This window comes from Massilia arenae, from assembly GCF_008014745.1.
GTDB lineage: Bacteria > Pseudomonadota > Gammaproteobacteria > Burkholderiales > Burkholderiaceae_D > Telluria > Telluria arenae.
Genome location: NZ_VPFD01000002.1, coordinates 225,296 through 281,108 on the forward strand (window position 1 = coordinate 225,296; position 55,813 = coordinate 281,108).

General features: G+C 65.8%; 50 protein-coding genes, 3 tRNA genes and 1 pseudogene (1 of these 54 only partly in view). 28 read left to right on the plus strand and 26 right to left on the minus strand.

What is annotated here, in order from left to right:
* The 5 genes from FVD38_RS02430 to FVD38_RS02450 form a co-directional block, all read right to left on the minus strand.
* Window positions 1-32: transfer RNA gene (locus FVD38_RS02430), tRNA-Met, on the minus strand; it reaches 45 nt to the left of the window's first position.
* A gap of 64 nt (window positions 33-96) precedes the next feature.
* Window positions 97-173: transfer RNA gene (locus FVD38_RS02435), tRNA-Met, on the minus strand.
* Window positions 174-254: 81 nt separating this feature from the next.
* A complete protein-coding gene (miaA, locus tag FVD38_RS02440) occupies window positions 255-1,211 on the minus strand; it encodes a tRNA (adenosine(37)-N6)-dimethylallyltransferase MiaA (RefSeq protein WP_147933372.1) in 957 nt (318 codons plus the stop codon).
* Window positions 1,208-3,139 carry a DNA mismatch repair endonuclease MutL gene (mutL, locus tag FVD38_RS02445; protein ID WP_147933373.1) on the minus strand — a complete coding sequence of 644 codons (1,932 nt, stop codon included), beginning with the start codon at window positions 3,137-3,139 and terminating at the stop codon, window positions 1,208-1,210. Before mutL ends, miaA begins: the two co-directional genes overlap by 4 nt.
* Before the next feature lie 44 nt (window positions 3,140-3,183).
* Complete coding sequence (locus tag FVD38_RS02450) at window positions 3,184-4,113, minus strand: peptidylprolyl isomerase (RefSeq protein WP_147933374.1); 930 nt, start codon at window positions 4,111-4,113, stop codon at window positions 3,184-3,186.
* Window positions 4,114-4,322: 209 nt separating this feature from the next.
* Here FVD38_RS02450 and FVD38_RS02455 point away from each other — a divergent pair, with 209 nt between their 5' ends.
* A complete protein-coding gene (locus tag FVD38_RS02455) occupies window positions 4,323-5,345 on the plus strand; it encodes a carbonic anhydrase (RefSeq protein WP_123072062.1) in 1,023 nt (340 codons plus the stop codon).
* Window positions 5,346-5,509: 164 nt separating this feature from the next.
* Here FVD38_RS02455 and FVD38_RS02460 read toward each other — a convergent pair whose 3' ends face one another.
* From FVD38_RS02460 to tsaE, 3 genes are read right to left on the minus strand one after another with little or no spacing between them, the layout of a single operon-like run.
* Window positions 5,510-6,295, minus strand: a complete 786-nt coding sequence (locus FVD38_RS02460; protein WP_147933375.1) for a D-hexose-6-phosphate mutarotase — start codon at window positions 6,293-6,295, stop codon at window positions 5,510-5,512.
* Between the two features lie 13 nt (window positions 6,296-6,308).
* Window positions 6,309-7,823 (minus strand): N-acetylmuramoyl-L-alanine amidase, encoded by a 1,515-nt coding sequence (locus FVD38_RS02465; RefSeq protein ID WP_147933376.1) that lies wholly within the window; start codon window positions 7,821-7,823, stop codon window positions 6,309-6,311.
* The gene (gene tsaE / locus FVD38_RS02470; RefSeq protein ID WP_147933377.1) at window positions 7,775-8,284 is read right to left on the minus strand and encodes a tRNA (adenosine(37)-N6)-threonylcarbamoyltransferase complex ATPase subunit type 1 TsaE; all 510 of its coding nucleotides are present in this window, start codon (window positions 8,282-8,284) and stop codon (window positions 7,775-7,777) included. The genes FVD38_RS02465 and tsaE overlap by 49 nt, the downstream gene beginning before the upstream one ends.
* Before the next feature lie 40 nt (window positions 8,285-8,324).
* Between tsaE and queG the strand changes: the two genes are divergently transcribed.
* Entirely contained in the window at window positions 8,325-9,422 is a 1,098-nt protein-coding gene (gene queG, locus FVD38_RS02475; RefSeq protein WP_147933378.1) for a tRNA epoxyqueuosine(34) reductase QueG, read from the plus strand.
* Window positions 9,423-9,442: 20 nt separating this feature from the next.
* Here the strand turns inward: queG and FVD38_RS02480 are convergent, their stop codons facing one another.
* The 3 genes from FVD38_RS02480 to FVD38_RS02490 all read right to left on the minus strand — a co-directional run bounded on the left by FVD38_RS02480 (window position 9,443) and on the right by FVD38_RS02490 (window position 12,661).
* Window positions 9,443-9,772: a DUF3052 family protein gene (locus tag FVD38_RS02480; protein ID WP_229493352.1), complete on the minus strand. Its 330-nt coding sequence runs from the start codon at window positions 9,770-9,772 to the stop codon at window positions 9,443-9,445.
* A gap of 201 nt (window positions 9,773-9,973) precedes the next feature.
* Window positions 9,974-10,555 carry a response regulator transcription factor gene (locus FVD38_RS02485; protein ID WP_147933380.1) on the minus strand — a complete coding sequence of 194 codons (582 nt, stop codon included), beginning with the start codon at window positions 10,553-10,555 and terminating at the stop codon, window positions 9,974-9,976.
* A gap of 96 nt (window positions 10,556-10,651) precedes the next feature.
* Window positions 10,652-12,661 carry a two-component system sensor histidine kinase NtrB gene (locus tag FVD38_RS02490; protein ID WP_147933381.1) on the minus strand — a complete coding sequence of 670 codons (2,010 nt, stop codon included), beginning with the start codon at window positions 12,659-12,661 and terminating at the stop codon, window positions 10,652-10,654.
* 159 nt (window positions 12,662-12,820) lie between these two features.
* Between FVD38_RS02490 and FVD38_RS02495 the strand changes: the two genes are divergently transcribed.
* The 6 genes from FVD38_RS02495 (at window position 12,821) to FVD38_RS02520 (ending at window position 18,370) form a co-directional block, all read left to right on the plus strand.
* Window positions 12,821-13,819: a TRAP transporter substrate-binding protein gene (locus FVD38_RS02495; RefSeq protein WP_147933382.1), complete on the plus strand. Its 999-nt coding sequence runs from the start codon at window positions 12,821-12,823 to the stop codon at window positions 13,817-13,819.
* 438 nt (window positions 13,820-14,257) lie between these two features.
* Window positions 14,258-14,782, plus strand: a complete 525-nt coding sequence (locus FVD38_RS02500) for a methylated-DNA--[protein]-cysteine S-methyltransferase (protein WP_147933383.1) — start codon at window positions 14,258-14,260, stop codon at window positions 14,780-14,782.
* On the plus strand, window positions 14,755-15,657 hold the full coding sequence (gene xerD / locus FVD38_RS02505; protein WP_147933384.1) for a site-specific tyrosine recombinase XerD: 903 nt from the start codon (window positions 14,755-14,757) through the stop codon (window positions 15,655-15,657). Before FVD38_RS02500 ends, xerD begins: the two co-directional genes overlap by 28 nt.
* Window positions 15,658-15,737: 80 nt before the next feature.
* A complete protein-coding gene (locus FVD38_RS02510) occupies window positions 15,738-15,953 on the plus strand; it encodes a hypothetical protein (RefSeq protein WP_147933385.1) in 216 nt (71 codons plus the stop codon).
* A gap of 264 nt (window positions 15,954-16,217) precedes the next feature.
* Window positions 16,218-17,807 (plus strand): putative bifunctional diguanylate cyclase/phosphodiesterase, encoded by a 1,590-nt coding sequence (locus FVD38_RS02515; RefSeq protein WP_147933386.1) that lies wholly within the window; start codon window positions 16,218-16,220, stop codon window positions 17,805-17,807.
* Window positions 17,696-18,370 (plus strand): EAL domain-containing protein, encoded by a 675-nt coding sequence (locus FVD38_RS02520; protein ID WP_147933387.1) that lies wholly within the window; start codon window positions 17,696-17,698, stop codon window positions 18,368-18,370. The genes FVD38_RS02515 and FVD38_RS02520 overlap by 112 nt, the downstream gene beginning before the upstream one ends.
* 23 nt (window positions 18,371-18,393) lie before the next feature.
* Here FVD38_RS02520 and FVD38_RS02525 read toward each other — a convergent pair whose 3' ends face one another.
* Window positions 18,394-19,353 (minus strand): endonuclease/exonuclease/phosphatase family protein, encoded by a 960-nt coding sequence (locus FVD38_RS02525; protein WP_147933388.1) that lies wholly within the window; start codon window positions 19,351-19,353, stop codon window positions 18,394-18,396.
* A 38-nt stretch (window positions 19,354-19,391) separates the two neighbouring features.
* Between FVD38_RS02525 and ybaK the strand changes: the two genes are divergently transcribed.
* From ybaK to FVD38_RS02540, 3 genes are all read left to right on the plus strand, one after another.
* Entirely contained in the window at window positions 19,392-19,883 is a 492-nt protein-coding gene (gene ybaK, locus FVD38_RS02530; protein ID WP_147933389.1) for a Cys-tRNA(Pro) deacylase, read from the plus strand.
* 82 nt (window positions 19,884-19,965) lie between these two features.
* Entirely contained in the window at window positions 19,966-20,589 is a 624-nt protein-coding gene (plsY, locus tag FVD38_RS02535) for a glycerol-3-phosphate 1-O-acyltransferase PlsY (RefSeq protein WP_147933390.1), read from the plus strand.
* A gap of 91 nt (window positions 20,590-20,680) precedes the next feature.
* The gene (locus FVD38_RS02540) at window positions 20,681-21,346 is read left to right on the plus strand and encodes a DsbA family oxidoreductase (protein ID WP_147933391.1); all 666 of its coding nucleotides are present in this window, start codon (window positions 20,681-20,683) and stop codon (window positions 21,344-21,346) included.
* On the opposite strand, the gene FVD38_RS02545 is transcribed toward FVD38_RS02540, so the two are convergent.
* The 3 genes from FVD38_RS02545 to FVD38_RS02555 all read right to left on the minus strand — a co-directional run bounded on the left by FVD38_RS02545 (window position 21,339) and on the right by FVD38_RS02555 (window position 24,466).
* Window positions 21,339-22,184, minus strand: a complete 846-nt coding sequence (locus tag FVD38_RS02545; protein WP_147933392.1) for an endonuclease/exonuclease/phosphatase family protein — start codon at window positions 22,182-22,184, stop codon at window positions 21,339-21,341. The two genes, FVD38_RS02540 and FVD38_RS02545, sit on opposite strands and share 8 nt — an antisense overlap.
* A 121-nt stretch (window positions 22,185-22,305) precedes the next feature.
* Complete coding sequence (gene tsaD / locus FVD38_RS02550) at window positions 22,306-23,346, minus strand: tRNA (adenosine(37)-N6)-threonylcarbamoyltransferase complex transferase subunit TsaD (RefSeq protein ID WP_147933393.1); 1,041 nt, start codon at window positions 23,344-23,346, stop codon at window positions 22,306-22,308.
* A gap of 58 nt (window positions 23,347-23,404) precedes the next feature.
* A complete protein-coding gene (locus tag FVD38_RS02555; RefSeq protein ID WP_147933394.1) occupies window positions 23,405-24,466 on the minus strand; it encodes a 3-deoxy-7-phosphoheptulonate synthase in 1,062 nt (353 codons plus the stop codon).
* A gap of 136 nt (window positions 24,467-24,602) precedes the next feature.
* Between FVD38_RS02555 and ybiB the strand changes: the two genes are divergently transcribed.
* From ybiB to FVD38_RS02590, 7 genes are all read left to right on the plus strand, one after another.
* Entirely contained in the window at window positions 24,603-25,589 is a 987-nt protein-coding gene (gene ybiB / locus FVD38_RS02560; protein WP_147933395.1) for a DNA-binding protein YbiB, read from the plus strand.
* 66 nt (window positions 25,590-25,655) lie between these two features.
* Window positions 25,656-26,873, plus strand: coding sequence for a BaiN/RdsA family NAD(P)/FAD-dependent oxidoreductase (locus FVD38_RS02565; protein ID WP_147933396.1), 1,218 nt, complete (start codon window positions 25,656-25,658; stop codon window positions 26,871-26,873).
* 108 nt (window positions 26,874-26,981) lie between these two features.
* Window positions 26,982-27,194 (plus strand): 30S ribosomal protein S21, encoded by a 213-nt coding sequence (gene rpsU, locus FVD38_RS02570; RefSeq protein ID WP_005665410.1) that lies wholly within the window; start codon window positions 26,982-26,984, stop codon window positions 27,192-27,194.
* A gap of 164 nt (window positions 27,195-27,358) precedes the next feature.
* The gene (locus FVD38_RS02575; protein WP_147933397.1) at window positions 27,359-27,808 is read left to right on the plus strand and encodes a GatB/YqeY domain-containing protein; all 450 of its coding nucleotides are present in this window, start codon (window positions 27,359-27,361) and stop codon (window positions 27,806-27,808) included.
* A 115-nt stretch (window positions 27,809-27,923) separates the two neighbouring features.
* Entirely contained in the window at window positions 27,924-29,720 is a 1,797-nt protein-coding gene (dnaG, locus tag FVD38_RS02580) for a DNA primase (RefSeq protein WP_147933398.1), read from the plus strand.
* Window positions 29,721-29,975: 255 nt separating this feature from the next.
* On the plus strand, window positions 29,976-32,210 hold the full coding sequence (rpoD, locus tag FVD38_RS02585; protein ID WP_229493355.1) for an RNA polymerase sigma factor RpoD: 2,235 nt from the start codon (window positions 29,976-29,978) through the stop codon (window positions 32,208-32,210).
* 116 nt (window positions 32,211-32,326) lie between these two features.
* Window positions 32,327-32,405: transfer RNA gene (locus FVD38_RS02590), tRNA-Ile, on the plus strand.
* Window positions 32,406-32,504: 99 nt separating this feature from the next.
* Here FVD38_RS02590 and FVD38_RS02595 read toward each other — a convergent pair.
* Window positions 32,505-33,371, minus strand: a complete 867-nt coding sequence (locus FVD38_RS02595) for an SAM-dependent methyltransferase (RefSeq protein ID WP_187271458.1) — start codon at window positions 33,369-33,371, stop codon at window positions 32,505-32,507.
* Between the two features lie 237 nt (window positions 33,372-33,608).
* Between FVD38_RS02595 and FVD38_RS02600 the strand changes: the two genes are divergently transcribed.
* Both FVD38_RS02600 and FVD38_RS02605 read left to right on the plus strand, forming a co-directional pair.
* Window positions 33,609-34,604, plus strand: a complete 996-nt coding sequence (locus FVD38_RS02600) for an alpha/beta fold hydrolase (protein ID WP_147933401.1) — start codon at window positions 33,609-33,611, stop codon at window positions 34,602-34,604.
* Between the two features lie 64 nt (window positions 34,605-34,668).
* Window positions 34,669-35,271: a hypothetical protein gene (locus FVD38_RS02605; protein ID WP_147933402.1), complete on the plus strand. Its 603-nt coding sequence runs from the start codon at window positions 34,669-34,671 to the stop codon at window positions 35,269-35,271.
* A gap of 10 nt (window positions 35,272-35,281) precedes the next feature.
* On the opposite strand, the gene FVD38_RS02610 is transcribed toward FVD38_RS02605, so the two are convergent.
* From FVD38_RS02610 to FVD38_RS02630, 5 genes are all read right to left on the minus strand, one after another.
* On the minus strand, window positions 35,282-36,451 hold the full coding sequence (locus tag FVD38_RS02610; RefSeq protein ID WP_147933403.1) for an HAF repeat-containing protein: 1,170 nt from the start codon (window positions 36,449-36,451) through the stop codon (window positions 35,282-35,284).
* A gap of 35 nt (window positions 36,452-36,486) precedes the next feature.
* Window positions 36,487-37,650: an HAF repeat-containing protein gene (locus tag FVD38_RS26385; protein WP_187271459.1), complete on the minus strand. Its 1,164-nt coding sequence runs from the start codon at window positions 37,648-37,650 to the stop codon at window positions 36,487-36,489.
* A gap of 32 nt (window positions 37,651-37,682) precedes the next feature.
* On the minus strand, window positions 37,683-38,834 hold the full coding sequence (locus tag FVD38_RS02620) for an HAF repeat-containing protein (protein WP_147933404.1): 1,152 nt from the start codon (window positions 38,832-38,834) through the stop codon (window positions 37,683-37,685).
* Window positions 38,835-39,102: 268 nt separating this feature from the next.
* Window positions 39,103-40,125, minus strand: a complete 1,023-nt coding sequence (locus tag FVD38_RS02625; protein WP_147933425.1) for an ATP-binding protein — start codon at window positions 40,123-40,125, stop codon at window positions 39,103-39,105.
* 38 nt (window positions 40,126-40,163) lie between these two features.
* On the minus strand, window positions 40,164-40,883 hold the full coding sequence (locus FVD38_RS02630) for a response regulator (protein WP_147933405.1): 720 nt from the start codon (window positions 40,881-40,883) through the stop codon (window positions 40,164-40,166).
* Between the two features lie 78 nt (window positions 40,884-40,961).
* Here FVD38_RS02630 and FVD38_RS02635 point away from each other — a divergent pair, with 78 nt between their 5' ends.
* Entirely contained in the window at window positions 40,962-44,117 is a 3,156-nt protein-coding gene (locus tag FVD38_RS02635) for a multidrug efflux RND transporter permease subunit (protein ID WP_147933406.1), read from the plus strand.
* 76 nt (window positions 44,118-44,193) lie between these two features.
* Entirely contained in the window at window positions 44,194-45,729 is a 1,536-nt protein-coding gene (locus FVD38_RS02640) for a serine hydrolase domain-containing protein (protein WP_147933407.1), read from the plus strand.
* Between the two features lie 35 nt (window positions 45,730-45,764).
* On the opposite strand, the gene FVD38_RS02645 is transcribed toward FVD38_RS02640, so the two are convergent.
* Window positions 45,765-46,727, minus strand: a complete 963-nt coding sequence (locus FVD38_RS02645) for a ribonuclease Z (RefSeq protein ID WP_147933408.1) — start codon at window positions 46,725-46,727, stop codon at window positions 45,765-45,767.
* Between the two features lie 150 nt (window positions 46,728-46,877).
* Here FVD38_RS02645 and FVD38_RS02650 point away from each other — a divergent pair, with 150 nt between their 5' ends.
* Window positions 46,878-47,306, plus strand: coding sequence for a hypothetical protein (locus FVD38_RS02650; protein ID WP_147933409.1), 429 nt, complete (start codon window positions 46,878-46,880; stop codon window positions 47,304-47,306).
* A gap of 9 nt (window positions 47,307-47,315) precedes the next feature.
* Here FVD38_RS02650 and FVD38_RS02655 read toward each other — a convergent pair whose 3' ends face one another.
* The 3 genes from FVD38_RS02655 to FVD38_RS02665 are packed head-to-tail and all read right to left on the minus strand — an operon-like array spanning window position 47,316 to window position 49,122.
* Window positions 47,316-48,224: an NAD(P)/FAD-dependent oxidoreductase gene (locus FVD38_RS02655; protein WP_370660622.1), complete on the minus strand. Its 909-nt coding sequence runs from the start codon at window positions 48,222-48,224 to the stop codon at window positions 47,316-47,318.
* A complete protein-coding gene (locus FVD38_RS02660) occupies window positions 48,211-48,675 on the minus strand; it encodes an Rrf2 family transcriptional regulator (protein WP_147933411.1) in 465 nt (154 codons plus the stop codon). The genes FVD38_RS02655 and FVD38_RS02660 overlap by 14 nt, the downstream gene beginning before the upstream one ends.
* Before the next feature lie 42 nt (window positions 48,676-48,717).
* On the minus strand, window positions 48,718-49,122 hold the full coding sequence (locus tag FVD38_RS02665; RefSeq protein ID WP_147933412.1) for a YbaN family protein: 405 nt from the start codon (window positions 49,120-49,122) through the stop codon (window positions 48,718-48,720).
* A 905-nt stretch (window positions 49,123-50,027) separates the two neighbouring features.
* On the opposite strand from FVD38_RS02665, the pseudogene FVD38_RS27265 reads away from it, so the two are divergent.
* A pseudogene (locus FVD38_RS27265) lies at window positions 50,028-50,165 on the plus strand (hypothetical protein); the annotation flags it as partial.
* A 14-nt stretch (window positions 50,166-50,179) separates the two neighbouring features.
* On the opposite strand, the gene FVD38_RS02670 reads toward FVD38_RS27265, so the two are convergent.
* Window positions 50,180-51,694: a CHASE domain-containing protein gene (locus FVD38_RS02670; protein WP_229493357.1), complete on the minus strand. Its 1,515-nt coding sequence runs from the start codon at window positions 51,692-51,694 to the stop codon at window positions 50,180-50,182.
* Window positions 51,695-51,831: 137 nt separating this feature from the next.
* On the opposite strand from FVD38_RS02670, the gene FVD38_RS02675 reads away from it, so the two are divergent.
* From FVD38_RS02675 to FVD38_RS02690, 4 genes are all read left to right on the plus strand, one after another.
* Complete coding sequence (locus tag FVD38_RS02675) at window positions 51,832-52,284, plus strand: hypothetical protein (RefSeq protein WP_147933413.1); 453 nt, start codon at window positions 51,832-51,834, stop codon at window positions 52,282-52,284.
* Between the two features lie 64 nt (window positions 52,285-52,348).
* The gene (locus tag FVD38_RS02680) at window positions 52,349-52,969 is read left to right on the plus strand and encodes an LON peptidase substrate-binding domain-containing protein (protein ID WP_183407434.1); all 621 of its coding nucleotides are present in this window, start codon (window positions 52,349-52,351) and stop codon (window positions 52,967-52,969) included.
* A 20-nt stretch (window positions 52,970-52,989) separates the two neighbouring features.
* Window positions 52,990-53,748: an anti-sigma factor gene (locus FVD38_RS02685; RefSeq protein ID WP_147933414.1), complete on the plus strand. Its 759-nt coding sequence runs from the start codon at window positions 52,990-52,992 to the stop codon at window positions 53,746-53,748.
* A 290-nt stretch (window positions 53,749-54,038) separates the two neighbouring features.
* The gene (locus tag FVD38_RS02690) at window positions 54,039-55,616 is read left to right on the plus strand and encodes a DEAD/DEAH box helicase (protein ID WP_147933415.1); all 1,578 of its coding nucleotides are present in this window, start codon (window positions 54,039-54,041) and stop codon (window positions 55,614-55,616) included.
* The last annotated feature ends 197 nt before the right edge of the window (window positions 55,617-55,813 follow it).

Here is a 55,813-nt window from a genome sequence, read left to right on the forward strand (position 1 = left end):
TGCTGTGCTCTAACCAGCTGAGCTATATCACCTGAAACTGACAAAAGCAAAAATGGCTTGACTCGTTGGAGAGCCAAGCCATTCGCTTGGAATTCTTGGTGGTGATAGGTGGACTTGAACCACCGACCCCAGCATTATGAGTGCTGTGCTCTAACCAGCTGAGCTATATCACCGCAACGACCAATATTATCGGGCGCGACCGGTTGCGTGTCAAGATCGTGGCGTGTTCTGCGCGGAAAAATGTCGCATCGATGTCATTTATCCAACGTTTCGAGGTGGTCCAGCATCGCCCCCGCCGGATCGGGCCCCAGGCAGTCGATCACGATCCGGTCCGGCATCGCGCGCAGCCAGGTGATCTGGCGCTTGGCCAGTTGGCGGGTGGCGATGACGCCCAGTTCGCGCAACTCCGCACGGTCGATATTGCCGTCCAGGTAGTCCCAGGCCTGGCGATAACCGACGCAGCGGATCGACGGCAGCGCGGGCGACAGGTCGCCGCGTGCACGCAGGCGCGCCACTTCCGCCACCAGACCGCCATCGTCGCTATCGCCCAGCATCTGGTCGAAACGCAGCGCGATGCGCTTGTGCAGCACGGCGCGGTCATCGGTCTCGAGGCCGAACGACACCAGTTCGAACGGCAGCTCGGGCTTGGCGCGTTTTGCCAGCAGGGCCGACATCGGCTGGCCGGACAACGCATGGATTTCCAGCGCGCGGTTGATGCGCTGGGCGTCGTTCGGCGCCAGGCGCGCCGCCGTCACCGGATCGACCGCGCGCAGCTTCTCGTGCATGCCGGGCCAGCCGATGCGCGCAGCTTCTGCATCGAGCGCGGTGCGCACGCCCGCATCCGCCGTCGGCAGATCGTCCAGGCCGTCGACCAGTCCCTTGAAATACATCATCGTGCCGCCTACCAGCAGCGGCAGCTTGCCGCGCGCCGTGATCTCGCCCACCAGGCGGATGGTATCGGCGCGGAACTGCGCGACCGAATACGCCTCGAGCGGATCGAGGATGTCGATCAGGTGATGCGGCACGGCGGCCAGTTCGTCAGGTGTGGGCTTGGCGGTGCCGATGTCCATCCCGCGATACACCAGGGCCGAATCGACCGAGATGATTTCGCACGGCCGCGTTTGCGCGATGCGCAGGGCGCTGGCCGTCTTGCCGGACGCGGTCGGGCCCATGATGGCCACGGCCATCGGCTTGTTCGTCTGGTTCATCATTGGCCGCGCAAGAACAGTTTATCGAGCGCGGAGATCTCGAGCTGGACCCAGGTCGGGCGGCCGTGGTTGCACTGGTCGGCGCGTTCGGTGCTTTCCATCTGGCGCAGCAGCGCGTTCATCTCGGGCACGGCCAGGATGCGGTTGGCGCGCACCGCCGTGTGGCAGGCGAGGGTGCCGAGCAGCTCGTTGCGGCGCTCGATCAGCACGCGCGAGCCGCCATATTCGCGTACGTCGCGCAGCACGTCGCGCGCCAGGGTCTGGGCGTCGGCGTTCTTGAGCAGGGTCGGCACGCTGCGCACGGCGAGGGTGGTTGGCGACAGCGCGGCGATGTCGAAGCCCAGCGTCTTCAGGGTGTCCTGGTGCTCGGTCGCGGTCGCGACCTCGATCGCGTCGGCGTAGAAGGTCACCGGGATCAGCATCGACTGCACCTGCATCTCCTGGCCCTGGGCCTGGGCGTCGAGCGCGTTCTTGATCTGCTCGTAGAGGATGCGTTCGTGGGCCGCGTGCATGTCGACCAGCACCAGGCCGCGCGTGTTCTGGGCCAGGATGTAGATGCCGTGCAGCTGGGCCAGCGCGAAGCCGAGCGGGAAGTCGTCGTTCGACAGCGGGCGGTCCGATGCCGAGAGCGGCACAGCCATCGGGGCGGTCGAAGACGCAGGCATCGTGGTCGTCGCATCCGACTTGAACAGCGCGCCATAGGCCTCGGTGCGCTGCGCCACGCCACCGGTGGTCGATGGATCATCCCAGCGGCTCCCCGCCGGATATGGCGACGGCGAGAAGGTCGACAACTGCGCCCCGAACGACGTCTGCTCATGCGGGCGCATCTGCGGCTGCGATGGCGACGGCGACATTTGCCACAGCGGCGTGCCACTCGGCCGCACCTCGGCCGCCGTGATCGGCGCCGGCACGCTGCCGTGCGCCGTGGCCGAGGTCTGGGCCAGCGTGCGCTGCACCGCGTGGAACACGAACTGGTGCACCGCGCGGCTGTCGCGGAAGCGCACTTCGATCTTCGATGGGTGGACGTTGACGTCGACCAGCGCCGGATCGAGGTCGAGCGACAGCACGTAGGAGGGGAAGCGGTCGCCGTGCAGCACGTCCTGGTAGGCGGCGCGCACCGCGTGCACCAGCACCTTGTCGCGCACGAAGCGCCCGTTCACGTAGAAGAACTGGCCGTCGGCGCGCGCCTTGGAGGCGGTCGGCAGGCCGACGTAGCCATGCAGGTGCAGCGGACCGGCCGATTCGTCCAGGGCCAGGCGCGCCTCGGCGAAATCGCTGCCGAGGATGTGGGCGCTGCGCTTGGCCGCTTCGCTCACGTTCCAGTGGTCGATCGTGCGGCCGTTGTGCGACAGGCTGAACGACACGTCCGGACGCGCCAGCGCGATGCGGCGCACGACTTCGGCGCAGTGACCATATTCGGTCTGTTCGGATTTTAAGAACTTGCGGCGCGCCGGGGTGTTGAAGTACAGGTCCTGCACGTCGATCGTGGTGCCGAAGGCGCCGGACGATGGCGCCACCGTGCCCTCGTGCGAGCCGACGATCTCGAAGGCGTGGGCCGCGTCGGGCGTGCGCGAGGTGATGCGCACCGCGGCCACCGAAGCGATCGAGGCCAGCGCCTCGCCGCGAAAGCCCAGCGTGCCCACGTTCTCGAGGTCGTGCAGCGACGTGATCTTGGAGGTCGCATGGCGCGCCAGCGCCAGCGGCAGTTGTTCCGGCGCGATGCCGCGGCCGTTGTCGGTGATCGCGATGCGCTTGACGCCGCCTTCTTCGAGGCGCACGGTGATCTGGGTCGCGCCCGCGTCGAGCGCGTTTTCCAGCAGTTCCTTGACGACGGCCGATGGCCGCTCGACCACTTCGCCGGCGGCGATCTGCGAGATGAGCTGGTCGGGGAGCTGCTGGATGGGGCGGTGGGTCGGGGCAGGGGCGTTCATGGTGCGATTATATCGCGCTGCTCGAGCCCCGGATCGTCAACGACTCATTGCTGTTCGCGCACGGGAATCGGCACATTGCACAGGTCGATCGCGCCGGCCGCGACCTTGGTCCACGGACCGCCGCGGTTGCGCTGGGCCTCGATCACGGCCTGGAAGGCGGCGCTCTCGGTGCGCATCACCTCGAGCTTGCTGCGCTCGGCCTGGGGCACGTCGGCCGCCAGGCGCACGCTGGCGATCGGCGTGCGTTGCTCGGCTTTCTCGTAGAAGCCAAGGGCTCCGGTCCCGCGCGGCATCACGGTGAGCAGCGGCATGCCGGCCACGATGCGGCCGACCACGGTGATGTTGCGGTCCAGGTGGCGCGGCGCGTGGCCGATCACGGTGTACAGCTGCGAACCGTTGCCCGTATTGGACGCCTCGTCGCGCGCCACGCCGACCATGGCGTAGCAATGCGGCAACCAGGCTTGGCCGCCCTTCGGGTCGCGCGCGACCGGGAAGCCGTTCACGTGGCCCACCTGCGGCGCGTAGACGTCGCGTTCCTTCAGCTGCGTGAACGCGCCGGTGCCCTTGGCGGGCACGGTGAATTCGGCGTCCACGGTCTTGGCGGCCTTGAACGGGCGCGGCGTTTCCTCGTCCGGATCGCCCCATTGCACCACGAAGCCATCTTGCGCGCGCATGACCCACAAGCCGTCGAAGTAGCGTTCGCGCACCAGCGCGCGGATGTTCGCGGCCGCCTTCGGCGCGAAGTTCGGCGCCAGTTCCATGACGACGCGGCCTGCCGGCAGTTCCATGTACAGCGTGTTCTCTGGATCGAGGGGGCGCCAGTCGCCCGGCTTGGACGCCTTGACCACGTCCGCCACCGAGGGCTTGGGTGGCAATTCCTTGCCGGACCCAGCCGGTGCGGCGTCGGCGTCGTGCGCGAGCAGGGCAACGAGCGCCATGCCGGTGATTGCGTGGATCGTGGTCGCTGCCTTCATGGATTCTCCGTTTGGTTATGTGTATCAGGCAATTGTAGTCGAGCGTGAGGTCTGTACAAACCTGGCGCGCAGGTCCTGCGCCATAGTTGACAATTGGTGTAAATAAGTCGGCAAAAAGCGAAAATTCAGCGCCTTTTGTTGCTGCGGCGCACTCAAGTTAGCTGCGCCGGGTCCGATAAGGATAGGGTAAGCCCACTATCTGGACATCCATGCGTAACCTGATCGCACTATTCGCCCTGAGCCTGGTCACCGCTCTGGCGAATGCGAACGATGCAGCTCCAACGACCAAGCCCGCGGTTGAGAAACCCGTGGCAATCGCTTCGATCAAGCCGAACCTGCGGCCTGGCGCGGCGACCCCTGCTGCTGCCCAAAAATCCGAAGAAGATGCGGAAGTCGACCTGTCGGTCCGCATCGCCGAAAAACTGGCCGAGCTGCGCGCCAAGCAAGCCCTGCGCGCCGAGGACGCCGCACGCGCACGCCGCGCCGCGGAAGCCCGCCGCAAGAAGGAAGCCGCGGTTGCCGCCGCTGCAGCCGTCGAGGCCGCCAAGCCGAAGAACGGTACCCACTGGACGTATGAGGGCGAATTCGGCCCCGAGAACTGGTCGAAGATCAATACCGCATGGGCATCCTGCAATACCGGCAACCGCCAGTCGCCGATCGACCTGCGCGACGGCATCAAGGTCGACCTGGAGCAGATCAGCTTCGACTACCACCCGAGTTCGTTCAACGAGATCGACAATGGCCATACGATCCAGGTGAACGTCGCAGGCGGGAACTTCCTGAGCGTGGGTGGGACCACCTACGAGCTGCAGCAATTCCACTTCCATCGTCCGGGCGAAGAGCGCATCAACGGCAAGGGCACCGAGATGGTCGTGCACCTGGTGCACAAGAGCTACGACAACAAGATCGCCATCCTGGCGGTGCTGCTCGAGCGCGGCGACGCCAATCCCATGATCCAGACCGTCTGGAACAACCTGCCGCTGGAAAAGCACATGACGGTGACGCCATCGATCGTGCTCGACGTGAACGAAATCCTGCCGGCGCGGCGCGACTACTTCACGTATATGGGTTCGCTGAGCGAGCCGCCGTGCACCGAGAATGTGCTGTGGCTGGTGATGAAGCAGCCGATGACGGCCTCGCCCCAGCAGATGGCCTTGTTCTCGCGGCTGTATCCGTTCAATTCGCGGCCGGTGCAGCAGGCGAATGGGCGAATGGTCAAGGAATCGATGTAATAGCAAAAGCCCGGGATGCCGGGCTTTTTTGTTGGCCTTGAGACCGTCGTCCCCGCGAAGGCGGGGACCCAAGTGTGCTTGAGTTGATGCTACTCTTGATGCTGTGGGCTGTTCGACTGACTTAGGTTCCCGCCTTCGCGGGAACGACGTCTCATGGCAGCAGGTCAAGAAATACGGTAACGCCCTTCCCACACTGCGCCCGGCGCCAGCTCGACCGGGCTCAACTGCGCTGGCTCGATGCACACGAAGCGCTGGTACTCGTCGTCTTCCATATCGGCCAGAGCGGCCGTGTCCGCAGCGCCCGGATTCCACACCACGGCATCCTTGAATCCCGCCTGCTCCAGCGTCAGTACGCGCGCCCAAGTGCCCAGGGTGATGTTGCCGGCAACATTCTCATAAACCACGTCGAGCTTGTCCGCGATCGACAAGGTGCCCGCCTCGAGCCCCTCGATGCGCACGTCCGCCAGGTGCGGCACCAGGTGATAGGTATGCAGCGCCGCCGCGAACGGGAAGGGCGCGGCGCCCGCGTTGCGCACGCCGAGCGCCATCTCCAGCGCATTGGCTTGCACGGTCACGCGCAGCGTCAGTGCAAAGCGGTGCGGCCAGGCAGCGGCCATTGCCGGCGCCAGGTCGGCTTCATTCAGGCCGAATTCCGCCCACGCCGTATCGCCCTCGATGCCGTGCCCTTCCAGGCGCCAGGTGCTGAGCCGTGCGAAGCCATGGCGCATGCCGTCGCCGCGCTCGCCGAACTGGGGAAAGATGACCGGCACGCCGCCACGGATCGCGCGGCTGCCGTCCAGGGCCGAGCGGCTGCTGAGGAACATGCGCTCGCCGCCGTCGGCGCCGTGCCACGATACCAGGTGGCCGCCATACAGGGTGACGACGGCGCTGGCGCCGTCCGGCGCCGTGATGCGAATCGCGGGCAATTGCCCGAAGCTGATGTTTTCCATGATGGGTTCCGGCTCAGGTCTGGCGGCTCTTGGCCATGGGCGGATTATCGGCGAAATAGCGGCGGATGCCATTCGTGATCGCATTGGCCAGCTGGTCCTGGTAGGCGTCGTCGTTCAGGCGCGCTTCTTCCTGCGGGTTCGAGATAAAGGCGGTCTCGACCAGGATGGACGGGATGTCCGGTGCCTTCAGCACGGCAAAGCCGGCCTGCTCGACCGAGGCCTTGTGCAGGCGGTTGATGCCGCCGATTTCCTTCAGCACGGCCTTGCCCAGCTTGAGGCTGTCGTTGATCTGGGCCGTGGTCGACAGGTCGAACAGCACGCTGGCCAGGTGCTTGTCGCCCGTGCCAGTCAGGTTGGCGCCGCCGATCAGGTCGGCCTTGTTCTGGTCGTTCGCCAGCCAGCGCGCCGCGCTCGAACTCGCGCCTTTCTCCGACAGCACGAACACCGACGAGCCGCGCGCGGTCGGCGAGATCCAGGCGTCGGCGTGGATCGACACGAACAGGTCGGCCTGCACCTTGCGCGCCTTTTGCACGCGGGTACCCAGCGGCACGAAGAAGTCGCCGTCGCGAGTCAGCATCACGCGCGTGTTCGGCATCTGCTCCAGCTTGGCCTTGAGGCGCTTGGCCACCGCCAGCACGATGTCTTTTTCGCGGCTGCCCTTGGCGCCGATCGCGCCCGGGTCTTCGCCGCCATGGCCCGGATCGAGGGCGATGGTGATCATGCGCGCCACTTTCTGGGCAGGCAGGGGGGCCGCTGCCTTGGCCGGCGGCGGTTGCACCGCCAGGGCCGGGGCCGTGCCCTTCAGTCCCGACATCTCGGCTTCCAGCTTGGCGATCGCATCCGGGCCGGCATTCGGCTGGGTGCGCGGGACGGCCGGCGGCGGCACGGGAATCTGCACCGGCGGCGTGCCGGTGACGGGATTGGGCGAGGCCGGCGCGCCGGCCACCGGCGTACTGGCGACGGGATCGCCCAGGGCCGGCTGGTCGGCCGCCAGGGTCGTGGTCGGGCCCGGACTCCAGTCGCCCTGTTCGATCAGGGCGGCGATCGGGTCGACCGGGGCGGCCGGGTACAGGTCGAACACCAGGCGGTGCTGGTAGCCGGCTACGGGGGCCAGCGTAAACACCTGCGGCTTGATCTCGGCCTTGAGGTCGAACACCAGGCGCACTACGTTCGGCCGGTTCTGGCCGACCCGCACCTGCTTGATGTAGGGATCGTTTGCCTCGATCTTGGCCACCAGGCTCTTGAGCGTGGGGCTCAGGGCCAGGCCGTCGATATCGACCACCAGGCGCGGCGGATCGGGGATCAGGAAGTGTTCGGCCTTGAGGTCGGTGTCGTTTTCCAGCGTCACCCGGGTATAGTCGGGGGCGGGCCAGACACGGACGGCCAGGATTTCATTGGCGCTGGCGTGCAGCGGGATGACGGACAGCAGCAGGGTGCCGCCCGCCTTGAGCAGGACGCGGCGGCGCGAGGACGAAGGCGTCACGCTGGCGGCTGGGGCGGCAGAAGGGGGGCGAGACGGTCGAGGCATAGCAGGCCTAATTCGGACAACGCCTGCAATTCTACATCACGGCCGGGCCCGCTAACGTTGAGCAAGACACGCAAATCGGGCGGTGGCAACACCGGATCGCCTTTTTCAGGCCATTCGACGATACATACGTTACGTCCGTCAAAGTCTTCGCGAAAGCCCGCGTCCAGGAATTCTTCCGGGCTGGACATGCGGTACAGGTCGTAGTGGATGACGTTCAAGGGCTTGTCATCGAGCATTACCCGATAGGGTTCCGACAAGGTGTAGGTCGGGCTTTTGACATTGCCGGCATGGCCGGCCGACTGCAGCAGCGCGCGGGTGAGGGCGGTCTTGCCGGCGCCGAGGTCGCCGTGCAGATAGATCACCAGGCCCGGCTGCAAGGCGCGCGCCAGGGCGGCGCCGAGGGCGGAAGTGGCGGACTCGTCCGGCAGATAGCGCTGCAAGCGCGATTTAAAAGGCAGCATCGAATAAAATAGCGAGTTGTCTTGCGTGATTTCTTGCGGTATGCCCACTTCCCCCGACCCTGCTCCCGACCTGCCCCAGCTTGCGCGCGCCATCAAGGCGTGGGGCAAGGAGCTGGGCTTTGCCGACGTGCGCATCGCCGACGTCGACCTGGGCCACCTGGAGGCCGGCCTGCAAGCCTGGCTGGACGCGGGTTACCACGGCGAGATGGATTATATGGCAAGCCATGGCATGAAGCGTGCCCGTCCCGCCGAACTGGTGCCGGGCACAGTGCGCGCCATCGTGGCGCGCATGGATTACCTGCCCGCCTCCCAGGATGCCGACTGGCGCGCCGTGGAGCGCCTGCGCCAGCAGGATCCGGATGCCGCCGTGGTCTCGGTCTATGCCCGGGGACGCGACTACCACAAGGTCTTGCGCAACCGCTTGCAGTCGCTGGCTGGAAAGATCCAGGAAGCGATCGGCCCGTTCGGCTTTCGCGTGTTCACCGATTCGGCGCCGGTGATGGAGTTGCCGCTGGCCGAAAAGGCCGGGCTAGGCTGGCGCGGCAAGCACACGCTGCTGCTGTCGCGCGCGGCCGGCTCGACCTTCTTCATCGGCGAGATCCTGGTCGACCTGCCGCTGCCCGTCGATCCGCCCACCGGCGCGCATTGCGGCCAATGCCAGGCCTGCATCGACCTATGTCCGACCGGGGCGATCCTGGGGCCGGGCAAGCTCGACGCGCGGCGCTGCATCTCCTACCTGACGATCGAGCTGAAAAGCAGTATCCCGGAAGAACTACGTCCCCTGATCGGCAACCGCATCTATGGCTGCGACGATTGCCAGGTGGCCTGTCCGTGGAACAAGTTTGCGCAGCGTGCTTCGGTGCCGGATTTCGACGAACGCAACAGCCTGGCAGAGGGCGACCTGGTCAGTCTGTTCGCCTGGGACGAAGAAGAATTTAATCGCCGCATGGAAGGCAGTCCGATTCGCCGGATCGGCCACGAACGCTGGTTGCGCAACCTGGCAGTGGGATTGGGAAATGCCGCCGAGAAAAAGCGCGGAGATGCGGTCATCGTGGCTGCCCTGCAATCCCGGTGCGATCATCCATCCGAACTGGTGCGAGAGCACGTCGCCTGGGCCCTGGCGCGCCACGCCGCCTGAGCCGACAGGGAATCAGGCGATCAGATCTCGATGCGTTTCAGGCGCAGTGCCGACCAGTCGCCGTCGATCGAGATCATGGCCACGCCGGTGATGCCGTTTTCCTTCGCATAGGCATTGATCGAATCGCGGTTGATGTCGGTGGCCTTGGAGGCGGTCTGCTTGAGGTAGGCGATCCACAGCGAACCCTTCTCGCCCAGCTTGCGCTTGGCGACGTCGAAATAATGCTCGAGATCCTTGCGGTGCATGCAGAACATCAGGATCACGTCGAAGGGACCGTCGCCCTCCTTGACGATCTCGGCCGGCATCTGGGCCGCCACGTTCGGATTCACCTGGCCATTGAGCACCAACATCGATTTTGCCGTTCGTAAAAACATCTTGTCTGCAACTGTCTTTTCGTTCATTGGAGTTTCCTAAAAGAGAGTGGCATCGCGGCGCCCGGGGCCGCGGCGCGTTCAAGACTATTTTACAAGGCTTCCATTGAGAAGCTGGAACGCTTGACGCGCGACAAGGTCGGCAAAAAGGGAGAGGCCGTGCGAACGCGCGGCCGGTATTTACTTCAATAGCCCGGCCAGCTCGACGGCTGTCTTGACCTGCATCTTGTCGAAGATATGGGCCCGATGCACCTCGACCGTGCGCATGCTGATGCCCAGTTTATCGGCCACCACCTTGTTCATCATGCCGGCCAAAATCAGGTCGAGCACTTCGCGTTCGCGCGCCGACAGGGTGGCCAGGCGCGCCTGTACGCCGGCCGAGGCGGCGGCCTTGCGCGAGGCGGCGAGGGCTTCTTCGACCCGGTCCATCAGCTGGTTGTCGTTGAACGGTTTCTCGAAGAAATCGAAAGCGCCGCGCTTGAGCGAGTCGACCGCCATCGGTACGTCGCCGTGGCCGGTGAGAAAGATCACGGGCAGGCGCGGCAGCAGGCCGCGCTTGAACAGGTCATCGAACACGGCGATGCCGTTCATGCCGGGCATGCGCACGTCGAGCAGGAGGCAGTCGCCGCTGACGTCGAGGTCTTGCAGGGCGTCGAGGAATTCCTGGCCGCCCGCGTAACCGCGCGCGGGCAGGCCGCGCGATTGCGCCAGCCAGGCGAGCGAGTCGCGAATGACTTCTTCGTCGTCGACGATGTGCAGCATGCAGGTCTCCGTAGTGGCGGGATGGGTTTCCCGCCTTGTTGCTTTTCTAATAAAGATGGCGCATCCAGCCAACACCGGCGCGCCGCAGATCGGATTTTAGCCCAGCGCCCGGCTTGCCGCTTGGGCCGGCAACGAAAAAGTGAACACGGTGCCGCCGGCCGGATGCGGCGCATGGTTCAAGGTGCCGCCATGGAACTCGATCGCGGTGCGGCAGATCGACAAGCCCATCCCCATGCCCTCGGCCCGGGTCGAGTAGAACGGCGAGAACAGCCGCTCGGCGACTTCAGGGGCGATGCCGTGGCCGCGGTCGATCACCGAAACCGCCACCTGCTCATCCGCGTGCACGGCCTCGATGCGCAGCACGCGCTGGTCCGGCGTCGTGTCCTGCATGGCCTGGATCGCATTGCGGGTGAGGTTGAGCAGCACTTGCTCCAGCATCACGCGGTCGGCCAGCACCGTTGGCAAGCCGGGCGGCAATTGCACGCGCAGCGCCACGCCGGCCTGGCGCGCCTGCAGCTCGATCAACGCATGCACGTTGGAAATGACGCTGCGGATCGTTACCTCCTGGCGCAGCGGTTCGCGCTTCTTGACGAACTCGTGCACGCTGCGGATGATCTGGCCGGCGCGCTGGGCTTGCTGGCGCGCCTGTTCCAGCGCATGGCGCAGCATGCCCGGCTTGAGGTCGTCGCCGGTACCTGCGGCCCGCTCGAGCATGTTCAGGGCGCCCACCGTGTAGCTGGAAATCGCCGCCAGCGGCTGGTTCAGCTCGTGCGCCAGCATCGACGACAGCTCGCCCATGGTGGCCAGGCGTGCGCTGGCCTGCAGCTTTTCTTCCTGCTGGCGGTTGAGCTCTTCCACCCGCTTGCGGTCGGTGATGTCGAGCACCGAGCTCATCCACCCGGTATGGCGGCCGTCGACGTCCACCAGCGGCGCCTCGAACACCAGCACCGGCACCCGGGCGCCGTCCGGACGCTGGAACACGGTCTCGAATTGCGGCGTGACCTTGCCCGACAAAATGCCTTGGAAGCGTTCCTCGTATTCCGCGGTCGCTTCCGGCGCCCAGTAGGCCATCGGCGGCTTCTTGCCGATCAATTCCTCCGGCGGGTGGCCGACGATCTGGCAGAAGGCGCGGTTGACGTAGGTGACGCGGCCCTCCAGGTCGCGTGCGCGCAGGCCCGTGAGCAGCGAGTTTTCCATCGCCGTGCGAAACGCCATCTGCTGGCGCAGCGCGCTTTCGGCCGCCAGCGTGCGCGAGATGTGGCGCCACAGCGCGGCCAGACTGGTCAACAGGCCCAGGGCCAGCACGATCACCGAGCCCACCAGCAGGTTCGGCAGCAGCTGCGGTGCGCGCTTGACGCTGTTGGTCGACAGCACCAGCTGGGCGCCCGGCAGGTCGAGCTCGCGCTGGTGGGTGTAGACGCCGCGTCCCGGCCCGCCGGCGGCGCGCCGCGCCACCGCCTGTTCGTCGCGGTCGAGCAGGGCCAGCGCGTTATCCTGGGCAAACCACCAGGGCACGGTTTCGTCGAGCAGCACCTGCAGGCTGTAGGTCGCGACCAGGCTGCCCGTGAACTGGCCGTTGCGGAACAGCGGCAGGTAGAAATCGATCAGGCCATGGGTCGATGGCGTGGCGCCATACGGTTCGCTGTAGCGGCCGCGCCGGATCGAGCGCGCCATTTCTCCGGCCAGCGTCGTGGTCTGGGGCAGGCCAGCGGAGGGCAGGTCGGCGCCATGGCTGTCCAGCACCGCGCCGGCGGCGTCGCTCCACACCACGCGCACCAGTTCCGGGCCGTTGACGAACATCTGGCGGAAACGCGCCTGCAATTTCTCCGGCGGCAGCGGCGCGACCACCAGGTCGGCGCCGAGGGCGCTGAGTGCGTCCTCGCTGCGCGCCAGTTCGAAGCGCAAGGTCTGCTCGACCCACAGCGTGTCCGCAATCAATTGCTCTTGGCGCTCAGTGCTTTCCATCTGGCGCGCCTGCCACGGCAGCCAGATCAGCACGGCCAGGAACAGCAGCACCAGCAGCATCGGCACCAGCCAGCGCCAGAACCGCCAGGCGCGAATGCGCGCGCGCGGTTCCGACATGGGCTGGGCGAACGGAATTTTCATGCATGAGTCCTGTATTGGTTAAACTGTCCAGCTGTTGTGGAAGTCCACGATGGCGGTCGAGCACGGCGCGGCACAGACTTGCGTGCGGCAGTGCATCCGCCAGTGTAAGGGAAGCGCCTCGGTGCTTTCCAAGGTTTTATTAGAAAGAATCAGACCGTCATGCAGATCAAGACCCTGGTCGCCACAGCGCTGTTCGCGCTGGCGGCGGCCGCGAGTGTCGACGCCCTGGCGCAGGGACCGATCGTCATCAAGTTCAGCCACGTGGTGGCGCCCGATACGCCGAAGGGCCGGGCCGCCGAGCGATTCAAGGAGTTGGCCGAGCAAATGACTGGCGGCCAAGTCAGGGTGGAAGTGTATCCCAACAGCCAGCTATACAAGGACCGCGAGGAGCTCGAGGCCCTGCAGCTGGGCGCGGTGCAGATGCTGGCGCCGTCGCTGGCCAAGTTCTCGCCGCTGGGCGTGCGCGAATTCGAGGCCTTCGACTTGCCTTATATCTTCCCGGACAAGGCGGCGTTGTACAAGGTGACCGAAGGAAGGATAGGGCGCGACTTGCTGCGCAAGCTCGAGTCCAAGGGCATCACCGGCCTGGCGTTCTGGGATAACGGTTTCAAGATCATGTCGGCCAACCAACCCTTGACCTCGCTCAAGGATTTCGAGGGATTGCGCATGCGTATTCAGGCGTCCAAGGTATTGGATGCGCAGATGCGTATGTTGGGCGCCCAGCCGATGACGCTGGCTTTTTCGGAGGCCGCACCCGCCCTGCGCGATGGCGTGGTGGAGGGGACCGAGAACACGCCGTCGAATATGTACACCCAGCGCATGCACGAGACGCAAAGCCACCTGACGGTGTCCAACCACGGCTATCTGGGTTACGCGGTGATCGTTAACAAAAAATTCTGGGATGGACTGCCGGCCGCCACCCGCAATACCCTGGCGCGCGCCATGCGCGAAGCCACGGTGTACGAGAAAAAGATCGCCCAGCGCGCCAATGACGACGCCATGGAAGCCATCCGCCAGGCCGGCACCACGGCGATCCACACGCTCACACCAGCCCAGCAGGCCGAATGGCGGCGTGCGATGCAACCCGTGTATGGACAAATGGAGAGCCGTATCGGCAAGGAGACGGTACGTGCCATCTTGCGCGAAGTCGAGCGTTGACGCAGGTCAAGTATCAGGTGGATATCCACTGGCATGCTGACATTCGCCTACAGCATATGGACAATGACGTTTTGTTTATAAGTAAAATAATTTTCTGAATTTGTGGCTGAAAAGATATATTTTCTACAAGCACTTGCGTTATCATGGGGCTCATGCGCACTGGGATGGTGCGCGGCAGTGCCAAGAACAAGCAATAGCAGCGGCATGCAAAGGTTTTTGGGGGAGCATTGATAAAAGCACGGTATTCATACCGGAGACATTCGAGGAGACACCACGTTTGACAGAAGTCGCTGGCATTGACCAAGCGGCCGGAAACGTGACCCGAATTGGAGCGCACCCGAGGGTGCGCTTTTTTTTCGCCTGAACCGTCCAATCGCTGGCCGGGTGCGCGCTGCACGGTTAAGATGCCTGTGCAACACTTTGCTCAGTAGACCCATCATGAAGACCGATCCAGCCAGCCAGATTTTCAATGCCATCGTGCCCGCTCCCTTCGGCGCGCTGGGCATCCGCATCGCCGACGACAAGCTGCGCGAAGTGGTCTACCTGCCACCTTCTTTCGAAGAAAAAGACGCGGACAGCGCCATCGCCCAGCAGAGCGCCGAGCAGCTCGCACGCTACCTGGCCGACCCCGATTTCACCTTCGACCTGCCCTTAACGGCGGTCGGCACCGAGTTCCAGCGCAAGGTGTGGCAAGAAATCAGCGCCATCCCGCGCGGCGCCGTGCGCACCTATGGCCACCTGGCCAAGGTGATCGGCTCGCATCCGCGCGCCGTGGGCCAGGCTTGCGGCGCCAATTGGTTCCCGCTGGTCATTCCCTGCCACCGGGTGACGGCAGCCGGCGGCCTGGGCGGCTTCTCGAACCAGAATGACGAGAACGGTTTCCATCTTTCGGTCAAGCGCTGGCTGCTGCGGCACGAAGGCGCCACCGCCGCTCCATGGCAGCAGCAGTCGATCTGGCCCTGATCGACGAGTTCTGCGACACGCTCTGGCTGGAACAGGGCCTGGCGAAGAACTCGCTCGACGCCTACCGGCGCGACCTGCGCCTGTTCGCCGGCTGGCTGGACGCCAAGCGCCCCGGCCGCGGCCTGCTGGCCGTCGGGCCGGAAGACCTGGCCGCCTATTTCGCCGACCGCCACCCGGAGTCGCGGCCAAGCACGGCCAATCGCCGGCTGTCGGTGTTCAAGCGCTTCTATGGCCTGGCGCTGCGGCGCGGGCAGATCGCCACCGATCCCTGCCTCAAGATGCCGTCGGCGCGCCAGCCGACCCGCTTCGTGCATACCCTGACCGAGGACCAGGTCGAGGCCTTGCTGGCCGCCCCCGATATTTCGACGCCGTTGGGTTTGCGCGAGCGCACGATGCTGGAGTTGATGTATGCCAGCGGCTTGCGGGTGTCGGAACTGGTGGCCCTCAAACTGGTCGAAGTGAGCCTGAACGATGGTGTGCTGCGGGTGACCGGCAAGGGCAGCAAGACGCGCCTGGTGCCGTTCGGCGAAGAGGCGCGGCGCTGGCTCGAACGTTATTTGAAGGATGCGCGCGGCATCATCCTGAACGGCCAGGTCGACGACGCCCTGTTCGTCACGGGCCGTGGCGGCCCGATGACGCGCCAGATGTTCTGGATCCTGGTCAAGAAACATGCGTCGAAGGCCGGCGTCACCGGTCCGCTGTCGCCGCATACGCTGCGCCACGCCTTCGCCACCCATTTGCTGAACCACGGGGCTGACCTGCGCGTGGTGCAGTTACTGCTGGGCCATGCCGATATTTCGACGACCCAGATCTATACCCACGTGGCGCGCGAGCGCCTGAAACGCCTGCACGCACAGCATCATCCACGTGGATAGCGTAAGTCGAGAGTTGCGGAGTAGTCCATAATGGCTGTGCAGATGCAGCATTTCCTTGGAATAAACATGTCGAGGTGACTATGGCACGGAACAATTTTTCGTACGAAAAGCGTCAACGGGAACTCGAAAAGAAGCGCAAGGCCGAAGAAAAAGCCAAGCGCAAGCTGGAAGCGAAGAACGCGCCGGCTGACGGCGCCGAGGCCGCGCAGCCGGATGGCGATGCGGACGGCGCAGAAGAGGATGCCGCGCCGGCCGAAGAGCGCACTCCCGCCGCGGCGCCGTCGAGCCTGGCCTAGACCGGCCCATCAAGAGGATTGCGCGCGTGCTCCGTCGAGATCGATGGAGCCCCTGGCGCATGATGGAACTATAAGCATCTACACCGGTGCGAGCCATCTGAATGCGACAAGCTGTCAGTTGGCCGGTGTGAATGGCGGTATGACGCGATGGAGCGCATGCCATCCGCCGTTTGCGAGCTCGCAAACGGCATGGCCCGCGACGGTATAACAATGTCGGTGTTGTCTACCTGATTATTGTCGTTTCCATAGCGAAAGGCCGTTGCTTTGAACGAACCATCGCCGAAGCCAGCGGCGTCCACGTCCGCGCCTTTATCCGATCCTCCGCTTGCCGGGGAAGGGAAGGCCATTCCCGCGGGCGACTTTCCGGGCCGCGTCGAGGCAGGGCCCGAAGCCCTCGGCTGGCTCCACCATTTCGTCACGGCGCTCGAGCTGGCGCCGGCGGTCGCCGTGCATTCGATGGACCAGGCCGGCACCATCCGCTTCTGGAACCGCGCCAGCGAAGAACTGTACGGCATCCCTTCCAGCGAGGCGGTCGGCAAGCCCTTCCGCGAGCTGGTATTCCACCTCGACCACCAGGCCGAGTTCGAGGACGCGATCGCCGCGATCTGGCGCAGCGGCCACGCGCCGCCGGCGCGCGACTGGCAGGTGCAATCGCGCGCCGGCCGGCGCCACTGGGTCTATTCCTGCCACTACCCGGTCAAGCACGATAGCGTGATGCAAGAAATCTTCTGCATGGAAGTCGATATCACGGCGCGCAAGGAGGCGGAGAGCAACCTGGCGCAGGCGGCCCAGGTATTCCAGAACGCGCGCGACGCCATCATCATGATGGACGCCGACTACCGCGTGCGCGCCGTCAACGGCGCCTTCACCAGCGTCACCGGCCATGCCCCCGAGCACATCCTCGGCCAGTCGCTGGCCAGCCTGGGCTGGGATGCGGCCGACGGCTTCTACGAGCGCATCTGGTCCGAACTCGACGGCCAGGACCATTGGGAAGGCGAACTGGCGAGCGTGCGCAGCAATGGCGAGCGCTATCCGGTGCGGGTGGCATTGACGGCGATCCGCGACGCCCACGGCGACGTGGCCAGCTATATGGCAATGCTGTCCGACATCAGCGAGCGCAAGCGCCTGGAGGAGCAGGTGCGGCACCAAGCCGAGCACGACGCCCTGACCGGCCTGCCCAACCGCATCCTGTTCCTCGACCGCCTGCACCAGGCGCTGGCCACCTGGCGCCGCCAGCGCGACCGCTGCGCGGTGATGTTCCTCGACCTCGATAAATTCAAGCCAATCAACGATAACCACGGCCACCAGGCCGGCGACGCCGTGCTGCGCGAGGTCGCCGCGCGCCTGCGCGCCTGCGTGCGCCGGGTCGACACCATCAGCCGCCTGGGCGGCGACGAATTCGTGGTGCTGCTGGCTGACATCAAGGGCGCCGACCAGGCCGCGCACGTGGCCGGCGCCGTTACCCAGGCGGTGGCGCGCCCCATCGACGTGGGCGGGCAGCAGGTGACGCTGTCGGTCTCGATCGGCATCGCGCTCTGCCCCGACGATGGCGACGATGTCGAGGCCCTGCTGCACCATGCCGACGTCGCGATGTACCACGCCAAGCAAGACGGACGCGACACCTTCCGCTTCTTCGATCCGGCCATGAACGCCCATGTCATCGAGCGGGTCGAGCTCGAGAACCGGCTGCGCCAGGCGATCGAGAGCCAGGAGTTCGTGCTCGAATACCAGCCGAGGTCGAGGTGGCGAGCGGCCGCGTCAGCACGGTCGAGGCCTTGCTGCGCTGGCGCCATCCCGAGCGCGGGCTGCTGCTGCCGCAGCACTTCCTGCCGGTGGCCGAGGAATCCGGCCTGATCGTCCCGATCGGCGAGTGGGTCTTGAAAGAAGCCTGCCGCCAGGCGCGCGCCTGGGGCGATGCGGGGTTTCCGGTCTCGGTCGCGGTCAACCTGTCCGCCGCCCAGCTCGCGCATGCGCGGCTGCTGCCGGCGGTCGATGCCGCCTTGCAGGGCGCCGGCCTGGCGCCGGGAGCGCTCGAGCTCGAGATCGCCGAGGATGCGCTGCTGCGCAGTGAACCGGCTTTCGAGACGGCGCTGGCGTTGCGCGCACGCGGCGTGCAACTGAGCATCGACCGTTTCGGCACCGGCACCTCGAGCCTGGAGGCGCTGCGCCGCTTCCCGCTCACCAAGCTCAAGATCGACCGCAGCTATGTGGGCGACGTCGGGCATGACCCGGTCGATGCGGCCATGGTGCCGGCCATCATCTCCGTAGCGCGCAGCCTGGGTTTGCGGGTGGTGGGGGAGGGCGTGGAGACGGCCGAGCAGCTGGACTTTCTGCGCCAGCATGGCTGCGACGATTACCAGGGTTTTTATGCCGGTGCGGCCATGGCGACACCCGACCTGTCACCGCATCCTGGCTGATGCGGTTGTCGGACCGTTGCCGGTCACGTCAAATCGCGCTGCCCGAACAACCTTATCCTGGCCAGCACCTGCCCATGATCCGAGGCCTCGGGCAAGCCGAGATTAAGGTGGTCGTTCAGGTACACGACGTCCACCACCTCCCCGATCGCCCCCGGCAGCGCCGGATTGAATTCGGGCGACACCAGGATGTGGTCGATGGTCGAATGACGCGTGTCGTGCAGGATCGAGAAGCCGACATGGCGCTGGTGGTCGAGCCGGCGCTGCACCTGGCTGGCGTCGAACAAGCGCTCGCCGACCGGCGTGCCCTCGCCCAGCACGATCTCGGTGGTCACCGAATCGGCCACGTCGTTGAAGTCGCCCAGTACGATGCGCGGCCGGCGGTTGGCGTGGGCCATGTCGGTGAGCAGCACGCGCAGCGCGGTGGCCTCGGTGCCGCGCCGGACCAGCGAGCGCAGGCAGGCCAGCGCATACAGGTGCGGGTCGGCGCCGCTGTCGCTCGAACGGTAGTCGGGCCGGCGCGACTTGAGATGGACCACGATCACGTCGATCACCACCCCCGACGCCGCGATCACGCCCGCATGCAGCGGCGCGCGGGTGAACCGGTCCGGGTCGCGGCTGCCGGATGGCATCGTGACGTTATCCGGGAACATGGGCAGCTGCGATCCGGGCTCGGCCAGCGGCAGGCGCGAGACCAGGGCCACGCTCGGGGTCAGGCGCGGCGCGTTCGGGTCGGGGTCGAAGCCGATGTGGTGGGCGTCGCGATAGCGCCGGCTGCGCCGCAGCACTTCTTTCAGCACGCTCTGCGAAAAGATCTCCTGGAAGCCGATCACGTCGGCATTGATCAGGTCGAGCTGGTGCGCGGTCCAGTCGAGCTTGGCCTCGTATTCCTCGGCCGTGAAGGGCGCGAGGTTGTCATACAGCCGGGCGCCGGGCGGGGCCAGGTTGAAAGCATTGAAGGTGGCAAAGCGAAGTTCTTCCTGCATAATAGAAACCCCTATTGATCGTCTTTAGCGTAACACGCATGGCCAAGAAAGAGCACGTCTCAGAGACACCCGCCACCCAGTTCCTGCGCAAGCATGCCGTCGCATTTTCCGAGCATCCTTATGAGTACGAAGAGCATGGCGGCACCGCAGTGTCCTCGAATGCGCTCGGCGTGCCCGAACACGACGTCGTCAAGACCCTGGTCATGCAGGACGAGGCCGCCAAGCCGCTCATCGTGCTGATGCATGGCGACTGCAAAGTGTCGACCAAGAACCTGGCGCGCGCCATCCCCTGCAAGTCGGTCGAGCCGTGCAAGCCGGACGTCGCCCAGCGCCACTCAGGGTATCTGGTCGGCGGCACCTCGCCGTTCGGCATCCGCAAGGCAATGCCGGTCTACGTCGAGGAAAGCATCCTGGCGCTGGACAAGATCTACATCAATGGCGGCCGCCGCGGCTACCTGGTCGGCATCGATCCGAAGGTGCTGGTCGACGTGCTGAAGGCGCGCCCCGTGCAATGCGCCCTGGCCGAGTAACTTTATCCTTCGCGATCCGATGGTGTATATTCACGACCGATTTCCGGTAATGACCTTGGGCCGGAACCCACTGAGAGACTAGATGAACACCCTGATTGCCACCATCGCCGCCTATTTGCTCGGCTCGATTTCCTTCGCGGTCGTGATGAGCCGCGTCTTCGGCCTGTCCGACCCGCGCACCTATGGCTCCAAGAACCCCGGCGCCACCAATGTGCTGCGCAGCGGCAGCAAGAAGGCCGCGATCGCCACCCTGGTCGGCGACGCCGCCAAGGGCTGGCTGGCGGTCTGGCTGGCGGTGCAGTTCGGCGCCGACGTCGGCCTGGACGACACCGGCATCGCCCTGGTCGCGATTGCCGTCTTCCTCGGCCACCTGTGGCCCGTGTTCTTCCGCTTCGTGGGCGGCAAGGGCGTGGCCACCGCGCTGGGCGTGCTGCTCGGCATCAATCCATGGCTCGGCCTGGCGACCCTGGCCACCTGGCTGATCGTCGCCTATGCCTTCCGCTATTCCTCGCTGGCGGCCCTGGTCGCCTCGATCTTCGCGCCGTTCTACTACGGCCTGCTGTTCGGCGTCGATCCGATCCTGTTCGCCGTGTTCGTGATGAGCGCGCTGCTGCTGTGGCGCCATAGCGCCAATATCGGCAACCTGATCGCGGGCAAGGAATCGAAGATCGGCAGCAAGTCTGCCGGGGCCAAGAAGGCAAAATAAAGCCGGCGCGCGCCGGATTTTCTTGCAGGCGTTACCATTCGTCTCGAACAGCGGCACATCCGTGCCGCGCCGGACAGAAAGGTGGTAAGCCGTGAGCAAGCAACTCAGGATCGATTTTGTGTCGGACGTCTCGTGCCCATGGTGCGCGATCGGCCTGAAATCGCTGGAACAGGCCCTGTTGAAGGTCGGCGACGAGGTGCGCGTCGACCTGCATTTCCAGCCCTTCGAGCTGAACCCCGACATGGGACCGGACGGCCAGGACATCGTCGAGCACGTGACGCAGAAATATGGCGCCACGGCCGAGCAGCAAGCCGCCACCCGCGAGACGATCCGCGAACGCGGCGCCGCCGTCGGTTTTACCTTCGACATGGAGCGGCGCGGCCGCATCTACAACACCTTCGACGCCCACCGCCTGCTGGCCTGGGCCGAGGACGAAGGCAAGCAGCGCCAGCTCAAGACCGCACTGCTGGAAGCCTATTTCACCCGCTGTGAAGACCCGAGCAACCACGAGGTGCTGCTGCGCACGGCCGAAAGCGTCGGCCTGGACCGTGAGCGGGCCGCCATCATCCTGGGCTCCAATGAATATGCGGAAGACGTGCGCACGCGCGAGCAATTCTTCCAGCGCGCCGGCGTCAAGTCGGTGCCGGCGATCATCATCAACCAGCGCCATCTGATTTCCGGTGGCCAGCCGCCCGAAGTGTTCGAGCGGGCGCTGCGCGAGATTCCGGGGCTCGAACCGGAAGCCAACCCTACGTAAGTTCCAGCACCACCGGCTGATGATCCGACGCCGCCGTCTCCGACTGCACGTCGAGCGCCGTCAGCCGCGACGCCAGGTCGTCGGTCACGAAGAAATAGTCATAGCACTCAGGCCGCTCGGGCCACGGGAAACCGTGCAGCCCGGTGGTCGGTGCGCGCGCCATATCGCCGTGCACCACGCGCCAGGCGTCCACCAGCGGCAGCGCGCCGGGTTCCGGCGCCGCCAGCAGCGCCTGGTAATCCGGCGCATCGGGCGCGAAATTGAAATCGCCGCACAGGATCGCCGAACCGGGCCGGAAGCCCAGCTGGAACGGCGCATCGAGGTTCGGATCGGGCTGGAACAGGCGCGAGCGGGCGCAGGCTTCGGCATGCAGCTCGCGGATGCGCGCCACTTGCGCCATGCGCTGCGGCGGCGAATAGTATTCCAGGTGCGTGGTCAGCAGGCGCAGCTTGCCGGTCGGCGCATCGATCACGGTTTCGAGCAGGCCGCGCGGCATGCCGGCGGGGTGCTCCGGATCGGCCGGCCAGGGCAGCAAGTGACGGTGCACCTGCGAGATACGGTACTTGGAGAGAATCAGGTTGCCGAACAGGCGCGGAACGTTGTTCTTGTAGATTTCACTCGGGGCGTGCTCCATCGCGTGGTAGCCGCCGAATGCGCCGCTGAGCTGCTTGAACTGGTTGGCGCTGGCGCTGCCCTCGAGCTCGGGGTGGTTGGCGGCCACCTCCTGCAGGCAGATCACATCGGGGTTCAGCCGGCGCAGCACGTCGATGATCGCGTGGATGCGTATCCTTCCGTCCTTGCCACAACCCCAACGAATATTCCAGCTTACTACGCGCATTGTTCACCTCCGTAAATCTTGATCGACGGATATTGCCACCGTTTGGCGAGCAACGGTCACACGGTAGGATCGATGTCAGGCTGGCAAGTTCAATGGCGAATTCGAGCGCTTTCCTTGTTATTCAGGCAGCTTCGAGCTCGTCCAGCGGCCAGCGCGGGCGCACCGTGAAGGCGTAATCGCGCTGGGCCAGCGCCGGGTTGCGCTCAAGGCGCATGGCGCCGGCGAAGGCGATCATGGCGCCATTATCGGTGCAGAATTCCAGCTCCGGGTAATAGACCTTGAACTTGCGCTTGGCGGCGGCCGCGTTCAGCGATTCGCGCAATTGCTTGTTGGCGCCGACACCGCCCGCGATCACGAGGCGCTTCAGGCCCGTGTGCTTCATTGCACTGACGCATTTCGCGGTGAGCACGTCGACGATTGCATCGACGAAGCCGCGCGCGATATTCGCCTTGTCCTGCTCGCAGATATTGGCGATGACCTTCTCTTCGTGGTTCTTGACCACGGTGAGCACCGCCGTCTTCAGTCCCGAGAAGCTGAAGTTGAAATCCTTGCTGTGAAGCATAGGACGGGGCAGGGTATAGGCGGTCGGATCGCCGAACTCCGCCAGGCGAGAAATCGCCGGACCGCCCGGGTAGCCCAGGCCCAGCAGCTTGGCCGACTTGTCGAAGGCCTCGCCGGCCGCGTCGTCCAGGGTCTCGCCCAGCAAGGTATAGCTGCCGACGCCGTCGACCCGCATCAATTGCGTATGCCCGCCCGAGACCAGCAGGGCCAGGAACGGGAATTCCGGACGCTCGGACGCCAGCAGCGGCGACAGCAGGTGACCCTCGAGGTGGTGCACGCCGAGCACGGGTTTATCGAGCGCCAGCGCCAGGCTGCAGGCGACCGAGGAGCCGACCAGCAGCGCGCCGGCCAGGCCCGGGCCTTGCGTGTAGGCGATGGCGTCGATATTCGACGCCGGCAGGTCTGCGCGCTTGAGGACTTCGTCCAGCAGCGGAATGGCGCGCCGGATATGGTCGCGCGAAGCGAGTTCCGGCACCACCCCGCCATACTCCTCGTGCATGGCGACCTGCGAGTGCAGGGCGTGGGACAGCAGGCCGCGCTCGGTGTCATACAGAGCAAAGCCGGTTTCATCGCAGGAGGATTCGACGCCGAGAACGATCATGGGAGGAGCAGTTTGAATTAGGCAGAACCGTCGATTTTACCGTACGGTTCGTTCGAATTCACGGACGCTGCAATAACTCCTTGTGCGCTTGACGCAACATGCTCTCGGTCTCTTCCCAGCCGATGCAGCCATCGGTCACCGAGCAGCCATAGGTCAGCTGCGACAGGTCGGCGGGAATCGCCTGGCTGCCGCTGACGATATTCGACTCGATCATCACGCCCAACAGCGATTGGTTGCCATGACGAATCTGCTGGATCACGTCCGACATCACCAGCGGCTGCAGTTCCGGCTTCTTGTAGCTGTTGGCATGCGAGCAGTCGACCACCAGGTTGGCCGGCAACTTGGCCTTGGTCAGCGCCTGCTCGGCAATCGCGACAGACACCGAATCGTAGTTCGGCCGGCCGCCACCGCCGCGCAGCACCACGTGGCCGTAGGCATTGCCGCTGGTGCGCACGATCGACACCGAGCCCTGGCCATTGATGCCCAGGAAGGCATGCGGATTGGCCGAGGACAGCACCGCATTGATCGCGATGCTGACGTCGCCGTCGGTGCCGTTCTTGAAGCCCACTGGCGTGGACAGGCCGGACGACATCTCGCGGTGGGTCTGCGATTCGGTGGTACGCGCGCCGATCGCGGTCCAGGCGATCAGGTCGCCCAGGTATTGCGGGGAAATCGGGTCCAGCGCCTCGGTCGCGGTCGGCAAGCCCAGCTCGCACACGTCGAGCAGGAAGCGGCGCGCGCGTTCCATGCCAACGTCGACGCGGAACGAGTCGTCCATGAACGGATCGTTGATATAGCCCTTCCAGCCGGTGGTGGTGCGGGGCTTCTCGAAATACACGCGCATCACCAGCACCATGGTCTCGCTGACTTCGTCCTGCAACGCCTTCAGGCGGCGCGCATAGTCGAGGCCGGCTTCCGGATCGTGGATCGAGCAGGGGCCGACCACGACGAACAGGCGCTTGTCCTGGCGATCCAGGATATTGCGCAGCGTCTCGCGACCACCCATGACGGTCGCATAGGCGCGGTCGCTCAGCGGCAGGGTCGCATGGAGCTCGACCGGCGTAGGCATGCGGGTGAACGAGCTGACGTTGGTATTTTCGATTTGAGGCGTGCTGGTCATGGTGCTGTCTGGTTTTTTCAGGTGGATCGGCCAGTGTAGACGGAAATTGCTGCACGTGCACAAGCGATGCCGCAAAAACCCTATGCCGCTGCTGCCTGTGCTGCAGGCCAGTCCCGTTCCCGTGTATCCTTTTGCTATGACTACCGACACGAATGATATCGAGCGCTTTGTCGCCGCCCCCTTCATCAAGGAAATCGGCCGCGGCGTCAAAGGCGCGCGCAGCATGACGCGCGAGGATGCGCGCGCGCTCTACGCCGCCATGCTGGAAGGCCGGGTCTCGGACCTGGAACTGGGCGCCATCCTGCTCGCCATGCGCATCAAGGGCGAGTCCGTGGATGAACTCGGCGGCTTCATGGACGCCGCCGCCGCCTCGTTCTCGCCCCTGCCCACGCCGCGCGGCGAGTTCGCCCCGGTGCTGATCCCGACCTATAACGGCGCGCGCAAGCTGGCCAACCTGACGCCGCTGCTGGCCCTGCTGCTGGCGCGCGAAGGCGTGCCGACCCTGGTGCATGGCGTGCGCACCGACCCGGGGCGCGTGACCACCGCCGAGATCCTGGGGGCGCTGGGCCTGACTGAAGCCACGACCGCGGCCGAGGTGCAGAACGAGTTCGTCCACCTGCGTCCAGCCTTCATGCCGATCGAGCACCTGGCCCCGCGGCTGGCCCAGATGCTGTCGCTGCGGCGGGTGCTGGGCGTGCGCAATTCGACCCATACCCTGGTCAAGATCCTGCAACCCTTCGACGGCCCGGCGCTGCGCCTGGTGTCGTACACCCATCCCGAATACCTGGAAACCCTGGGCGGATTCTTCGAGGGCGTGGATAGCGAGACCCAGGGCGACGCCTTCCTGATGCGCGGCACCGAGGGCGAGACCGTGGCCCATCCGCACCGCGCCCAGCGCATCGACTGGTTCCATGCCGGCCAGCGCGCGCTGCTGGTCGAGCGCGATGCGCCGACCGACGACTTGTCCGAGGTGCCCGATGGCCGTGACGCGGCCACCACTGCGGCCTGGATCGGCGCCGCGCTGCGCGGCGAAGTGCCGGTGCCGGCCTCGATCGCGACCCAGGTGGCGTATTGCGTGGAAGTGTCGCGCAAGATCCGCGCGCGCAGCCAGCCCCTGGAATAGCTGCTGACCTGGGCCCGCTACTGGCATTACAATGGCGGGTTCGACGGACGGCGGGAAGCAGCAAGCATGGCAAAACAATACGATGTGGCGGTGATCGGCGCGGGCGCGGCCGGGATGATGTGCGCGGCCGTGGCGGCCCAGCAGGGCAAGCACGTGGTGCTGATTGACCATGCCGGCAAGCTGGCCGAGAAGATCCGCATCTCCGGCGGCGGCCGCTGCAATTTCACCAATATCAATGCCGGCCCGCAAAACTACCTGTCGCAGAATCCGCACTTCTGCAAGAGCGCGTTGTCGCGCTACACTGCCCAGGATTTCCTGGCGCTGGTGAAGAAATACCGCATCAGCCACCACGAAAAGCACAAGGGGCAATTGTTCTGCAACGACTCGGCCGAGCAGATCATCGCCATGCTGCGCGCCGAGTGCGATGCCGGCAGCGTGGAATGGCGGATGCCGTGCAAGGTGGCCGGTGTGCAAAAACTGGAGACCGGTTTCTCGATCGACACGGATGGCGGCGAATTGCTGGTCGACAGCGTCGTGGTCGCCACTGGCGGCCTGTCGATCCCCAAGATCGGCGCGACCGACCTCGGCTACCGCATCGCCAAACAATTTGACCTGAAGCTGGTGGAAACCCGTCCCGGCCTGGTGCCGCTGACCTTCGACGGCCCCAGCTGGGAGCCCTTCGTGCCGCTGGCCGGCATCGCGCTCGAGGTCGAGGTGAGCACGGGCAGCGCGAAAGGGAAGGGGAACTTGCGCGGTCATTTCCGCGAAGACTTGCTGTTCACGCACCGCGGCCTGTCCGGCCCGGCGATCCTGCAGATTTCCAGCTACTGGCAGCCGGGCACGCCGATCGTGCTCGACCTGCTGCCCGAGATGGATGTGGCAGAGACCCTGATCGGCCTGAAGAAAACCGAGAAAAAGCAGCTGGGCAATGTGCTGGCCCAATGGCTGCCGGCGCGCCTGGCCGACGGCTTGCTGACAGCCAATGGCTTCGACCCGGCTGCGCGCCTGCCCGACATGACCGACGCGAAATTGCGCAAACTGGGCGACGCGATCAACCGCTGGGCGATCGTGCCGACCGGCTCGGAAGGATATCGCAAGGCCGAGGTGACGCTGGGCGGTGTCGACACTAAAGAACTGTCGCAGCAGACCATGATGGCCAATAAAGTGCCGGGTTTGTACTTCATCGGCGAGACGGTCGACGTCACCGGCTGGCTGGGTGGATACAACTTCCAATGGGCCTGGGCATCGGGTGTCGCGGCCGGTCTAGCGCTTGCCAATGGTTGATGTGTCAATCGCGGCACACCACGATTGACAGCGAGATAAACGCTTCCATTGATCGACAAACGATGCTAGAATTTCGTTCTTCTCTAAATCCAACGGTTCAATTTTTACATGACCACTATCCGCCTTAAAGAAAACGAGCCGTTCGAAGTCGCAATGCGTCGCTTCAAACGCACCATCGAAAAAACCGGTCTGCTGACTGAACTGCGCGCACGCGAGTTCTACGAAAAGCCAACCGCAGAGCGCAAGCGCAAGCTGGCAGCTGCCGTGAAGCGTCACTACAAGCGCATCCGCAGCCAGCAACTGCCGAAGAAACTGTACTAATTACAGCTCAGCCGGCCAAGACCCGGTGACGGCGATGTCTGTCCCGGCGAGTCGCTGACGTCCGCAAGCCCGCTTCGGTTTCGCCGCAGCGGGTTTTGTCGTTTGTGCCAGGCCACACGCTGTCCCGGCACAGATCCAGTCACACCACCGAATACGGAGATTCCATGAGCTTGAAAGAACAACTGACCGAAGACATGAAAGCAGCGATGCGCGCCAAGGAAAGCGGTCGCCTGTCCGCCGTGCGCCTGATCATCGCCGAAGTCAAGCGCAAGGAACTCGACGAACAGACCCAGCTGGACGACACCCAGGTGCTGGCCGTGATCGAAAAGATGATCAAGCAGCGCAAGGATTCGATCACCCAGTTCGAAGCCGGCGGCCGCGCCGACCTGGCCGACATCGAGAAGGCCGAGATGGCCATCCTGTCGACCTATATGCCTGCCGGCCTGTCTGACGAAGAAATCGCCGCCGAAGTCGCCGCCGCCGTGGCCGCCACCGGCGCCAGCGGTCCGCAAGACATGGGCAAGCTGATGGGCGTGCTCAAGCCGAAGCTGGCGGGCCGTGCCGACATGACCGTCGTCTCGGGCCTGGTCAAGAAGGCCCTGGCCGGCGCCTGATAAGCCACATGATGTTCCCGCGCGCTATCGTGCGGGAACATCATCTTGTTGCATATCAATTTGCAGCAAACGCTGCGGTATAGTCTGACTCTAGACAAACACTGTGTAACGCCAAGTGATTCCGCAAACTTTCATCACCGATTTACTCAACCGTGTCGACATCGTCGACATCGTCGGCCGCTACGTCCAGCTCAAGAAGGGCGGGGCCAACTTCATGGGCCTGTGCCCATTCCATAACGAAAAATCCCCCAGCTTCACGGTCAGCCCGACCAAGCAGTTCTATCACTGCTTCGGCTGCGGCGCCCATGGCACCGCGATCGGCTTCCTGATTGAGTACTCGGGCATGGGCTTCGTCGATGCCGTCAAGGACCTGGCCCAGAACGCGGGCATGATCGTGCCCGATGCCGACGACCGGATCCCGCCGGCCCAGCGCGCCGCCCAGCAAGCGCAGACGCTGGCCATGACCGATGCGCTGACCCAGGCCTGCAATTTTTATCGCGCCCAGTTGCGCGAAGCGCCGAGCGCCATCGCCTACCTCAAGAACCGGGGCCTGACGGGGGAGGTGGCTGCCCGCTTCGGCATGGGCTACGCGCCATCTGGCTGGGACGGCCTGCGCTCGATCTTCCCCGACTACGATGCCCACGTGCTGGTCGAGTCCGGCCTGGTGATCGACAAGGTCGACGAGCAGGGCAATCACCAGCGCCGCTACGACCGCTTCCGCGAGCGCGTGATGTTTCCGATTCGCAACACCAAGGGCCAGGTGATCGGCTTCGGCGGTCGCGTGCTCGACGGCGGCGAACCGAAATACCTGAACTCGCCCGAAACGCCGCTGTTCCAGAAAGGCCTCGAACTGTACGGCCTGTTCGAGGCGCGCCAGGCGATCCGCGACGCCGGCTATGTGCTGGTGACCGAAGGCTATATGGACGTCGTCGCGCTGGCCCAGCTTGGCTTCCCGCAAGCGGTCGCCACCCTCGGCACAGCCTGCACCACGACCCACGTGCAAAAGCTGTTGCGCCAGACCGACGACGTGATCTTCAGCTTCGACGGCGACAAGGCCGGCCGCCGCGCGGCGCGCCGCGCGCTAGAGGCCTGCCTGCCGCAGGTAAGCGACGATAAGACGATCAAGTTCCTGTTCTTGCCACAGGAACACGACCCGGACAGCTTCGTGCGCGAGCGCGGAGCCGAAGCCTTCGAGCAAGAGATTGCCGATGCGATGCCGCTGTCGCAATTCCTGCTGCGCGAAGTGACGCAGGAACATGACCTCGACACGCCGGAAGGGCGCGCCCACGCCCAGTTCGAGGCCAAGCCGCTGCTGCAGGCGATGACGCCGTCGAGCCTGCGCCTGCAGATCGTGCGCGGCCTGGCCAGCATGACCCAATCGACGCCGTCGGAGATCGAAAGCCTGTTCGAGTTGTCCAAGCCGGTGGCGACCGTGCGCCGCGCGCCGCCGCGCCAGGGGCGGCCCGAGCCGGTGGGGCTCGAGCTCAAGATGCTGCGCATCCTGGTTGCGCACCCGCACCTGGCCCTGCAGCTCGACGAGCAGGCGCTGAAGGCCTTCGATTATTTTGGAGAGGAAAGTTCTGATCGCCTGCGCCACCTGGTCGAGACCGCGCAGGCCTTGGGCGAACACGGCACCTTCGCGGCCCTGTCCCAGCAGCTCAGGGAAGTGACGAACGAATACGATGCGATGATCGCCGAAATCGCCGCGGAACCGGAAAATGAGGTCGATGGAGACCGCATTGTTCTGTTAAGTTCTGTGCGGCAGATCAAGGTGGATTCGTTAAAGCAGGAGCTTAACCAGTTGTTTTCTTCTGGTTTGACCCCAGATCAGGTGAGTGCTCGCTACCGCGAGATTGTTGCTCAGCAGGACCTTCTGGCCCGCGAGGCCGCTGCCGAGATGGCACCCCGATGATCACCTGGCTCCGCCCTGGACGCCCAGGCGCTCGCAACTGGAAAAAGGTGGGGTGCGTGCTATAATAAAACGCTAACTATTGCAACTGTTGAAACCCTTTTCGGTTCAATTGGACGCGTGGTGTTTCAGTTAGCGAGGCCCATGGATTTGTGCCTGCAGGATGATGTAAGGTAACAAAACTTTATTTTAACCATCGTAAAGTTAGTCGTTGTGACATCGAAAGCGCCTGTGCCAACCAAGAAACCCGAAACCAACGTGGCTGCGAAAACCACGAGAGCGTCTGCCGCCAAGGCGGACAATTCGCAAGACAAGGCCGAGGTTCGTACGGCGAACCCAGCGCCTGTCAATCAGACGACCGATGCGGCTACCCTGGCTGCGATCGACACGTCAGGCTACGTCCTGCCCTCCGTCAAGGTGCCGGGACGCCGTGGTCGCAAGCCGAAGGAATTTACCCCCGAGAACGACGAGATCGCGGCACTGAACGCGGTCGAGCGCGCCGAACTGAAGGCAGCGGACAAGGCCAAGGCCAAGGACCGCAAAGCCAAAGAAAAAGCGCTGCTGAAAGACGCGTTCTCGTCGGATACCGAGGCCAGCGAAGAAGAGCTCGAGCTGCGCCGCAACAAGCTCAAGGCCCTGATCAAGTCGGGCAAGGAGCGCGGCTTCCTCACGTATTCCGAGATCAACGACCATCTGCCCGAGAATATTGTCGATCCGGAAGCGATCGAAGGCATCATCGGCACCTTCAACGACATGGGCATCGCCGTCTACGAGCACGCGCCCGATGCCGAGACGTTGTTGTTGTCGGATAACGTGCCCAACGCCACGAGCGACGACGAAGCCGAGGCTGCCGCCGAAGCCGCGCTGTCGACGGTCGACTCCGACTTCGGCCGCACCACCGACCCGGTCCGCATGTATATGCGCGAGATGGGCTCGGTCGAGCTGCTGACGCGCGAAGGCGAGATCGAGATCGCGAAACGCATCGAGGACGGCCTGAAGGACATGATCCAGGCGATCTCCGCCTGCCCGGTGACCATCGCCGAGATCATCGACGCCGCCAACAAGATCGAGCGCGACGAGATCAAGATCGACGAGATCGTCGACGGCATGGTCGACCCGCAGGGAGGCGAAGATACGTCGCCGAGCGCGGTCGCCCCGACCTCGACCGATTCCGATGACGACGAGGAAGACGAAGAGGACGCCGAAGAAGTGGAGGAGGAAGAAGAAGCCTCGACCGGCACCGGCGCCGCTGCGGGCTACTCGGCCGAGCAGCTCGAAGCGCTCAAGCAGGCCGCCCTCGGCAGGTTCGACGAGATCGGCCAGCAGTTCGACAAGATGCGCAAGGCCTTCGAGAAGGACGGCTATAACTCGAAAGCCTACGTCAAGGCGCAAGAGGCGATCTCGAGCGAGCTGCTGGGCATCCGCTTCACGGCCAAGGTGGTCGAGAAGCTGTGCGACACCCTGCGCGGCCAGGTCGACGAAGTGCGCCACATCGAGAAGCAGATCCTCGACGTCGCGGTGAACCGCTGCGGCATGCCGCGCGCCCACTTCATCAAGGTCTTCCCGGGCAATGAAACGAACCTGGAATGGGTCGACGGTGAAGTCAACGCCGGCCACGCCTATAGCGCCATCCTGGGCCGCAACATCCCGACGATCAAGGAGCTGCAGCAACGCCTGATCGACCTGCAGGCACGCGTCGTGCTGCCGCTGCCAGACCTGCGCAACATCAACCGTCAAATGGCGGCCGGTGAAATGAAGGCGCGCAAGGCCAAGCGCGAAATGACCGAGGCCAACTTGCGACTGGTGATTTCGATCGCCAAGAAGTACACCAACCGCGGCCTGCAATTCCTCGACCTGATCCAGGAAGGCAATATCGGCCTGATGAAGGCGGTGGACAAGTTCGAATACCGTCGCGGCTATAAATTCTCGACGTATGCGACGTGGTGGATTCGCCAGGCGATTACCCGCTCGATCGCGGACCAGGCGCGCACGATCCGTATTCCGGTGCACATGATCGAGACGATCAACAAGATGAACCGGATCTCGCGCCAGATCTTGCAAGAGACCGGCGCCGAACCGGATCCGGCGACCCTCGCGATCAAGATGGAAATGCCGGAAGATAAGATTCGCAAGATCATGAAGATTGCAAAAGAGCCAATCTCCATGGAAACGCCGATCGGTGACGACGACGATTCGCATCTGGGCGATTTTATCGAGGACAACAACACCCTGGCGCCGTCGGATGCGGCCCTGCACGCCTCGATGCGCGGCGTGGTGAAGGACGTGCTCGACTCGCTGACGCCACGCGAAGCCAAGGTGCTGCGCATGCGCTTCGGCATCGAGATGTCGACCGACCACACGCTGGAAGAAGTGGGCAAGCAGTTCGACGTGACCCGCGAGCGGATTCGCCAGATCGAGGCGAAGGCGCTGCGCAAGCTGCGTCACCCATCGCGTTCGGACAAGCTGAAGAGCTTCCTCGAGGGCAGCAGCTGATTAGTCGTGAAGGCTTGACGTACCTGCAGTAAAGGCAATATGCTCTCGCCACTTCGCTCATCGGGTGTCAAGCCGGTGAGCAGGTGGCGAGTTCTACTTCCACCGTTCCAGTTTCTGGGCCTCTAGCTCATGCTTGGTTAGAGCAGCGGACTCATAATCCGTTGGTGCCGTGTTCGACTCACGGGAGGCCTACCAAAAAAAACAAGGCTTACGCGAATTTCCCGCGTAAGCCTTTTGTGTTTCCGGACCAGTTCCGGTCTCGTAAAGGCGTCAGCCTCGATTCGCTGCGCAGGTTTAGGCAAGCCTGCCCATGACGAATGTCGCTATCGGCCCCACATCCACTTCGATATCGACATACCCGCGCGCACGAAGCAGCGCTTCGAGTTGCGCGGCTTGCGTGACTTCGCCCCCACTACGCAGCGTGCGCAAGGACGACATCACCGCCATGAACGGCTCATCCGGCCTGGTGTACAACGGCGCAATCAGCCAGCCCCCGCTGCACGACGCGGCCGCAATCCGGTCGATCGCCTGTTCGAGCACCGACAGTGTCATGAACATGGTGGGAAGCCATGCCAGCGTATAGCGCGGACCGGGATCGAGTTCGGTCACGTCGAGACGGCGCAGCTGGATGCGCCCTGCGTGTGCGCTGGCCGCCACGTTTTCGGCGGCGAGACGCAATGCGGGTTCCCAGATGTCGATCGCGTCGACATCGAGTTCAGGACATGTCTGCGCGGCCCGCAGCGCAACGCCGCCGACCCCCGTGCCGACATCGAGAAACACGCCATCCAGCGCCGCCTGCAAGGAAGGCCGTGTGCTGGCAAGGCCCAGTATGCGGTCGAATGCATTGCTGGAGGCGCGCCCCATCGCCTGGAGAAGGTCCTGGTCTTCAACTTTCCATGAGGCCGTGCGACCGGGTTTCCTGAACAATTCGCTGCTTTCCACGAACGCCATCTCGATCTCGACGAGCAGCGGCGCGATCTCGGCGTGGTCGAGGTCCGTCAAGGCATCGCCCAGCGCCAGACGCACACCGTCCCTGATCTGCTCCTCGATAGCGTTATCGGCGCCCGCGCCGGAACGCAGCTTGAGCGCCGCGCCGATCACCGCCAGCATCCGCGCAGCGCGAGCAAGTTCGTGGATGCGGTGAGAAATGGCTGCTGACACGTAATACTCCCTGGATCGCGTTGAGACTACAAAGGCATGGAACGTCACAACCAGATACGCACGCATGCCACGACCGGATGCGCCATGCGACGCCATTGCTGAAGACGTAACAGTCAATTGCGTCGGGCGCCGATTCTCCTCCCAGCCCGGCCGCGCCATACTGTTAGCGTTACCTCCCACGGGTAACTCCCTCAGCGCCGCTCCATTCACAAGCAATGAACCTGAAAGAGGATGATCATGACCGCTCTTCGTTTCCATCGCGTGGGCCTCGCGCTCACCGCCTGCGCGACGCTGTTTGCCGCGCTGATCCAGCCCGTCCACGGCGCCGCGCCGGCTCCGGCAAAGCCGGCGTCACAGGCCGCCGCCGCCGTCAGCTACCACAAGGTCGACGTCGATGGCGTCAAGATCTTCTACCGCGAAGCCGGCCCGAAGAACGCTCCGGCCATCCTGCTGCTGCATGGTTTCCCGACCTCGTCCCACATGTTCCGCGAGCTGATCCCGAAGCTGTCCGACCGCTACCGCGTGATCGCGCCCGACTTTCCCGGCTACGGCCAGAGCGACCAGCCGCCGATGGACCGCTATACCTACAGCTTCGACAACCTGGCTGCCACCATCGACAAGTTCACCACCAAGGTCGGCCTCACCCGCTACGCCATGTACGTGATGGACTATGGCGCGCCGATCGGCTATCGGCTGGCGGCAGCCCATCCCGAACGGATCAGCGCCATCGTGGTCCAGAACGGCAATGCCTATGACGAGGGGCTGGACAACCCGTTCTGGGTGCCGGCCAAGGCCTACTGGAAGGACAAGAGCGAAGCCAATGCGGCCAAGCTGCGCCCCCTGTTCGAGTTCGACGCTACACGCTGGCAGTATTCCGAAGGCTATCGCGACCCGGCCAGCCACGTCAGTCCCGATTCCGCCGTGATCGACCAGGCCTATATGGACCGCCCCGGCAACAAGGCGATCCAGCTCGAGATGTTCTACAGCTACGGCACCAACCCGCCGCTGTATCCGGGCTGGCAGGCCTACTTCCGCAAGCACCAGCCGCCGATGCTGATCGTGTGGGGCAAGAACGACAAGATCTTCCCGGTCGAAGGCGCGAGTCCCTATCTGCGCGACCTGCCGAAGGCCGAGCTGCACCTGTTTGACACCGGCCACTTCGCGCTGGAAGAAGACGGCGAGCAGATCGCACGCCTGATGCGCGACTTCCTCGGGCGCACGGTCAAGCGCTGAGCCGGCCCGCCTGGGGCAGGTGGCATAATGACGCCCATCGACCACCCGTCCCAGGAAGGCGCGCATGACCGGCAACGCCAGAGCAGAGCAGCAAATCACCGTCAACGACATCGAGGTCGGCATGCGCGTCTACGAAGCGCTGGCGCACCACGCAAGGACGGGGCTGGGCGCGCCGATCGGCTACAAGGACTTGCTGACCCTGGCGCGCTCGCTACACGCGAAGGACGCGGTGCTCGGCCGGGCGGTCCCGATCGGGATCGGCATGAAGCTGCGTTTCGTCGACGCCTTCTGCGCCGCCCATGCCTGTCCCAGGCTGTCGAGCCTTGCGGTCGACCAGGAGAGCATGCTGCCGGCCAAGGGATACGACGGCGATTGGGAGGCCGACCGGCGCGCCGCCGCCGCATTCGACTGGTCGAACGCCGATGCGCAACTGCCGGCCTTCGCCAGCGCCCAGCGCGCCGCCGTGCCGGCCCGCCTGAAGCCGCGCAAGGAGCGCCCGGCCGACGTGTCCTGGTATGCCTATTTCTGCTCGCACCGCAAGGAGTGCGAGTGGATCGGCCAGGAAGACAAGCAGGAAATCATCAACCTGATCATGGCCGGCCTGGATCCGGAAACCGCGCTCCGGCGGGTCAAGGCGGCCAGGGCCGACGCCGCCGGCCCCACCTGAGCGGCATGAATTACTGGGCCACAGGTTTCGCCACCTCTTTCGCGATGCCTTCTGCTTCCTCCTGCGCCCGCTTAGCCGCAGCCTGCGGCGACAGCGGCGCCTCCAACGACGGCTCTTCGTCATGTTCTGCAGGCGGCACCGCATCCGCGTGCGGCTTGATCAGGTCGAGCCGCACCGCGTACCGTACCCCATTGCGATAGGCATTGGCCGCGATCTGTCCCGCATCGTTGATGGCGCGCGGATCGCTGATGTCCCACCCCGAGGCGGGATTGATCAGCGCGTTCAGGCTCTGCATCTTCTTGCCGCGCCAGATGAAGCCGGACAGGTGATCGCTGCCGCCGACGATGTGGCCGCGGTTGTTGATGCCGTTGCCTCCGCTCGAGCGCTCCACGGTGGGCGGGCGGCCGTCGATGTCGATCAGGCGCCCGCGGCTGTACAGGAAGGCGACCCGGTTGCGGAAGAAGGTCGGCACCCCGGCGTAGCCGGTGGCCTGGCCGCGGTCGTTGATGGACAGCGCGCCGTTGGGCGTCCAGCCAAAGTCGCCCAGGTCGCGCATCTTGCCCTTGGTCCAAATAAAGGAACGCAATGGCTGGTCGGGGAAGGTCAGCGGACCGGATTCGCCGGCGATCTGGTTCTTGTTGTTGAGGGAAGCGGAGAAGGTGATCGGATTTGTGCCGGGGAAGTCGTTGGGCAGGTCGCCGATATCCGTCAGCGCGCCATTCGGCGCGCGCAGGAAGCTGCTGATGCCTTCATTGAAGGGCGTATCCGACGCGTAGGCCGTGATGTAGCCGGCATTGTTGATGTCGCGCCAGGTGGTGAACCTGCCGCCGATGACGCCGATGTCGCGTAATCTGGCGCAGTCGTAGACGAAGCCGCGCTGCTGGCCGCCGCTGGTGGTCCACTGGCCCAACACCTGGCCCTTGTCGTTGATGGCGACGGCGACGCTGGCCGTGCCTTTCAGTCTGCCCAGGTCCACCAGGCCCTTGCCGCGATTGAGGAAGGCGTGGTTCACCGTGGGCGTATAGGGATAGTAGCCGACCACCACGCCGGCGCTGTTGATGTCGGCGGCCGTGCTGTTGGCCGGCCCCACCACCGTGACCTTGTACTCGGGGTAGGCCGAGGCCGCGCCGGCCAGGGTGAACGACATCACGACCAGTGACAGGCGATGACGCAAGTGCATGACGATCTCCTTGGGTTGGTAATGAGAGGGGAAACTTACTGCGCGACCGGCCGCACCACCTCGCGTTCCTGGGCCTGCGCCTCGGCCTTGGCCAGCGCCGCCTCCAGCGCCGGCGAGGCCGGGAAGGCCAGCAGTTCGGCCCGGGCCTCGGGGTCCAGCGCCGGCGCCGTGTCGACATGTGGGCGGATCAGGTCCAGGCGCACCGCGTAGCGCACGCCGTTGCGGCCGGCGACGGCCGCGATCTGGCCGGCGTCATTGATGGCGATCGGGTTGCTGATGTCCCAGCCCGATGCCGGATCGATCAGCGCGTTGAGGCTCTCCATGCGCTTGCCGCGCCAGATGAAACCCGACAGGTGGCTGCTGGTGCCGACCACGTGGCCGCGGTTGTTGATGCCGTTGCCGCTGCTGAACTTGTACTCGGTGGCCGGGCGGGTATCGAGCATGACCATGCGTCCGTGGCTGTACAGGAAAGCGGAGCTGTCGCGCGGCCCTGCGGGCAGGTATGCCTCGCCGGCGATCTGGCCGCGGTCGTTGATCGCGTGTCCCGTATTGGGCGTCGAACCCAGGTCGCCCAGGTCGCGAATCGTGCCGTTCTTCCAGACGAAGGCGCGGTATCCCGGCTCCGGGGTGTTGAAGCGCCCGGACCGGCCGGTGATCTGGTTGCGGTTATTGAGCGCGGTGGGGACGGTTTGCGGTGCGCCGCTGCCGTCCCAGGGAATCTCGCCCAGGTGGGTGAAGGCGCCGTTCGGCGCGCGCAGGTAGCCGCGTATCTCGCCGGTCTCGGCGGCCCCGGCCGCGCTGATGTAGCCGGCATCGTTGATGTCGGTGTAGGTCGTGAACTTGCCGGGAATCGGGGCGATGTCGCGCGCCTTGCCGCAGGCATAGATGAAGCCGCGCTGCCGTCCGTCGGCGGTGCTCCAGTTGCCGACCACTTCGCCGCGTTCGTTGATGCCCGTGGCAACGCTCGATACGCCCTTCAGGGCGCCCAGGTCGACCAGGCCTTTGCCGCGGTTGAGGAAGGCGCGCCGCCGCTCGCCGCCGACCGGATAGCTGCCGACCACCACGCCGGCGTTGTTGATGCCGTGGACCCAGCTGTTGGCCGGGCCGACCACCGTCACCCGGTATTCGGGGTAGGCCCAGGCACTGCCGGCCACGGTGAACGACAGCAGGACCAGCGACAGGCGATGATGCAGATACATGACGATCTCCTCGATGAATGAGAGTGGCGGCCTCATTGCGCAACCGGTTGCACGATCTCCCGCGCCTGCCCTTCGGCCTCGGCCCGCGCCAAGGCCGCCGCCTGCGCCGACGATTGCGCCGTGGCCGCCGCCACCTCGGCCGCCTGGTCGGCATCCAGCGCCGGATCCGCCAGGCCGTGCGGCCGGATCAGGTCGAGCCGGATCGCATACTGCACGCCGTTGCGGATGGCGGTGGCGGCGATCTGGCCGGCATCGTTGATGGCCTGTGCATCCGTGATGTTCCAGCCGGGTTTGGGATCGACCAGCGCGTTCAGCCCCTGCATCCGCTTGCCGCGCCAGACGAAGCCCTGCAGGTGGTCGCTATAGCCGACGATATGGCCATGGTGGTTGATGCCGAATCCTTCGCTATACCTCGGCTCGATGGCGGTGCGGTTATCGATGCTCTCCAGGCGTCCATTGCTGTACAGGTAGGCCACGCGGTCGTGCACGCCGCCGGCGAGGACCGCGGCGAAACCCGTGGCCTGGCCACGGTCGTTGATCGCATTGGCGCTGTTGGGCGTCAGCCCGAAGTCGCCCAGGTCGCGCAGCGTGCCCCTGGTCCAGATGACGGCGCGGTACGGTTGCTCCGGGAACGCCAGCGGCCCCGATTTGCCGGCGACCTGGTTGCGGTTGTTCAGCGCGTAGACCTGGGTGATCGGGTGCTCGACAGGCAGGTGGCCGATGGCCGTCAAGCGGCCGTTCGGCGCGCGCAGGTGACTGCTCGGGTCGCTGTCGGTGTAGCTGGTGGCGATCGTATAACCCGCATTGTTGATGTCGCTGTAGACCGAGCCGCTGCCGATCACGCCGATATCGCGTTGCCTGCCGCAGGAATAGATGAAGCCGCGCAGCTGGCCGCCGGCGCCGACCCAGTTGCCGAGCACCTCGCCCTTGTCGTTGACGGCCACCGCGCCGCTCGACGTGCCCAGCGCGCCCAGCCTGACCAGGCCCTTGCCGCGGTTGATGAAGCCGTGAGTGGCGCCGCCCACCGGATAACTGCCGACCACGGCGCCGGCCCCGTTGATGTCGGCGGCGCTGCTGCCAGGCGGGCCGACGATCGTTACCCGGTACTCGGGGTAGGCGCAGGCGGCGCCGGCCACGGCGAAGGACAGCAGGAACAGCGCGATGCGATGAGGCGTGTGCCGCATAACAATTCTCCTTGTTAAACAAGGGCTTGCGTCGATTTGGCGGGCCCGTCGATCAACTTACGCCGTCGCCGTACGCTGGCTTTGGCGCCGCACAAGCCGGGCAGACGGGCGCCGGCCGCGCATGCCGAATCGATCAGCATGCGCGGCGAATGGGTTGGCGGATGGAATGGGAATGCTGGCCGTTAGCGTGTGCCGACGTCGTTCCCGCCCTCGCCGGGCGCCTTGGCGGGAAGTCGTTACCTCCAGTGCAGGTAACGACATGTCTTAGTCAGCCTCTATCCGGCCATGCCAGCTCGAAGCAGGTCCCGCCGCCTGCCGCGTGACAGCGCGCCTGGCCTCCATGCGCCAGCGCGATCGCCCGCACCACGGCCAAGCCCAGCCCGCTACCGGAGCCGCCCTGCAGGCGCGCCGCGTCGCCGCGCTGGAAGGCGTCGAACAGCTTCGAGGCGAACGCTGGGTCGATCCCCGGCCCGCTGTCCGTCACGCTGAGCCGGCATTCGCCGTCGCCCCACGCAAGCGCGATCTCGAGCCGGCCCGGCGCCGCATGGCAGCGCGCGTTTTCCAATAGCGCCAGCAAGGCCTGGCGCATGCGCGCCGGATCGCATTCGACCACGCCTTCCTGCAGCCGCAGTTCGGGCAACAGGCCTTTGGCGCGCAAGTCCGGCTCGGTCAGGGCCAGCACGTCGCGAATCCCGGCCGCCAGGTCGCAGCGTTCCACCTGCAGGGTCAGGTGGCCGCTGTCGGCCAGGCCCACCACCCGCAAGTCCTCGATCAGCCGTCCCAGGTTCTCGACCTGGGCCAGCAGGTTGCGAAACAGTTTTTCGCTCGGCTCGAACACGCCTTCGGCCAGGCCCTGCATGCGGCCGCGCAGGATCGTGATCGGGGTGCGCAGCTCGTGGGCGATGGCCGCGTTCCAGAACACCTGTTCCTGCGCCATCCGGTCCAGGCGTTCGGCCATCAGGTTGAAGTCTTCCACCAGCAGCGAAGCCTCGCCCAGGGAGCGGTCGTCGCTGGTCGCGCGCGCCGACAGGTCGCCGTTCGACACCCGGCGCAGGCTGCCCGCGACCGACGTCAATGGCGCCAGGATGCGGCGCGACAGCTTGGCGGCGGCGAACACCGCCAGCACCACCGCGCTCAGGGTCGACAGCACGATCCAGCCCCATTCCGGGCCCGAGGGCATCCAGGCGCCGGCCGGGGCCAGGTGGGCGGGCGCATAGGCGAACATCACGAAGTAAAAGACGTAGGAGCCGACCGTGATCGCCACCACCACGCTCAGCACCAGCAGCGTCATGGTCAGCACGATCTGGCGGCTCAGGCCATGGATGGGTTTCACGTCTTGCCGCCGAACTTGTAGCCGACGCCGCGGATCCCGCGCGGTACGTCGCCGATGCCCGCTTCCTCGAGCTTGCGGCGCAGCTTGCTGACGTGGCTGTCGACGGTGCGCTCGAGGGTATCGCCCTCGGGCAAGCAGTGGGTGAGCAGGTCGATGCGGCTGAACACCTGGCGCGGCGAGCGCGCCAGGTAGGCCAGCAGCTTGAATTCGGTCAGCGTCAGATTGAGCGCGGTTCGCCCGTCGGCCAGCGTGACCTCGTGCTTGTCCAGGTCGATGACGAGATCGTCGACGCGGATCACGGAAGCGCCGCTGCCCGCGCCGTGGGCCAGCGTGCGGCGCAGCACCGCCTGCGCGCGCGCCACCACCTCGGCCGGGTTGAAGGGCTTGACGACGTAGTCGTCGGCGCCGATGCGCAGGCCGGTCAGCTTGTCGACGTCCTGGTCCATCGCGGTCACCATGATCACCGGCGTGCCGCCGCGGCGGCGGATCTCGGACAGCACCATCCAGCCGTCCAGGCCCGGCATCTGCACGTCGAGCAGCACCAGGTCGGGCCGCGCCGTCAGGTGCAGTTCGAGCGCCTGGCGGCCATCCTGCGCGCGCAGCGTGCGAAAGCCGCCGCGCGAGAAATAGGCGGTGAGGATGACCGCGATCTCGTCGTCGTCCTCGGCGATCAGCACCAGGGCCGGTCCAGCGCCCGATTGCGCGGTCATCTCCATCGAATCTCCATACAAGGGCAACCGAATGCCAACGTGCACACCGCACAATCGCCGTTTGCCCGACCCGCTACTCTACCCATGCCCCAGTTTTTCATCAACCGTCCCGTGTTCGCCTGGGTGATCGCCCTGTTCATCGTGCTGCTGGGCGTGATCGCCATCCCGCAACTGCCGGTGGAACGCTATCCCAACGTGGCCCCGCCCACCGTCAGCATCACCGCCGTCTATCCGGGCGCGACGCCCCAGACCATGAACGACGCCGTGGTCGGCCTGATCGAGCGCGAACTCTCCAGCGTCAAGAACCTGCTGTATTTCGAGTCGTCGACCGATACCACCGGCACTGCCCAGATCACCGCCACCTTCCGGCCCGGCGTCGATCCCGACATGGCCCAGGTCGACGTGCAGAACCGCATCAAGGCGGTCGAGCCGCGCCTGCCGCAGACGGTGCGCCAGAACGGCCTGATCGTGGAGTCGACGATCTCGAACTTTTTGATGTTCATCGCGCTGACGTCGGACACCGGCGCCTTCGACGAGACCGACCTGGGCGACTACATGGCGCGCAACGTGGTCGAAGAATTGCGCCGGGTCGAGGGCGTCGGCAAGGTGCAGCTGTTCGGCGCCGAGAAGGCGATGCGGGTCTGGGTCGATCCGGCCAAACTGGTTGCCTACAATCTGTCGATGACTGATGTGACGGCCGCCATCGCGCGCCAGAACGCGCAGATCGCGCCGGGCCGCGTGGGCGACGCGCCGGCGCCGCCAGGGCAGCAGATCACGGTGCCGCTGACCGCCGAGGGCCAGCTGTCCACACCGGAAGCGTTCCGCGCCATTGTGCTGCGCGCGAACCCCGACGGCTCCACCTTGCTGCTGCAGGATGTAGCGCGCATCGAGCTGGGCGCGCAGAGCTATGGCTTCAGCACCCGCGAGAACGGCCACGTCGCCACCGCCGCCGGCGTCCAGATGGCGCCGGGCGCCAATGCGGTGGCCACCGCCGCCGGCGTGCGCGCGCGCCTAGCCGAACTGGGCAAGGCGATGCCGGCCGGGATGAAGGTCAGCGTGCCCTTCGACACCGCGCCGTTCGTGGAGATCTCGATCAAGAAGGTGGTGATGACCCTGCTCGAGGCCATGGTGCTGGTGTTCCTGGTGATGTACCTGTTCCTGCAGAACGTGCGCTATACGCTGATCCCGGCGCTGGTGGCGCCGATCGCGCTGCTGGGCACCTTCACGGTGATGATGATGGCCGGCTTCTCGGTCAATGTGCTGACCATGTTCGGCATGGTGCTGGCGATCGGCATCATCGTCGACGATGCGATCGTGGTGGTCGAGAACGTCGAGCGCCTGATGGCGACCGAGGGCTTGTCGCCCAAGGAGGCGACGATAAAGGCGATGCGCGAGATCACCGGCGCGGTGGTCGGCATCACCCTGGTGCTGACCGCCGTGTTCATCCCGATGGCCTTCGCCAGCGGTTCGGTGGGCGTGATCTACCGCCAGTTCTCGCTGTCGATGGTGGTCTCGATCCTGTTCTCGGCCTTCCTGGCGCTGTCGTTCACGCCGGCGCTGTGCGCCACCCTGCTCAAGCCGGTCGAGGGCGGCCATCACGAGAAAAAGGGCTTCTTCGGCTGGTTCAACCGCGGCTTCGAGCGTCTCACGGCGCGCTACTCGTCCACCACCACGGCGCTGGTCAAGCGCGCCGGCAGGATGATGCTGGCGTGGCTGGCGATCGGCATCGCGCTGGCCTTCGCCTTCGGCCGGCTGCCGTCGGCCTTCCTGCCCGAGGAAGACCAGGGTTATTTCATGACCTCGTTCCAGTTGCCGGGCGACGCCACCGTCGAACGCACGCTCGACGTGGTCAAGGCCTATGAAGCGCACGTGGCTTCGCGCCCCGGCCTGGGCGACAACGAGGCCATCCTCGGCTTCGGCTTTTCGGGCTCGGGTCCGAACGCGGCCATGGCCTTCACGATGCTCAAGGACTGGGACCAGCGCGACGGCGCCACCGCCCAGGGCGAGGTCGCCGCGGCGCAAGAGGCGATGAACGCCAGCCGCGAAGGCATGATCATGAGCCTGATGCCGCCGGCGATCGACGGCCTGGGCAACTCGTCCGGCTTTGCGCTGCGCCTGCAAGACCGTTCCAACCAGGGCCAGGCGGCGCTGATGGCGGCCCAGGACAAGCTCCTGGGCCTGGCCGCGCAAAGCCCGCTGGTGGCCGGCGTCTATCCCGAAGGCTTGCCGCCCGGCGTGAGCGTGCGCCTCGACATCGACCGCGCCAAGGCGCAGGTGCTGGGCGTGGCCTTCGCCGACATCAGCGACACCCTGTCGGCGGCGATGGGATCGGTGTACGTCAACGACTTCCCGAACGCCGGGCGCATGCAGCAGGTGATCGTGCAGGCCGAGGCCAGCGCCCGCATGCAGGTCGCCGACGTTCTCAAGCTGAATGTGCGCAACGTGAACGGCGGCATGGTGCCGCTGGCCGAGGTGGTCAAGCCCGTCTGGACCGAGGCGCCGCCGCAGCTGATCCGCTACCTGGGTTATCCGAGCGTGCGCATCGCGGGCGCCGCGGCGCCGGGCGCGTCCAGCGGCGAGGCGATGGACGAGATGGAGCGCCTGGCCGGCCAGCTGGGGCCCGGGTTCGCGGTCGAGTGGACTGGCCAGTCGTTGCAGGAACGCGAGACGGCGGCCCAGGCGCCGCTGCTGATGGCGCTGTCGATGCTGGTCGTGTTCCTGGTGCTGGCGGCGCTGTACGAGAGCTGGTCGATTCCGTTCTCGGTGATGCTGGTGGTGCCTCTTGGCCTGATCGGCGCGGTGGCGGCGGTGATGCTGCGCGGCCTGCCCAACGACGTGTTCTTCAAGGTCGGCATGATCACGGTGATCGGCCTGTCGGCCAAGAACGCGATCCTGATCGTGGAATTCGCCAAGCAGCTGCATGACGAAGGCAAGGGTTTGCTGGAGTCGGCGGTGGAGGCGGCGCGTCTGCGCCTGCGGCCTATCCTCATGACCTCGCTCGCCTTTGCGCTGGGCGTGGTGCCGCTGATGATCGCGTCAGGCGCCAGCGCCGAGACCCAGCATGCGATCGGCACCGGCGTGTTCGGCGGCATGGTGGCGGCCACCGTGCTGGCGGTGCTGTTCGTGCCGGCCTTCTTCGTGTTCGTCGTCGGCCTGCAGGAGCGCATCGCGCGCTGGCGCAAGCCGAAACACGGCCAACAGGTGAGCGAGCAGGCCAGGCATCCCACTCACCCGGAATAATTTCATTGAATCAGCTTTGGTTCGCGAAATAACATGAGATTATCCGAAACATCGTGTTTACCAGGGAAGGGCCAGCATGCATCTCAACTTTTGCCGCAGTTTGCCCCTCCTTGTTTTCGTATTGAGCGCAGTCGCCGTCGCGGATAGCCACGCGCAGGCGCAGGCGCCGAGCCGCGCAGAACGTGTCGCTGCGCGGCTTCCCGAAATAGACAAGATGTACACCGACCTTGCCGCGCAAGAGCATCTTCCGGGCCTGGTGTACGGTGTGGTGCTGGATGGCAAACTGGTGCATATCCGCTCGCTCGGCCTGGCTGATGTCGCGCGCAAGACCCCCGCGACCAGTTCGACCGAGTTCCGCATCGCTTCGATGAGCAAAAGCTTCGTGGCGATGGCAGCGCTGAAGTTGCGCGACGATGGCAAGTTGCGCCTCGACGATCCGGTGTCCAGCTATCTGCCAGAAGTACGCGGCGTCACCTTGCCGACCGCGGACTCGCCTGCATTGACGATTCGCCACCTGATGACCATGAGCGCTGGGCTGCCCGAGGACAATCCCTGGGGTGACCGCCAGATGGCCATCTCGAATGCCAGGATCGAACAACTGGTCGGCGCAGGGCTGTCGTTTTCCAGCGCTCCCGGCCAGACCTTCGAGTACAGCAACCTCGGCTACATCTTGCTGGGCAAGGTAGTCAGCAAGGCATCGGGCATGCGTTTCCAGGACTACGTCACGCGGGAGATCCTGCAGCCGTTGGGAATGCACGATACACGTTGGGAATATACCCAGGCCAAGCCTGGAAAGCTCGCCCTGGGTTACCGCTGGGACCGCGACCACTGGGAGACCGAACCGATCCTGCCCGATGGCGACGGCGCCGCGATGGGTGGGCTGATCACGACTGCGGATGACTTCGCGCGCTACATCGCCTTTCACCTGGATGCCTGGCCGGCCCGCAGCGATGCGGATCGCGGACCGCTGCGCCGTGCATCGGTTCGCGAGATGCATCTGCCGCAGGTATTTGCCGGCATGAGCGCCAAGGCCACCACTACCGATGGCAAGACATCGAATCCGCGTGTGGGTTTCTACAGCTACGGCCTGAACGTGTTGCGTGACAGCCGCGACGTGGTGACGGTCGGCCACGGGGGCGGGCTGCCCGGCTTTGGCAGCCAATACTATTTTTCGCCGGACCATGGAGTAGGCGTCTTCGCCTTTACGAACTTGCGCTACGGACCGGTATACGGCCGCACGGGAAAAGCGTTGTCGATGTTGGTCGAACGTGCCGATCTCGGTCCGAGGCCGATTGACGTGTCGCCCATTCTGGCTGCACGCTACCCGCAAGTAGCGCAACTGGTGCAGACGTGGGACGCACAGCTTGGAAGCACGATTGTGGCGGAGAATTTCTTCCTCGACCGCTCGCGTGAGGACTGGATGACGCACGCGCGAGAAAAGCTGGCGCCGATCGGGAAGATCACATCGGTCGGCCCCATCAGCGCTGAGAACAGACTGCGCGGCGCCTTTGCGCTGATCGGCGAGCGTGGCAAGGTGGACGTCAAATTTACGCTTACGCCCGAACACGAACCCAAGGTGCAGGAAGTCGAACTGACGCCGGCGAAGCAATAGCCGTCCAGCGTCAAGGCTTGGCGGGCGTGATGCGTCTATTCGACCGCCAGCCGCAGCGCGCCGGTGCGGTCAAGCACGTAGTGATCGAGGTCGCGCGCCAGCAGCAGGTTTCCGCTGTACTGGGCGCGCGCTTCTTCCTCGAGCAGCGACAGCGGCAGCGGTCCGCCGTCCTGGTAGCGCGGACTGAAATGGGTCAGCACCAGGTTGCGCACGCCGGCCCCTGCGGCGAAGTGCGCGACCCGCATGGCCGAGCTGTGCTGCGGGCCGGGACCGATCTTGTGCAGCACCTCCTCGGTATAGGTCGCCTCGTGCACCAGCACGTCGGCGCCCTGCGCGCTGGCGGCCAGCAGTTGCGGGCTGTCGTTGTCGCCGCCCACCACGATGCGGCGCGCGCGCCGCGGCGGCAGCAGGTAGTCGGCGGCGGCAATCGCGCGGTCGTCGGGCAGGACCACGTCGCGGCCCTGCTGGATCTCGCCCCATAGGGCTGACGAGGGAATGGCGTCGGCGCGCAGCTTGTCGGTATCGAGCCGGCGCTCGATCGCGGCTTCGGTGAAGCCATAGGCCCAGGATGGGATGCGGTGCGACAGGGCGGTGGCGTCGACGGCAAGTTCAGGTAATAGCGGACCATGCGTCAGCTCGTCGGGCGTCAGCCAGACGAGCGGGAAGGGCAGGTTCAATTCGCTGGCCTGCATGATGCACTCGATCATGGTGCGTAGCGGCGGCGGGCCGACGATCGTCAGCGGTTCGCTGCGGCCCAGCAGGCCGGCGCTGGCCAGCAGGCCGGGCAGTCCGTAGCAGTGGTCGCCGTGCATATGGGTGATGAACACGGCGCGCAGGCTCATCACCGACAGCGGGGTGCGCAGGAGGCGGTGCTGGGTGCCTTCGGCGCAGTCGACCAGCACCCACGAACGCGCGCCGCGCAGGCGCAGCGCCAGGCCGGACATATTGCGTTGCCGGGTCGGCGTGCCGGACGACGTGCCGAGGAAAATGAGTTCCATGCCTGCTTCTCGTGGGATGACGGCTTCCATTATCCAGTAACCCGGCACTGGCCGGCGCGCAGCCAGAACTCGCGGTGCAGGCCGGTGTCATACGGGACGGGAAGGTCGCCAACGGCGCGGCCATGCACGCCTTAGACCAGGGAGAGCCATATGCACACGCGTTTCGTTACCGCCGCATCCGCGGCTGGTCTTGTTGCATTGCTGGGGGCGGCGCCTGTCGCTGCTGCCAATCCGGCCGCACCGGTGCTGCAGGAGATGCAGGTACCGGTGGCCGGCATCAGCTGTTCGCGCATCGGGCCGCCACCGCAGCGGGTGACGCCCAGCGCCGAAGTGATCGACTCGATCGACGGCGTCTACCGGCTGTCGAATGGACAAAAACTCGGGATTGCCGCCAGCGACCAGCAGGTGGTGGCCGACTTCGGCCGCTGGCACCAGATCCCGCTGGTGGCGACCGCGCCCGAGCGCTTCGAATCGCGCGACGGCCTGGTGTGGGTGCGCTACGAAGCCGACGAAGACACCGAACGGATCGTGGTCAGCTATCCGGCCGACGCGCGCGGGCGCTACGCCGACGCCTGCTAGCGCCGGCCGTTAATGCTGCGGCGCCAGGCCGAACAGCAGCGAACGGTGGGCGCCGACGCCGGCCATCGCGCCGTCGGCCACGGCGAGCGCCACCGAGCTGGCGGCGCGCATGGCGTCGCCGCCGGCGAACACGCCCGGCACCGTGGTCTGGCGCGCCTCGTCGGTGCGGATATAGGGTCCGATGGGGCCTTCGTCGAAGGCGCAGCCGAGGTCCCTGGCGATCGGGCTGGCCATGTGCACGCGGCCGAAGGTGAACAGGCCGGCCATCGCTTCCCGCCGGCCGTCGGCCAGCACCACGGTAGCGTGGTCGGCAAGCCGCGCGACCGGGGTTTCGTCCACCTGCACGCCGCGTTCGGCGAGGTCGGCCCGTTGCGCTTCGTCGAGCGGGCACACGCCGTTGGTGAACAGGGTTACCTGGCCCCAGTGCGGCAGCATCTGCGCCTGGTGCACCGATAGTGGGCCGCTGGCCAGCACGCCGATGCGGCCTTCGTCCAGTTCGTAGCCGTGGCAGTAGGGACAATGGAACACGCTCTTGCCCCAGCGCTCGGCCAGGCCCTCGATCGGCGGCAACTCGTCGCGTACGCCGGTGGCCAGCACCAGGCGCCGGCCGCGCACGCGGTTCGCGCCATCGAGTTCGACGATGAAACCGTCGGCGTCTAGGTGCGCGGCGAGCGCCTGCCCGTCATGCCAGGCCACGTTCGGATAGACGGCGACGTTCGCTCGCCCTTCGCGCGCGATGGCCGCCGCCGGCTGGCCATCGCGGGTCAGGAAGCCGTGCGAGTCGCTGGCAAAGCGGTTGCGGCGCTGGCCGGCGTCGACCACCAGCACCTTGCGGCGCGCCCGCGCCAGTTGCAGGGCGGCCGACAGGCCGGCATAGCTGCCGCCGATGACGATGGCGTCGTATTCATCCAGGGGCATGTTCATGCTCGGGTCTCCTGTGCGGATGGTTGTCGTAGCGAAGATTGAAATCGCGCGACAGGTCGGCCAGCGTGACGTCGCCGAGGCGTTGCACCAGCAAGGCCTCGGCCTCCTGGAAGGCGTCCGCGAGCGAGGCGTTGACCACCTGTTCGACCAGGCAGGCGCTGTGCTCGTTGCGGTTGCCCATCGCGAACACGGTGGGCGCGCCGACTGCGTCGTAGACGTCGCGCAGGGTCACGGTGGCCAGGTCGCAGATGACGGTCCAGCCGCCGCCATGGCCGCGCTCGGAACTGATGTAGCCGCGCTCGCGCAGGCCGGCCAGCACGCGCCGCACCAGCACCGGGTTGGTGTCGAGCATGCCGGCCATCTGCTCCGAAGTCATCGGGCGCTCGCTGTGGGCCAGGTGCAGCAGCACGTGGAGGACGGAAGAAAGTTTGCTGTCGCGTTTCATGTAACTAATAATAGTACAAAACCGACGGCAATATGAAATTTTCTAACGTTCGGCCTGCGATTCCTCGTTCGGCGTCACCTTCGGCGGCAGCTTGAGCGTCGGCAGGTACCACCACATATAGGTGCTCACGCAGGCGCCGATCGCGATCATCGAGATCAGGATGGCAACGCTGTCGAAATGGCGCGTCGACCAGGCCATCGAGCCCCACAGCATCACGGTGGCGACGATCTTGCCTTTCAGCGGAATGCCGTGCCCGGCTTCGAAATTGGCAAGGTATTTCCCGAACACGGGATGGGCCAGCAGCCAGCGGTGCAGGCGTACGGAGCCGCGCGCGAAGCAGGCCGAGGCCAGCAGCAGGAAGGGCGTGGTCGGCAACAGCGGCAGGAAGATGCCGAGGATCCCCAGCAGGACGGCCAGCACCCCGGCCACGTTATAGAACAGTTTCATGCCGCCACTCTAGCATCCGGCGCAGCGGGGTGCCGTGTTTGCACTATTGCCGATCTGTTTATGCAAAAAGGAAACAGTCGGGAATATCTATATGCAACTTTAAGTTCCGTTTTGCAACTTACAGCCGCTAACTCGGTATAATGGCCGGCTCGACGACGGGCGCGTCTGTTCGGCAGTGGCAGGAATCGTTCTACGCCCGGCCTCCCTTTCCGCCTGCTGTCCGATTGCCGTCCGGCTTGTGCCGGCCACCGTCTTCCATGCCTTATTCCACATCGTCCAACCCCATCGTGGCCATGTTCGGCGGCTATTTTCGCCGGCGCGTGCTGCGCCAGCTCGCGCTCTACCTGGCGCTGATACTGGCCGTCGTGTGGGGCGGCGTGGCGGTGGAGCGGGCGCGCTTCGCCGCTCTGGCCGAAAGCGGCGCCCAGGCCAATGTGCAGAACCTGTCGCGCGCATTCTCCGAAGAGGTCAAGGCGACCGTCGCCCTGATCGACCTGTCGCTGGTCCAGCTGCGCGGCACCTGGCAGCGCGACCCCGCCAACTTCGCGCGCAGCGTGGCCGAACATGCGCGCCACCTGCGGGTGCCGATGCACCTCACCGTCACCGACGCCGAGGGCCGCCTGCTGTACACCGACGCCGCGGTCGACGGTTTCACGGCGCCGCAAGGCCTGGCGCTGGGCAACCTGCGCCAGTTCGCCGTCCACCGCGAGGGCGGCGGCGACCGGCTCTACGTCAGCCGCCCCGAGCGCAACCGTCTCTCGCAGCAGTGGGTGGTGCAGTTTACGCGGCCGATCCGCGCCGCGGACGGCCGCCTGGCCGGCGTGATCGCGGTGGCCATCCGGCCGGACTACTTCCTGCGCTTCTACGACAGCATCGACCTCGGCCCGGACGCGGCGGTCAGCCTGATGCGCCTGGACGCCACCGTGATCGCGCGCAGCTCGCGCGCGGACGGCAGCCGCCACATGGGCACGGCGATCCCCGACGCGCCGCAGACGCGCGACGCCAGCACCAGCGGCGCCTTCCGCAGGGCGAGCAGCCTGGACGGCATCGAGCGTTTCTACGCCTGGCGCAAGCTGCCCGAATACGGCCTGGTGGTCACGGTGGGCCAGGCGGTGACCGACGCCGAGGCGCGCTTCGCCCAGCAGCGCGCAGTGATGCGCAGCGCCGGCCTGGTGGTGTCGCTGGTCCCGGCGCCGCCGCGCGCGAAGGCGTCGAACGTGGTGCGGAAGGCGGCGCGCTTTTCCTCAGGCAGCAGCAGCTCGGCCGGGCTGCCGATCGCCTGCGCGGCGTCGATGCCGAAGATGCGCGTGGCCTGCGCATTCCAGTCGGTGATGCGGCCCTGGCGGTCGATGGCGACGAAGCCGTCGTGGGCGGTCTCGAGGATCGTCTTGAAGCGGCGCTCGTCGGCCGCGATGCGGTCGTGCGATTCGCGCAGCTCGAGCGTCATCGCCTGCGCCAGTTGCAGCGCGCGGCGGCGCGAACCGGCCAGCAGCCACACCACCAGGCTGACCAGGACTCCCAGCACGACCCCGGTGGCGGCCACCATCTGCGGGCGGTCGTGATCCAGCGTGGCCTCGAGGCTGGCGCTGGATGCCATCCGCACGGTCCAGGTGCGGCCGGCCATCTCCATGCGGGTGGCGGTGGAAAAGCGCGGCACCCCGGCGCGGTCGGCGCCGGGCGAGCGGTACAGCAGCGCATCCGGCGCCATGTGGTCGCCGTCATAGATCTCGACGTCGAGCTGGGGCGCCGCGATGCCGCCCACGCCGCGCATCAGGTCCTTCATGCGAAACGGCGAATAGATCCAGCCCAGCAGCGCCGTGCGGCGCTGCTCGACGGTGTCGACGTCGCGCCCGCTGCGGTACACCGGCAGGTACATCAGGAAGCCCGCATCGAGGCTGGCGCCGCCTTCCTGCACCAGCACCACCTTGCCGCTCAGCGCGGCCTGGCCGCTGTCGCGCGCCGCCGCCATCGCCGCGCGCCGCACCGGCTCGCTGTACATGTCGTAGCCGAAGGCGCGCAGGTTGCGCGCACTGAACGGTTCGATGTGCGAGATCGCCGTCTGCGGCTGGCCGCCGTCGGCCGGGTGCACGCGGTAGTTGGGGAAGCCCTCGGCGCGCACTTTGTCCTCGTGGGCGGCGAGCGCGCCCGGCGGGATCAGGGTGGCGACCGCCAGCGCCTCGAGGCCAGGGAAGGACTGGTCCAGGCGCAGCACCTCGTAATATTCGGCAAATTGGGCGCGGCTCAGGTCGACCGAGCCGCGCAGGTAGCCGCGCGCACCGCGCAGCACCTGCTCGTAGACCAGCAGGCGGCGTCCGATCGCGTAACCCATATCGCGGGTGCGGTAGTCGAAGGCTTCATGCAGCTGGGCCTCGGCATTGCGCTGGGCACTGGACCAGGCGCCGAAGGTCACCAGCAGGGTCAGCACGAACACCAGCAGCGCCATCAGGAGTGGCGCGTGGCCGGCAACGGAGGCCGACATCGGAGCTGGGGGGCGGTTGGCGGTCTGCTGCATGTCCTTGTGCTTGGCAGCCGGGGCGGCGGGGTTGATCGAAGAGGTCGGACTACGTAGCATACGCATCCTTGGATTGACGGGGCGCACGCGACTTTGCGCCTTTGTCAACGGAGTTGGTCAACTGGGCACAAGGATACTCCTTACTAAATGAAACATTCTAATCTGAAATATCCGCCTTGCAAGAGTGCGAAAGCGGGATGAGTTCCACGCTCTCGTCCTCCCTGAAACGCCATTGGCCCTTGACCATGCTGGCCGGCCTGTGCGGCCTGCTGCTGCTGCTGGGCATGCTGGCGCCATTGCGCGGCGGCAGCCATGAACTGCTGCTGGCCTTCCCGTCCACGGTGGGGGGAGCGCTGACCTTGCCGTCCGAGATCCGCCTGACGCGCGGCGTGCGCGACGTGCTGCTGCTGCGCAATGAGAGCAGGGCGCCGGTGGTGTTCGGCCCGCTCAAGATCGGCGCGGGGCGCGAACTGCGCCTGCCGTTCGGCGAGGCCGGCCTGTATGCGTATGCCTGCCCGCCGGTTGCCGGCAAGGTGGTGCGGGTGAGGGTGGTGGACGCGCCCGGCCCCGGCTGGGGCCGGCTTCGCTGGCGCCTGGACGAGCTGCGCCAGTGGGTGCGCTACCTGCCGCTGAGGTCCCCGGACGAGTAAATGTGCTCCCGGGCGGCCGCAATCGTACACCCGCGATGGCCCCGATTCTGTCATCATGGGGGCCATGTCGACGATTTCCATGCCACTGTTCCCGCTCAGTACGGTGCTGTTTCCGGACGGGGTGTTGCCGCTGCAGGTGTTCGAGGTGCGCTATCTCGACATGATCAGCCGCTGCATCCTCGAAGGCACACCGTTCGGCGTGGTGCTGCTGACGCATGGGCAAGAGGTGCGCCGGCCCGATGCCGAGCAGGAGCGCTTCGTGGCCGCCGGCACCATCGCCTCGGTCACCGAGACCACCACCGAGACGCCCGGCCTGCTGCAGGTACTGTGCCGCGGCGGCGCGCGTTTTTCCGTGGTCACCGCCGAGCAGCGCGTCAACGGCCTGTGGATGGCCGAGGCGCAACTGGTCGAGGACGACCACAGCGTCAACATCCCGTCCGAGCTGCAGGGCGCCTCCGACGCGCTCGACCGGATATTGAATTCGTTGCAAGACGTTCCCCAGCACCGCTGGCCGGTGCAGCCGCCGTTCCGGCTCGACGACTGCGGCTGGGTGGCCAACCGCTGGTGCGAGCTGCTGCCGCTGCCGAACCAGCAAAAGCATCATATGCTGATGCTCGACAACCCCGTGATCCGGCTCGAATTGCTGCATGACGTGCTGGATGAACATGGCTTGATCACTTCCTAGCCACAGCGCAGGGGCCCGGAATGAAATTTTCTGACGATCTTCTCATCGGGTACATCAACGGCGAACTCGCCGAACCGGCGCGCGCGGCGGTCGAACGGGCCATGCGCGCCGATCCGGTGCTGGCCGCGCGCATCGCCCACCACCGGGCCGAGCTGCAGCTCAAGGGCAATACGCGCAACGGGCGCATCGGCGTCTCGGCCAACGGCCACGACGGCAACCATGCCCAGCGTAGTGTGCCGCCGTGCGGCGCCAAGGTGGTGCAGCTCAACAGCCTGCGCCCGGGCCGCACGGTGCCGCCGCCGCAGATTGCCTATACCAATTGGTGCAAGCGCCACTGGGTGGCGGTCGGTGCGGCGTTGCTGGCGGGCGCCGCCGTGGGGGCCTTCGGCTGGCACAGCCTGGCGCAGGCGCCCGGCCTGGCCACGCTCGACCATGTCGATGGCGCCCTAGTGGCGCGCGGGCCGCTGGTGGCGGCGCTGGACGGCCAGCTGGCCAGCCCCGGGCCGTCCGACAGCGGGGTGCGCATCGGCGTCACCTTCGTCGCGAAAGACGGCGCTTATTGCCGCAGCTTCGTGGTTGACACCACCGCCGGCCTGGCCTGCCTGAAGGGCGGGCGCTGGAATATCCCGGTGCTGGCCCAGGATGGCGGCGGGGCCGCCTGGGTCGACGGCAGCCAGCCGCCGCCCGTCGTGCGCGAGGCGATCGACGCGCGCATTGCCGGCACCGTGCTCGATCCGGTGGCCGAACGCGCGGCCCAGCAACGTGGCTGGACGCGGTGAGACGGCCGCCCGGTAAACTGGCTTAAGCTGCATTGCGGCAGGGATTGGCTTTCTTTTGGTAAACTGTGTAGAAAACAGGCCGGCATATACATGGGTGGCGATTTCAGGTATCGTGTCACCCGCTAAAAGTGTCTCTACGTCCGCTTTATTCGGCCCGCCGGCCGGCTTGCCGCCGGGTAGTTCCGTCCGCCGGCTTATTCCCGTTCCTCCCTTCGCTGCGCGTCCATCGGCCCGCGATGGGGAGAACATGCCCGATCGTAGAGCTGAACGAATGAATGCAACCAAAAACTATGTCTGATTCTCCGAGCAATAACGCGAACAACAACGACGTCGCCGCCGTCCCGGACGCCGCGCCAGCCGTGCCGGCAGTTCCGGCCGCCGCCGAGGCTCCCACGGTACGCTTCGCCGACTTCGGCCTGGCGCCGGAAATCCTGCGTGCGCTCTCGGACCAGGGCTATGTCCATCCGACGCCGATCCAGGCCCAGGCGATTCCCGTGGTGCTCGAAGGCCGCGACGTCATGGGCGCAGCCCAGACCGGCACCGGCAAGACCGCCGGCTTCTCGCTGCCGATCCTGCAATTGCTGATGCCGCACGCGAACGCCAGCATGTCGCCGGCGCGCCATCCGGTGCGCGCCCTGGTGCTGGTGCCGACCCGCGAACTGGCGGTCCAGGTGGCCGACAACGTCAAGGCCTATGCCCGGCACACGCCGCTGCGCGCGACCGTGGTGTTCGGCGGCATGGACATGAAGCCGCAGACCGAGATCCTGCGCCGCGGCGTCGAGATCGTGATCGCCACCCCGGGCCGCCTGCTGGACCACATCGAGCAGAAGAACGTCAGCCTGGGCCAGGTGCAGATGCTGGTGATGGACGAAGCCGACCGCATGCTCGACATGGGCTTCCTGCCCGACCTGCAGCGCATCATCAACCTGTTGCCAAAGCAGCGCCAGAACCTGATGTTCTCGGCCACCTTCTCGCCCGAGATCAAGAAGCTGGCCAACACCTTCCTGAACAATCCGCTGACCATCGAAGTCGCGCGCAGCAACGCGACCGCCGAGAAAGTCACGCAGATCGTGTACAAGGTCGATGAGGAAGCCAAGCGCGACGTGGTCGAGCACCTGATCCGCTCGCGCGACATGAAGCAGGTGATCATCTTCTCGAACACCAAGATCGGCGCCTCGCGCCTGTCGACCCACCTTGAGAAGCGCGGCGTCAAGGCGTCGGCGATCCACGGCGACAAGACCCAGCAGGAGCGCATGGCGGCGCTGGACGCGTTCAAGAACGGCAGCGTCGAAGTGCTGGTGGCGACCGACGTCGCCGCGCGCGGCCTCGACATCTCGGACCTCCCGGCCGTGATCAACTACGACCTGCCGTACAACGCCGAAGACTATGTGCACCGCATCGGCCGCACCGGCCGCGCCGGCGCCTCGGGCGACGCCCTGTCGGTGTACTCGGACAAGGACGAGCGCCTGCTGGCCGACATCGAGAAGCTGATCAAGCAGACCATCACGCGCGGCACGCTGGAAGGCTTCGTGGCGCCAGGCAGCCGCGCTCGCGAAGGCGGCCGTGAGTTCGGCGCGCGCGAAGGTGGACGCGAAGGTGGACGCGAAGGTGCACGCGACTACGCTTCGCGCGACGCCGAACGCGGCGCCCGCCGCGGCGATGAGCGCGGCGAACGTGGCGGCCCGGCACGTGCGCCGCGTTCCGGACCAGGTCCCGGCGCGCGCCGCGAAAAGGTCGATCCGTGGTTCCTCAAGCCCTACGAACCGACCAGCAGCCCGCGCAAGGATCTCGATGCGGCGCCGCACGCGCCGGCCAAGCCGGCCAAGCAGAAGCTGGCTTTCCTGCTCGGTGGCGGACCGAAGGCGTAAGCCTGATCGTCAACGCCGAAGCGACTCGTTAGCCCAAGCACGTCGTCCCCGCGCAGGCGCTAGGCTAAGCCCACATCTGTGCAAGCTTCCAGCCTTGCGTTATGCTTCCGAAGCGTTCGAGTCCGTGCCGCATCGTGATGGGGCCTGCCCTGGCCTCTCTCGCGTAGCCCGTCCAACCTCCGAGACGGGCAATGATC

Bases quoted from the DNA above. Each gene is read 5' to 3' on its own strand.
- miaA (WP_147933372.1), bottom strand. From the start codon at position 1,211: ATGATGAACCAGACGAACAAGCCGATGGCCGTGGCCATCATGGGCCCG.
- mutL (WP_147933373.1), bottom strand. From the start codon at position 3,139: ATGAACGCCCCTGCCCCGACCCACCGCCCCATCCAGCAGCTCCCCGAC.
- FVD38_RS02450 (WP_147933374.1), bottom strand. From the start codon at position 4,113: ATGAAGGCAGCGACCACGATCCACGCAATCACCGGCATGGCGCTCGTT.
- FVD38_RS02455 (WP_123072062.1), top strand. From the start codon at position 4,323: ATGCGTAACCTGATCGCACTATTCGCCCTGAGCCTGGTCACCGCTCTG.
- FVD38_RS02460 (WP_147933375.1), bottom strand. From the start codon at position 6,295: ATGGAAAACATCAGCTTCGGGCAATTGCCCGCGATTCGCATCACGGCG.
- FVD38_RS02465 (WP_147933376.1), bottom strand. From the start codon at position 7,823: ATGCCTCGACCGTCTCGCCCCCCTTCTGCCGCCCCAGCCGCCAGCGTG.
- tsaE (WP_147933377.1), bottom strand. From the start codon at position 8,284: ATGCTGCCTTTTAAATCGCGCTTGCAGCGCTATCTGCCGGACGAGTCC.
- queG (WP_147933378.1), top strand. From the start codon at position 8,325: ATGCCCACTTCCCCCGACCCTGCTCCCGACCTGCCCCAGCTTGCGCGC.
- FVD38_RS02480 (WP_229493352.1), bottom strand. From the start codon at position 9,772: ATGTTGGTGCTCAATGGCCAGGTGAATCCGAACGTGGCGGCCCAGATG.
- FVD38_RS02485 (WP_147933380.1), bottom strand. From the start codon at position 10,555: ATGCTGCACATCGTCGACGACGAAGAAGTCATTCGCGACTCGCTCGCC.
- FVD38_RS02490 (WP_147933381.1), bottom strand. From the start codon at position 12,661: ATGAAAATTCCGTTCGCCCAGCCCATGTCGGAACCGCGCGCGCGCATT.
- FVD38_RS02495 (WP_147933382.1), top strand. From the start codon at position 12,821: ATGCAGATCAAGACCCTGGTCGCCACAGCGCTGTTCGCGCTGGCGGCG.
- FVD38_RS02500 (WP_147933383.1), top strand. From the start codon at position 14,258: ATGAAGACCGATCCAGCCAGCCAGATTTTCAATGCCATCGTGCCCGCT.
- xerD (WP_147933384.1), top strand. From the start codon at position 14,755: ATGGCAGCAGCAGTCGATCTGGCCCTGATCGACGAGTTCTGCGACACG.
- FVD38_RS02510 (WP_147933385.1), top strand. From the start codon at position 15,738: ATGGCACGGAACAATTTTTCGTACGAAAAGCGTCAACGGGAACTCGAA.
- FVD38_RS02525 (WP_147933388.1), bottom strand. From the start codon at position 19,353: ATGCAGGAAGAACTTCGCTTTGCCACCTTCAATGCTTTCAACCTGGCC.
- ybaK (WP_147933389.1), top strand. From the start codon at position 19,392: ATGGCCAAGAAAGAGCACGTCTCAGAGACACCCGCCACCCAGTTCCTG.
- plsY (WP_147933390.1), top strand. From the start codon at position 19,966: ATGAACACCCTGATTGCCACCATCGCCGCCTATTTGCTCGGCTCGATT.
- FVD38_RS02545 (WP_147933392.1), bottom strand. From the start codon at position 22,184: ATGCGCGTAGTAAGCTGGAATATTCGTTGGGGTTGTGGCAAGGACGGA.
- tsaD (WP_147933393.1), bottom strand. From the start codon at position 23,346: ATGATCGTTCTCGGCGTCGAATCCTCCTGCGATGAAACCGGCTTTGCT.
- FVD38_RS02555 (WP_147933394.1), bottom strand. From the start codon at position 24,466: ATGACCAGCACGCCTCAAATCGAAAATACCAACGTCAGCTCGTTCACC.
- ybiB (WP_147933395.1), top strand. From the start codon at position 24,603: ATGACTACCGACACGAATGATATCGAGCGCTTTGTCGCCGCCCCCTTC.
- FVD38_RS02565 (WP_147933396.1), top strand. From the start codon at position 25,656: ATGGCAAAACAATACGATGTGGCGGTGATCGGCGCGGGCGCGGCCGGG.
- rpsU (WP_005665410.1), top strand. From the start codon at position 26,982: ATGACCACTATCCGCCTTAAAGAAAACGAGCCGTTCGAAGTCGCAATG.
- FVD38_RS02575 (WP_147933397.1), top strand. From the start codon at position 27,359: ATGAGCTTGAAAGAACAACTGACCGAAGACATGAAAGCAGCGATGCGC.
- FVD38_RS02600 (WP_147933401.1), top strand. From the start codon at position 33,609: ATGACCGCTCTTCGTTTCCATCGCGTGGGCCTCGCGCTCACCGCCTGC.
- FVD38_RS02605 (WP_147933402.1), top strand. From the start codon at position 34,669: ATGACCGGCAACGCCAGAGCAGAGCAGCAAATCACCGTCAACGACATC.
- FVD38_RS02610 (WP_147933403.1), bottom strand. From the start codon at position 36,451: ATGCACTTGCGTCATCGCCTGTCACTGGTCGTGATGTCGTTCACCCTG.
- FVD38_RS26385 (WP_187271459.1), bottom strand. From the start codon at position 37,650: ATGTATCTGCATCATCGCCTGTCGCTGGTCCTGCTGTCGTTCACCGTG.
- FVD38_RS02620 (WP_147933404.1), bottom strand. From the start codon at position 38,834: ATGCGGCACACGCCTCATCGCATCGCGCTGTTCCTGCTGTCCTTCGCC.
- FVD38_RS02625 (WP_147933425.1), bottom strand. From the start codon at position 40,125: ATGACGCTGCTGGTGCTGAGCGTGGTGGTGGCGATCACGGTCGGCTCC.
- FVD38_RS02630 (WP_147933405.1), bottom strand. From the start codon at position 40,883: ATGGAGATGACCGCGCAATCGGGCGCTGGACCGGCCCTGGTGCTGATC.
- FVD38_RS02635 (WP_147933406.1), top strand. From the start codon at position 40,962: ATGCCCCAGTTTTTCATCAACCGTCCCGTGTTCGCCTGGGTGATCGCC.
- FVD38_RS02640 (WP_147933407.1), top strand. From the start codon at position 44,194: ATGCATCTCAACTTTTGCCGCAGTTTGCCCCTCCTTGTTTTCGTATTG.
- FVD38_RS02645 (WP_147933408.1), bottom strand. From the start codon at position 46,727: ATGGAACTCATTTTCCTCGGCACGTCGTCCGGCACGCCGACCCGGCAA.
- FVD38_RS02650 (WP_147933409.1), top strand. From the start codon at position 46,878: ATGCACACGCGTTTCGTTACCGCCGCATCCGCGGCTGGTCTTGTTGCA.
- FVD38_RS02655 (WP_370660622.1), bottom strand. From the start codon at position 48,224: ATGCCCCTGGATGAATACGACGCCATCGTCATCGGCGGCAGCTATGCC.
- FVD38_RS02660 (WP_147933411.1), bottom strand. From the start codon at position 48,675: ATGAAACGCGACAGCAAACTTTCTTCCGTCCTCCACGTGCTGCTGCAC.
- FVD38_RS02665 (WP_147933412.1), bottom strand. From the start codon at position 49,122: ATGAAACTGTTCTATAACGTGGCCGGGGTGCTGGCCGTCCTGCTGGGG.
- FVD38_RS02670 (WP_229493357.1), bottom strand. From the start codon at position 51,694: ATGCTACGTAGTCCGACCTCTTCGATCAACCCCGCCGCCCCGGCTGCC.
- FVD38_RS02675 (WP_147933413.1), top strand. From the start codon at position 51,832: ATGAGTTCCACGCTCTCGTCCTCCCTGAAACGCCATTGGCCCTTGACC.
- FVD38_RS02680 (WP_183407434.1), top strand. From the start codon at position 52,349: ATGTCGACGATTTCCATGCCACTGTTCCCGCTCAGTACGGTGCTGTTT.
- FVD38_RS02685 (WP_147933414.1), top strand. From the start codon at position 52,990: ATGAAATTTTCTGACGATCTTCTCATCGGGTACATCAACGGCGAACTC.
- FVD38_RS02690 (WP_147933415.1), top strand. From the start codon at position 54,039: ATGTCTGATTCTCCGAGCAATAACGCGAACAACAACGACGTCGCCGCC.